The sequence below is a fragment of the Enterococcus sp. DIV0712 genome, assembly GCF_050554855.1.
In the GTDB taxonomy this organism is placed as follows: domain Bacteria; phylum Bacillota; class Bacilli; order Lactobacillales; family Enterococcaceae; genus Enterococcus; species Enterococcus faecalis.
On sequence record NZ_CP187333.1, the window covers coordinates 732,889 to 790,559 of the forward strand.

Consider the following 57,671-nt stretch of genomic DNA (forward strand, 5'->3'; position numbering starts at 1 on the left):
AAATTGAAAAAAAATTATTGCGGAAAAAAATTAGAGAAAAAAATATTACCAACAAAAAAGCTTCAAAATCCTTCTATCCGATAAGATTTATTAAGACTACGTATCCTGAATACTATGATATGCGTTTTGCTTATGGAAATGTGTCTATTGCTAAATTTCTAGCAAGTTCACGTTCTGACAGGCAACTAAAAAAGACCAGTATGTATGCGAATCGTCATGATTGGTGGGTTACAAGCAACGAGGGTTCTTCTGATGATGGCTCCGGTGACGGTTTCGGAGGTGGGAGTTTTGGCGGAGGTGGAGGTATTTCAAGTTGGTAGAAAGTTAAACTAGGTTAGGATGAACTTGGGATAACAAAAGCGCCTCTTAGAAACCAAGGTTTCTAAGAGGCGCTTTTGTTATCGTTACGTCACAGGAGGGATTCGAACCCCCGACCGTCCGCTTAGAAGGCGGATGCTCTATCCTGCTGAGCTACTATGACAATAGTTGTAACACAACAAAGCTAATTATAATGGAAGTAGTGTTAGAAAGTCAATCGGAAATTTAAATAACAGAAGAAGTTTTTTTGGAGAGAGAAAGTGAAGAAAATAGAGAGTTTATATTGACGAGGTTTTCTGGTTCTGTTATTATAGTTAGTGTTGTAATTGTGGTCTCCACAGCTACAACCGCACAGAACAAGTTTTTAAGCATGAGTAATCATCACTTGGGATGGCGAGTCTAAGTCTAGAAGAAGGAGGTGCTGTATAGCATGTACGCAATTATCAAAACTGGTGGTAAACAAGTGAAAGTTGAAGTAGGTCAAGCAATCTACGTTGAAAAATTAAACGTTGAGGCTGGCGAGAAAGTTGTTTTTGACGAAGTTATCTTAGTAGGTGGCGAATCTACAAAAGTTGGTGCGCCAACTGTTGCAGGCGCAACTGTTGAAGGAACTGTTGAAAAACACGGCAAACAAAAGAAAGTCGTGACTTTCCAATACAAACCTAAAAAACACTCTCACCGTAAACAAGGTCACCGTCAACCGTATACAAAAGTTATGATCGAAGCAATCAACGCTTAATCTCTCTTGTTGACAGGAAAGAAGGCCTATCAATGATTAAAGGTTCTTTTAAACGAACAGGCTCCGGCCGAATCGTTTCATTCGAATTAACCGGGCATGCTGAAGCAGGTCCTTATGGCAGCGATGTGGTTTGCGCGGCAGTTTCTGCCTTAGCAATTAGCACAGTCAATGGGATTGATGCCTTAGCAGGTTTTGAACCGATTGTCGAAGTTGATTATGTAGAAGGTGGCTACCTTTATGTCGAGATGTTAACAACTGTCAATCAGGAACAAAAAAATATTGCCCAAATTCTATTAGAAAATCTTTTATTAGGTTTACAATCAATAGAGAACGAAAATACTGAATTTATTCAAATAAAAACAATCACTGAGAAATAGGAGGTGCAGACTATGTTATTGACTATGAATTTACAATTATTTGCCCATAAAAAAGGTGGCGGTTCTACATCAAACGGCCGTGACTCTGAATCTAAACGATTAGGCGCTAAAAGTGCTGATGGCCAAACAGTTACAGGTGGTTCAATTTTATACCGTCAACGCGGAACTAAAATTTATCCAGGTGTGAACGTTGGAATCGGTGGCGACGATACGTTATTTGCAAAAGTTGACGGTGTGGTACGTTTCGAACGTAAAGGCCGCGACAAAAAACAAGTATCAGTTTATCCAGTAGCTAACTAATATGATTAAAAAGCTGAATCTCCGGATTCAGCTTTTTTTTGTCTTGCATAAAGGGTTAGCCGGAAAATAAAGAAACATCTCAAAATAAAAAAAATCTCACATTGGGTTTAACTGCTTGTCTGACAAGGTTAATTGATGATATATTTAATGTAATAACAAGCATGTTATAAAATAATTGAGTCAAAAGAAAGAAGGGTATTATGCAGAAGAATTTTAGTGTAGTAAAGAAGTACGTGAATTTGATTTTGGATATTGTATTAGGGATTTTAGGAGTTTTCTTATTAGTATTTATGGCTAGTTATTTAGTTGACCTCGCTACATATCTCATGAAGCCAATGACGCCGGATAATTTTTCAGTTATCATGCAAGAAATTATTTCATTCTTTATGTTATTTGAGTTTATTATGATGATTCTTCGCTATATTCAAGAAGGACACCATATTCCGATTCGTTATTTGATTTTAATTTGTTTAACCGCAATTTTACGTCAATTAATGGTTGCACATGGCGATGGCTTGCAGACCTTATTGTTATCTTTATCAATTCTTTTACTAGTGGTTGTGCTATTTATTCTCGGGTTAAATGGCAGCAAATTTTATACGCTAGGAAAAGCGAAAGTAGAAGAAGATCACGAGCAAGATTTTCATCATTAATCGAACATAATCAAAGACCGTCCAATGTGAGAATTTTTCTCTAACGTGGGGCGGTCTTTTTAATGCATAGTTAAATAGTTAACTCAATCAGTTCAATTGTTGGTAAGACACCGAAGCGTGCGCTGATTTTAGTGGTTCCGATTCCTGGGTGAACAATTAGCGGCGTTTCATCTTCTAAATGATAAAGCCCATGTGTATATTTTTTGGCAAGCTGATTTTTGTAAGTGAAAAAAGGTAAGCGAATCTGTCCGCCGTGACTATGTCCTGCTAAAATGAGGTCAATGTTTTTGTTGACTGCTGAGTCTGCGACATCTGGCTCATGGGTTAGTAGCAGAGTGGGCGTTCCAGTAGGGCGGTTGACTAAAGCTGCAGCTAAGTCGGTTTGTCCATATAACGAATCTTCTAAACCAGCGACGTACAAGGAGATACGGTGTGAGACAGGCAGTAATTTGCCCGTGTTTTTTAGTACGGTAAAGCCGGCAGCTTCTAAGATTGTTTCGTAAAAATTGGTATCTAACCCGCTATACTCGTGGTTGCCATAAATAGCGAATTTGCCATAAGGGGCGTTAATTTTACGGAAAAGTTGACTCACTTCATCCTGAATTTCGATACCGAAACGGGCATAATCGTCGAACAAGTCTCCTGTAAAAACGACTATGTCTGGTTGTAATGTATTTGTTTTTTCAACAATCTGTTTTAAGGCCTTCACAGAATAATTCTTTTTTAAATGAATATCAGAGAGTTGAACAATCCGTAAGGTTTTCCCTGATTCTGTTACTTTAATTTGATTTTTGTGTATGACTAAGCAGTTAGGTTCAATAAAAAAACTATAGCTTAAAATGCCGATAATAATGAAAAATAGTGCCAGAAATAAATAAACGTTCATAATTTCCTCCTTGAAGTCGCTAAATTAGTTTACTACAAAAGTGTTAAGTAAAAAATAAGGAAAGGTAAAATTTTCAGTAAACTTTCTCGATGAAGTTTTTTGGTGATTCATGCTTTTCTGAAGTAAATTTGCTATAATGAAAAATGAGAAAAAAGAAAGAAGGTCGAACCAATGATGGCAAGAGTCGAAAAGCTACGGGAGTTAATGAAAGAAAATAATTTACAAGGATTTTTAGTGACAAGTCCGTATAATTTACGTTATTTAACCAATTTTACTGGGACAACGGGCTTGGCAATGATTACATTAGATAAAGCTTTTTTTGTAACGGATTTTCGTTATACGGAACAAGCTGCGGAACAAGCAACTGGTTTTACTATCGTTAAAAACACAGGACATATTTTTGACGAAGTAGCAGATTTAGCTGAACGTTTGCAATTAGATAATTTAGCTTTTGAAGAAACGCAAGTTAGTTTCGCTGATTATAGCTTATTGGAAGAAATTTTACCATGTGAATTAGTTCCTGTAATGGGTTTGATTGAAGAATTAAGAGAAGTGAAAGATGAAGAAGAAGTAGCGATTATTGAAAAAGCGTGTGCCATCGCGGATCAAGGATTTGCCTTTGTCTTAGAGATGATTAAACCTGGAATGACAGAGATTGAAGTGGCTAATCAATTAGATTTCTTCATGCGGTCAAAAGGAGCCAGTGGTGTTTCTTTTGAGACAATTGTGGCCAGCGGTCTACGTTCGGCGATGCCACATGGTGTTGCTAGCCATAAAGTCATCGAAAAAGGTGAGTTAATCACTTTAGATTTCGGTTGTTATTATGAAGGCTATGTTTCTGATATGACACGGACATTTGCCATTGGTAGTATTCAGCCAAAACTAAAAGAAATTTATGACATTGTTTTAGAAGCACAATTAAAAGTGTTAGCAGAAGCTAAACCTGGGTTGACGGGCATTCAATTAGATGCGATTGCACGGGATCATATTGCTTCCTATGGCTATGGCGATGCGTTTGGTCACAGCACTGGTCATGGCATTGGGTTAGAAATTCATGAAGGACCAAATGTTTCATTCCGAGCAGATAAACAGTTTGTACCAGGGAATGTGATTACGGACGAACCTGGAATTTATTTGCCAGGAATTGGTGGCGTGCGTATTGAGGACGATTTATTGATTACTGCTGAAGGTAATCGTGTATTGACACACGCGCCAAAAGAATTAATCATTTTATAAAGGTTGGGAGAACATGGATATCCAAGAGTATCAGCGGTTTATTAGTGCGTTTTATAAAAAACGTAACTGGTATCAATATGATCCGTTTATTCGTTCCAACTTTTTAACAGAAGAAGTCGGCGAAGTTTGTCGGGCCATTCGGACAATTGAAATTGGCCGTGATCGACCGGATGAAACAGTTTTGGCGGATGAAGAGAATCTGGAAAATTTAACGGAAGAGTTAGGCGATGTGTTGGATAATTTATTTATTTTAGCCGATAAATATGACATCTCTTTAGAAATGATTATGCAAAAGCATCGGACGAAACTAATGGAACGTTATCCTGAAGAATAAAGACGTAAAAATAAGAAAGCCAAAATTACTTGGTCTTTCTTATTTTTACGTCTAAAGGCTTGAATTAGAAATTTATGACAAGAAATTATCTGTTCTTTTAGTCAGAACTTAGCTTTTCTGGTAGCGAAATAGGCTAATTAATGATAAACTAAGAACGAGTATTGATAAGCAAAATTTGGACGTTCTTTCACAACTAACTGAAGAAACCAGTGTTGTTTTAATTTTTAAGAATCATCCGTTGCTTAAAAGAGAATCCTTAAGAGACTTAGTGATTCATCAAATAAATCGTTTATTTAACGATTTTGTGCGTAATAGATAAGGAGGACAACCAAATGTCAGAAGAAAAAAATCTTGTAATCAATGCAAACGATTCTTTAGGAGAAATCGTGATCGCTCCTGAAGTCATTGAAGTAATTATCGGAATCGCTGCTTCAAAAGTAGAGGGCGTTTATGGGATGCGTGGCACGTTTGCCAATAATGTGAATGAATTATTAGGCCGTGCAGCACACGGCAAAGGTGTATATTTACGAACAGAAGAAGAAGGCTTAAAAGTCGATATCTATTGTTACTTGAACTACGGTGTTTCTGTGCCAAAAGTTGCATTAGAAATGCAAGACCGTGTGAAACAACAAGTCTTATTTATGACAGATATTGATTTAGTTGAAGTAAATATTCATGTTGTAGCGGTAGTACCTGAAAAAATCCCTCAACCAGACTTAAATGAATTATTCCCAGAAGATGAAGATGGAGAAGAGAATGAGTAAAACAGAATTAACCCGTCACGAGATTCGTGAAAAAGCGCTCCAAGCCCTTTTTCCTTTAGATTTTAATGCTGATTTAACCAAACAAGATGCCATTGATTATGCATTGGCTTATGATAATCGGGAAATCGTCAGTGAAGATGGCGAAGACCTAGTCCCTACGTATTTAGATTTACTTGTCGGCGGTGTGTGTAGCCGCAAAGCAGAACTAGACGAAGTGATTACGAACCATTTAGGTAATAACTGGTCTATGCAACGCTTAGCAAAAATAGATATTGTTATTTTACGTTTAGCTATTTTTGAAATGCTATACGTTTCAGATGTGCCAAACATTGTGGCATTAAATGAAGCCGTTGAGTTAAGTAAAAAATACAGCGACGACCGTTCACGTAAATTTGTTAATGGTGTGTTATCAAATGTAATGAAAGAAATTGATTCAGAGGCGTAAGCTCTGAATCTTTTTTTACTATCTAACTGGTGTTAAGATACTGGGTTATATGCTAAAATAAATACTATTAAAGAAGTAAAGAAACAATAGAGGGAGCGAAGGAATGAGTACAGTAATTAACGGTCGTGAATTAGCAGATCAAATGCAAGCAGAGATTCAAAAAGATGTAGAAAAGATGACACAACAAGGCATCCAACCAGGATTAGTTGTTTTATTAGTTGGGGAAAATCCTGCCAGCCAAACGTATGTGAGAAATAAAGAACGTGCAGCAGCCAAAATTGGCATTCTGTCAAAGGTCGAAAAACTGCCAGAAACTATTTCAGAAGAAGAATTATTGGCTGAGATTGACAAATATAATCAAGATTCACGCTTTCATGGCATTCTTGTACAACTACCTTTGCCAAAACATATTGATGAAGAAAAGATTTTATTAGCGATTGATCCCAAAAAAGATGTAGATGGGTTCCATCCAATGAATTTAGGCCGTTTGTTTGTAGGCAAACCTGAAATGATTCCTTGCACGCCGTATGGAATTATGAAGATGTTTGAAGCCTATGATATTGATTTAACAGGTAAACGTGCGGTGGTTATTGGTCGAAGCAATATTGTTGGCAAGCCAATGGCACAATTATTGTTAATGAAAAATGCGACCGTGACGATTGCCCATTCTAAAACTGAACATTTAGCAGAAGTTGCAAAAGAAGCGGATATTTTAGTTGTAGCAATTGGACGCGGGCATTTTGTCACCAAAGAGTTCGTGAAACCAGGTGCGGTAGTGATTGATGTGGGTATGAATCGCAATCAAGAAGGAAAACTGATTGGTGATGTAGCATTCGATGAAGTTTCTGAAATTGCAAGCTATATCACGCCGGTTCCCAAAGGTGTTGGCCCAATGACGATTACCATGTTAATGTATCAAACAGTCGAGGCAGCAAAAAAACAAAAGTAAGGTGAAAAAATGACGCAACAATATTTAACAGTAACAGCCTTAACGAAGTATTTAAAACGTAAATTTGATGCAGACCCTTACTTAGGACGTGTCTATTTAACAGGTGAAATTTCGAACTTTCGCTTCCGAGCGAACGCGCATCAGTACTTCAGTTTAAAAGATGACCATGCGAAGATTTCTGCAATTATGTTTAAATCAGCCTTTCAAAAATTGAAGTTTCAACCAAAAGAAGGCATGAAAGTCATGGTGGTGGGGCGGATTTCGCTTTATGAAAACAGCGGCTCCTATCAAATTTATATTGAACATATGGAACCAGATGGTGTAGGTGCACTTTATCAAGCATTGGCAGAATTAAGAGAAAAACTAGGAAAAGAAGGACTTTTTGAAGGGCCTAAACAACAGTTGCCTCGTTATCCCAAACGAATCGCTGTGGTTACAAGTCCTAGTGGTGCTGTTATTCGGGATATCATTACGACAGTCAAAAGACGGTATCCGATTGCACAACTGGTCCTTTTTCCAACCTTGGTTCAAGGCGAGCAGGCGGCGGATGACATTGTGCGGAACATTCAGCGAGCCGATGCGCAAGGCGATTTTGATACGATGATCATCGGCCGTGGCGGTGGTTCAATCGAGGATTTATGGCCATTTAATGAAGAAAAAGTGGCTCGGGCCATTCATGCTGCCACCACACCGATTATTTCATCGGTTGGTCACGAAACAGATGTGACAATTGCCGATATGGTAGCAGATGTTCGTGCAGCAACGCCAACGGCAGCAGCGGAACTAGCGGTACCAGTTTTAAATGAAGAACTATTAAGAATTAGTGAACGGCGTAGTCGTTTAGAACAAAGCTTTTTATATCTCTTACAACAACGAACAGAACGTTTCCAACGACTACAAAATTCTTATGTGTTTAAGCAACCTGAGCGGCTTTATGAAGGTCAAACGATTAAATTAGATCGAATGACGCAACGTCTTTTCCAAGCAATGACAACGATTCATCACCAAAAACAACGTCAAGCCCAAGGAATTATCGCTCAATTGCAACAACAGACACCAAAGGGACAATTAAGAGAAAGTCAGCAACAATTGGCATTTTTACAACGAAACTTGCAAACACAAATGACACAATTGTTCCTAAACAAACAAAAGCAATTCACGTCTGCTGTTCAACAATTAGACTTACTCAGCCCACTCAAAATTATGGGTCGAGGATATAGTTATACTACAAAAGAGGACCGTGTCGTTAAAACTGTTACCGAGTTACAGCCAGCAGATCAATTAACGATTCATTATGCTGACGGTACAGTTCAAGCAAACGTCGAAACAATAACAGCGAAAAAAGAGGAGTTTTAACATGCCAGCAAAAGAAAAAACGTTTGAAGAATCATTAAATGCCTTAGAAGAAATCGTTCAGCGCTTAGAACGAGGAGATGTTCCTTTGGAAGAAGCCTTAGCTGCCTTTCAAGAGGGCATGGCATTAAGTAAACAATGTCAAGATACATTGGAAAAAGCGGAAAAAACTTTAACGAAAATGATGACAGAAAACAATGAAGAAATTGTTTTTGAAGAGAGCGAGGAAGCGTAATGACGAATTTTAGTCAACAGCATTTACCGTTGGTTGAAAAAGTCATGGTCGATTTTATCGCAGAATATACTGAAAATGAGCGTTTGAAAGAAGCAATGCTCTACTCAATACACGCAGGTGGCAAACGATTACGCCCGCTATTAGTGTTAACAACAGTGGCCGCTTTTCAAAAAGAGATGGAAACACAAGACTATCAAGTGGCTGCCTCTTTAGAGATGATTCATACGTATTCATTAATTCATGATGATTTACCAGCAATGGACGATGATGATTTACGTCGTGGCAAACCAACCAATCATAAAGTGTTTGGTGAAGCGACTGCTATTTTAGCAGGGGACGGCTTATTAACAGGTGCATTTCAGTTACTTTCTTTGAGTCAATTAGGCTTAAGTGAAAAAGTTTTACTGATGCAAAAACTGGCAAAGGCAGCGGGGAATCAAGGCATGGTTGCCGGCCAAATGGGTGATATTGAAGGAGAAAAAGTCAGCTTGACTTTAGAAGAGTTAGCGGCTGTTCATGAAAAGAAAACCGGAGCGCTAATTGAATTCGCCTTAATTGCTGGGGGCGTATTAGCCAATCAAACAGAAGAAGTCATTGGTTTACTGACACAGTTTGCGCATCACTATGGCTTGGCTTTTCAAATTCGTGATGACTTATTAGATGCCACAAGTACAGAAGCAGATTTAGGTAAAAAAGTAGGCCGAGATGAAGCGTTGAATAAAAGTACGTATCCAGCTCTTCTAGGGATTGCTGGCGCGAAAGATGCGCTAACACATCAATTAGCAGAAGGCAGCGCTGTTTTAGAAAAAATCAAAGCAAATGTTCCCAACTTTTCAGAAGAACATTTAGCAAACTTGTTAACTCAGTTACAATTGAGATAGAAAGAAGGCACTTATGAAAAAAGAACGCGTCGATGTCTTGGCGTTTAATCAAGGACTATTTGAAACACGAGAAAAAGCCAAACGCAGCGTGATGGCTGGTTTGGTTTACAATGATAAAAATGAACGTTTAGATAAACCAGGGGAAAAAATTTCTGTGGAGACACCCTTACATACTAAGGGCCAAGTAATGCCTTATGTTTCTCGTGGGGGCTTAAAACTAGAGAAGGCACTAAATGTTTTTGCAATCAACGTTCAAGGCAAAACAATGTTAGATATTGGTTCCTCCACAGGTGGTTTTACCGATGTTGCTTTACAAAATGGGGCTCGTTTGAGTTACGCTTTAGATGTTGGCTATAACCAACTAGCATGGAAAATTCGGCAAGATGAACGCGTGGTGGTAATGGAACGTACCAATTTTCGCTATAGTAAACCTGAAGATTTCACCGAAGGGGTGCCGGATATTGCAACGATTGATGTTTCCTTTATTTCATTACGCTTAATTTTGCCACCTCTTCATGATATTTTGAAAAAAGGCGGTAGTGTGGTGGCGTTAATTAAGCCACAATTCGAAGCTGGCAAAGAGTTTGTTGGGAAAAAAGGAATCGTGCGTGATCCAGAAACCCATCAAATGGTTGTGGAGGAAATTACACGCTTTGCCATGAATAACGGTTATGATGTGAAAAACTTAGATTTTTCACCAATCACTGGTGGCGAAGGAAACATTGAATTTTTGGCACATTTAGTTTCTGTTGAAGGGGAAGGATCCTATCAAGCGCCAGAATCCATTGAAGAAGTTGTCGCGCATGCGCATCAAAAATTAGCGGAATGATGAGAAAAGTTAGAAGAAAGAAGTGGACACCTATAGGTGAAAGCTTCTTTTTTGTATAAATCTAGTAATTCATCTTTTAAAATGCATAAAAATAAGCTATGATGAGGGCAAGAGTAAACTGAAAAGGAGAGCGGCGCCATGAGAAAGCAAGATAGACACCGTTTAATTACACGTTTATTGACTGAAAAAAATATTCAAAAGCAAGAAGATTTTGTCAACTACTTACAAGAAAAGGGCGTAGCTGTAACACAAGCAACAATTTCTCGCGATATTAAAGATATGAAACTGATCAAAGTTCCTTCTGCAGAAGGGGGTTATCGATATAGCCTTCCATTAGAAACACAAGCTAATACGAGTGCTAAACTTGCAAAGCTTTTAAAAGATGCCTTTGTAGCTGCAGAACAAATGGAAAAATATGTCGTATTACGAACCATTCCTGGCAATGCGGCGGCGTGTGGTAGTTTAATCGAAAAGAATTACCAAGAGAAACTTTTTGCCGTCATCAACGATGATGATAGTGTCCTCATGATTGCACGAACTGAGGAGGCGGCAGAAAAACTTCATAAAGAGCTGTTAAGCTATCTATAAAGAATGAGGTGAACAAGATGTTACAAGAACTTTCCGTGAAAAATTTTGCGATTATCTCTTCGCTACAATTAGAGTTTCAAATGGGTATGACCGTTTTAACGGGAGAAACGGGTGCGGGGAAATCCATCATTATTGATGCAATGGGATTACTCACAGGCGGACGTGGATCCAGTGACTATATTCGTCAAGGAGCAAATAAATGCACCTTAGAAGGACTTTTTTCAATGCCGAAAAGTCAAGAATTAAAGAAATTATTAGAAGAATTAGGTATTGAAACAGAAGAAGATTCTTTAGTGATTCAACGAGATATTTCCGCTTCTGGTAAAAATGTTTGCCGTGTCAACGGACGGATTGTCAACATTACTAATTTAAAAAGAATTGGGGAATATTTAGTAGATATTCATGGCCAAAACGAACATCAAGAATTGATGCAAAGTGAACGCCATATTGATATGTTAGATGAATTTGGTGGGAAAAAACTTTTAGCAGTCAAAGAAAAATATACACAGGCGTATCAAGAGTATCGCGCACTCGAAGCCAAAGTCAGAAAGCGACAAAAAAATGAAAAAGAATTTGCCCAAAGAATGGACATGCTTCATTTTCAAAGTGATGAAATTGCTAGTGCACAGTTAGTCGCTGGCGAAGAAGAACAATTGTTAGAAGAACGCAATAAACTGAACAATTTTCAAAAGATTGCTGATGCACTGACGATTAGTTATGCCGCGCTAAATGGTGAAGACGATAGTAGTTTGGATAAAATCGGAACAAGTATGAATGAACTCGCTTCGATTGAATCCCTTGATCCAGAATATAAATCATTGTCAGATACTGTTCAAAATGCCTACTACTTACTACAAGAAGCTAGTGGAGATCTTTCTAGGTTGATTGATGGCTTAGAACTAGATGAAGGCCGCTTGAATGAAGTAGAAAATCGTTTGGAATTAATCCGTCAAATGAAACGTAAATATGGTGATTCGATCGAAACGATTTTATCTTACTATGAAGAAATTACCAAAGAGTTAGCAGAGGCTGATTTTTTGGAAGGCGGTACAGGTGACTTAGAAGCGTTGCTTGCAGAGAAACAACAAGCGGCTCATCAACAAGCGTTAGCTTTGCGAAAAGAACGAAAGCGCCTAGCCAAAGAGCTCGAACAACAAATTTTAACCGAATTAAAAGAACTATATTTGGAGCGAACGGAATTTGAAGTCCGCTTTACAGAACTTGAGCATTTACAAGAAAATGGCTTAGACGGAGTAGAATTTTATATTACTACTAACCCAGGGGAACCATTAAAACCGTTAGTTCGGGTGGCTTCTGGCGGAGAACTTTCGCGAGTGATGTTGGCTATGAAAACAATCTTTTCTCAAACGCAAGGGATCACTAGTATTGTTTTTGATGAAGTGGATACAGGAGTCAGTGGCCGGGTAGCACAGGCGATTGCCGATAAAATTTATCAAATTTCAGAAAATTCGCAGGTGTTGTGTATCACGCACTTGCCACAAGTGGCAGCCGTTGCTGATGAACATTATTTTATTGAAAAAGAAATTGTGGCGGGTCGGACAGAAACAAGCGTCCGAATTTTATCTGAAAAAGAGCGAGTAAACGAAATTGCACGTATGCTCGCAGGAAGTGAAATTACGAAATTAACCATTGAACATGCACAAGAGCTGTTGGCGATGGCGAAAAAATAGCCGCTCTATTTGAGCAAGTAAAAAAACAGCCCCTTCAATTGATAGAAGGGACTGTTTTTTTACTTTTAATGTGTGAAAAAGTTCTCCAGTTTAAAGACTAAGAATTGCTGTTAAAACAGTTGAACCTACAATTGCGATCAGCATTAGCCAAACCACGACTTTCGTGATTTTTGAAAAGCGACTTTGTTCTTTGTCGTTCATAAATGACACGTCCTTTTTAATTTCTGCTAATAGTGTACAACCTTTTCCTGAAAACAGCAACCTAAAGTTATAAGAGATTCTTTTTCTTTAAAATTCGAATACTAATTATGCAGATTAAGGTAGTGATGGCAAAAATAATCCAAAAGGAATATTCATGCTCTGCAAAAGGGAGTTTCACATTCATGCCGTAAATTCCTCCGATGATGGTTGGAATGGTCAGGACAATTGTTAAGGATGTTAAAATTTTCATGACATTATTTAAGTTATTTGAAACGATTGCTGAAAAAGTATTACTAATGTTATCAACTAATTTTAGTTGTATTTTAGTCGTATTCAGTCCTTGTTCTAGTTCAATCAGAATATCCCTTAAAAATGGCAAATGTTTTTCTGGATGATTAAAAATTTCAGCGCTATATAAACGTTTTAATACTTTTAAATTATCCGTTAAAGCTGCTTCGAAATAAACTAGACTTTTTTGAATGTCCATAATCTGATACAATTGACTATTTTCTGTGGCTACTTGGAGCTCTCCTTCAAGTTTGTTGGTTTGTTGGATAAGTGCTTGTAAGTTTTTATTGAAGGAAAGGGCCATCTTCCATGAAAGGGCTAAAATTAAGGCCTTCTCAATAGAAAGATCTTGATGGGTGAACGCCTCTTTTTGAATCCCATGAACGATGTCGTTAGGCCCATTGCTAACAGTAATTAGTTTGTTATCGATGGTTGCGATTAAAGCAATCGGCACCGTTTCTACTTGCAGATAGCCACTAGGACTGATACTAGCTTTGGGATAACGAAATAAAAGTAATGTAGGCGTTTGTAATTTTTCGTGGCGGAAGCCTTCCACTCGAGCATTTTCTTCATCATCTAAAACGCCGGTAAGATAATCTGTTGGTAAGTGGTATTGATTGACGAGACGCTCGATTTCTTCTTCTGTAGGAGATTCTACCGAAATCCAACTTAGGGCTTCATCGTCTGGTGAACAAGGTTCAAAATAGTCATTTTTCAATAATAAATAATTAATCAAAAGATTCACCCCGAATCAACATTTTTTGTTCTAAATCCATTATAATAGAAGTATGACACAATACGAGAAGAAAAGCTTATAAAAAACATTCAAAAATAAGTGGCCGCGATAGGTGAGGCCTCGTTTTGAAAATGGTTTGATAAGTAATCCGTTTTTTATATGAAAAAGCAAGCAAAAAGGGCTTTTAGCACATATATTTAAACGAAATGAAACATCTGTGTAACGTTGATGAAGTATAGTTATAGCAGGTGGAATGAAAGGATTTGTTGAGAGAATGGTGTCGTTTTCGGCAATAATGTTATTTTGGTATATTTTTCCGGTAATTGTGCTCTTTGCGTGCAATTTTCTCGTGTCCACTTTTTCCCTAACGGAACGTTGGAAAATAAAAGCACCGGATTTGGCCATTCCGTTTTTATTCATAGGGATCCATGAGTTATCCAAAGATAGTTATGATGAATCGATTATGCCGTATTTTGTGATTTCTATTTTGTTATTAGGAGTCGCTGTTGCCCTGTTTCAAGCTTATTATTATGGAGAGATTTTATATAGACGATATTTCAAGATGTTTTGGCGGTTGACGTTTTTACTAACGTTTGTGTTGTATGTGTTGCTTATCTTGCTAAATATCAGTCATTATCTACTGTAATAAAGCGTGGAGACAATAGGGGAAATACGCTGTGGGAAAATGTCCCCCACAACTCCCCACTCCGTGGGGTTTTTTTGTTATTTTGGGGTTATTTGATAAAAAACATAGTAAAAACCTTGTTATAATAACATTTTTTGTTGGATGATGCTTGTTACATAAAACCCTGTAAATATTACAGAAATTTTAAATAACAGTTAAAAAATAGAAGTTTTTAGATTTATAGTGGTAGAAAGTGGTGGGATGTGGTAGACTTGTTCTATCAAGTGGAAAAGCGGGTGTATTGGCTATGCTTATGGGTGAATACCAACATAATATCGATGCCAAAGGCCGCCTAATCGTTCCATCAAAGTTTCGTGAGGAACTTGGTGAAAAATTTGTGGTAACGAGAGGGATGGATGGCTGTTTATTTGGTTATCCTTTAAATGAATGGTCACAACTTGAAGCAAAACTTCAAGAAATGCCCTTAGCTAAGAAAGATGCACGTACCTTTGTGCGATTCTTTTATTCCGCTGCAACTGAATGTGAGATTGATAAGCAAGGTCGTATCAATATTCCGGCGAATTTACGAACACATGCCAGTTTAGAAAAAGGCTGTGTTGTTATCGGCGTCTCTAACCGAATTGAAATTTGGAGTGACAAACGTTGGCATGCATTCTCTGATGAAGCTGAAGAAAACTTTGATGAATTAGCAGAAACAATGATTGATTTTGGATTTTAGGAATGAGGCAAATGATGACTGAAGAATTTCGCCATTACACCGTTCTTTTAAAAGAAACAGTGGATGGATTACAAGTGAAGCCGGATGGCGTATACGTAGATTGCACACTCGGTGGTGCCGGACATAGTGAATACTTACTGACACAATTGAATGAGCACGGTCATTTATATGCCTTTGATCAAGACCAAAAAGCGTTGGCACATGCTAAGACTCGTTTGCAGAAATATGTAGACAAAGGTCAAGTGACCTTCATCAAATCAAATTTTAGAAATATTAAAGAAGAATTGGCAGAACACGGGGTGTTCCATGTTGATGGAATTCTATACGATTTAGGTGTTTCGTCACCACAATTAGATGAAGCAGAACGTGGTTTTAGCTATCATCAAGACGCGCCCTTAGATATGCGCATGGATCAAGACGCACCCTTGACGGCTCGCGAAGTGGTGAATACGTATAGCTATGGTGAGTTAGTAAAAATTTTCTTTCGTTATGGGGAAGAGAAATTTTCGAAACAGATTGCTCGAGAAATTGAACGTGTTCGCGAAAAGCAACCAATTGAAACAACAGGTGAACTCGTTGAGATTATTAAGACGGCGATTCCAGCTCCAGCAAGACGCAAAGGTGGACATCCCGCAAAACGAATTTTCCAAGCAATTCGCATTGCCGTTAATGATGAATTAGGGGCAGTTGAAGAGTCGCTAGAACAAGCAATTGATTTGCTAGCGAAAAATGGCAGAATCAGTGTGATTACGTTCCATTCGTTAGAAGATCGTATCGTTAAAACAATGTTTAAAGAATACAGTACGGTACAAGATTTGCCACCAGGCATTCCAGTGGTACCAGAAGAATTTCAACCAGAATTAAAAGTAATTACCAGAAAACCAATTTTACCAAGTGACAGTGAGTTATCTGAGAATAATCGTTCACGAAGTGCGAAGTTACGCATTGCCGAAAAAATAAAATCTAGTTAGAGAGAGGGGTAGACACATGGCTGAATTGAAGAAAGTAAATGATTTCCATTATGAAGCACCAGAAATGGATCAGCCAACTGTGGCAACAGAGCAAGACAGAAAAATGCAAGAGGAAACACTACCTGTCCCCACTCTATTACCCAAAAAGAAACTAAAAAATGTCTCTTTACTAGAAAAATTAATCGGTGTTGTATTAGTTTGTGCAACGATTGGTATTGCAATTGCGACAATTCAAGTAAGAACGACAATTGTCCAAACCATGAATGATATTACAGAAACACAAGCAGTCATTAAAGAAAAGGAAGATAACGCTTTGAAATTGGAACAAGAAAGAAGCGAACTTTCTAAATCAGATCGAATCAAAGATGTCGCTAAAAAACAAGGACTAGAAAATAACGGCGACAATGTTAGGACTGTTAAATAATGAGTAAAAGACATAAATTTAAACAATTCATGAAAAAGAAAAACTTAAATCCGATGAACAATCGTAAAAAAGTAGGCATCATTTTATTCGCTACGAGTATTGGATTGTTCTTTTTATTTGCCTTTAGAACGACATACATTGTGGCAACAGGCAAAGTAGCCGGTGTATCACTAAAGGAAAAAACAGCTTCTTTATATGAAGGAAGCCAAGTGGTAAAAGCTAAGCGAGGATCAATTTTAGATCGATATGGTAATCCAATCGCAGAAGATGCTACTTCCTATTCGTTATATGTCGTATTATCAAAAAAATATACGGGACAAAATAATGAAAAGCTATATGCGGAGAAAAAAGACTTTGATGATATTGCTGAAATTTTAGCGAAATATACCAAACTAGACAAAAAAACAGCATTGAAATACTTGAATAATGGGATCCATGAAGATGGGTCAACACAATATCAAGTGGAGTTTGGTGCAGGTGGTCAAAACATCACCTTGGAAACACGGCAAAAAATTGAAGCAGATTTGAAAAAGAAAAAAATTTCAGGTGTTTATTTCAATGAACATCCAGCCAGATTATATCCCAATGGTCAGTTTGCTTCTCACTTTATTGGCTATACAAAAGCAGCCAATCCAGATGATGATAAAGAAGGCTTAGTAGGCGCGATGGGACTAGAACAGGCCTATAATGATATTTTAAGCGGAACCGATGGCCGTGTGTATTTTGAAAAAGATATTTACGGTAATGCCTTACCAGGAACTGTGGCGGAAGAGAAAAAAGCAGTGGATGGTCAAGATATTTACACGACGCTAGATAGTCGCTTGCAAAATACCTTAGAAGATTTAATGACGCAAGTTAATGAAAAATATGAACCAGTTTCCATGACTGCCATGTTAATGGAAGCAAAAACAGGCGAAATTGTTGCCATGTCTCAACGGCCAACATTTAATCCTGAAACGAAACAAGGATTAGACAATAATGGCACGTGGCAGAACCTATTGGTTGAAAGTCCGTATGAACCTGGCTCAACGCTTAAATTATTTACGTCGGCGGCTGCTATTGAGCAAGGATTGTTTAATCCAAATGAATCATTTAACCGTATAGGTGGTATCACTGTTGGTGACACCACGATTAACGACCATGATGTCGGCAATTTAAAAGACAAAACGTCTTTAACTTATCGTCAAGCTATTTCTTGGTCTAGTAATATCGGAATGGTGAACTTGGAACAACGAATGGGTGGCGACAAGTGGGTCGAATATTTGAAAAAATTTGGGTTTGGTTCAAGCACACATTCAGGTTTAACTTCAGAACACACTGGGAAACTTCCAGATAATAATATTGTTGATCGGGCCAATTCAGCTTTTGGTCAAGGGATTACGGTTACTAATTTCCAAATGATGAAAGGTTTCTCAGCTATTGCAAATGACGGTTCAATGTTGCAACCTCATTACATCAGCAAAATTGTTGACAAAAATACAGGAAAAGAAACGATTACGGAACCACAAATCGTAGGAACCCCAATCAAAGCGCAAACAGCTCAACAGATTCGTACGTACATGATTGATACCGTTGAAGACCCAACTTATGGGATTGCGTATGATATTTATAAAGTACCAGGCTATCATGTTGCTGCCAAAACAGGAACTGCCCAGATTTCAGATGGTAAAGGGTACGTTGATGGAGCAAGTCAAGTCTTGTCTTCTGTAGTGGAAATGGTCCCAGCGGATAATCCTGAATATGTTTTGTATATTACACTTAGACAAGCAAAATCAGGTTCGCCTTCAGAAGCAATGGCGGCAATTGCAAATCCATTAATGAAATTAGCGTTAGACATTAAAGAGACAGATCCGGAAACAACGAAAGTAGCTTCTGATAAAGTCACAGTTGCTGATTATAAAAACATGACGCCAGCGGAAGCGTTGGCCAATGCCAAAGTGAACGGGGTGGATCCTGTGATTATCGGTGATGGTGAAAAAATCAAGAAACAATCAACGCCGTCTGGTCAAACATTAATGCCTAATCAGAAATTGATTTTGATCACAAATGGAACGAACTATATGCCTGATTTAACCGGCTGGTCGAAGAGCGATGTTACCAAGTTTGGTGATTTATTAGGTTTGACTGTCGAGTTTAAAGGTGAAGGCTATGTGACGAAACAAAGTATCGCTGCTGAAACTGAAATTACGGAGAAAAAATTAACCGTGACTTTAGAAGGCACAGAATAATAACGTAGAATAATTAGGAGAGATAACATGGAGTGGACACAGATTTTTATTCCCATAGTGGTGAGTTTTGCCATTACAGTGAGCGTAATGCCACTATTCATTGGCTATTTTCAAATGAAAAAACAAGGGCAGGTTACTCGTGAAGATGGCCCAACTTGGCATAGCGTGAAAACAGGTACCCCTACAATGGGGGGAGTCGTTTTCCTTGTAGCCAGCTTGATTACTTCATTAGCAATGGGGTTGTTCTTCCACCAATTTACGCCGTCTCTACTAATTATTCTATTTATTTTAGTATTATACGGTTTGTTAGGTTATTTAGATGATTTCATTAAAGTCTTTAAAAAACGGAACATGGGCTTGAATTCTCGTCAAAAATTAATTGGTCAAATTTTTGGTGGGTTGGTTTTCTACTTTGTTTATCGAAGTGAAGGCTTTTCAGACACCTTAGATTTGTTTGGAGTAGCAGAAGTTCCGTTAGGTATTTTTTATGGTGTGTTTATTATTTTTTGGTTAGTCGGTTTTTCTAATGCCGTGAATTTGACAGATGGGATTGATGGCTTAGTTGCTGGTTTAGGAACAATTTCATTTGGTACTTATGCAATTATTGCCTGGAAACAACAACAATTTGATGTTGTGATTATCTGCCTAAGTGTGATTGGTGGGCTGATTGGCTTTTTCCCTTATAATAGAAAACCAGCAAAAATCTTCATGGGTGATGTTGGTTCATTAGCATTAGGTGGATTGTTAGCAGCAATTTCAATTATTTTGCATCAAGAATGGACGCTACTTTTAATTGGACTTGTCTACGTTTGTGAAACAGCAAGTGTTATTTTACAAGTTGCTTCATTTAAATTATTTGGTCGACGGATTTTTAAAATGTCACCAATTCATCACCATTTTGAAATGTGTGGTTGGTCTGAATGGAAAATTGATTTTGTCTTTTGGTCTGTCGGTTTAATCTGTTCAGGAATCACATTATGGATTCTTTTCTAATCTATCAAAGGGGAAATTGACAATGAAAAAAATAACAACCTATCAAAACAAAAAAGTGTTGGTTTTAGGACTAGCTAAAAGTGGTGTCAGCGCAGCGAAACTCTTACATGAGTTAGGTGCGCTCGTTACCGTTAATGACGCAAAACAATTTGATCAAAACCCTGACGCCCAAGATTTATTAACCTTGGGTATTCGTGTTGTTACAGGGGGACATCCAATTGAATTGTTGGATGAAGAATTTGAACTAATCGTTAAAAATCCTGGTATTCCTTATACAAATCCACTTGTGGCAGAAGCACTAACTCGGAAAATTCCTATCATAACTGAGGTGGAATTAGCAGGTCAAATTGCCGAATGTCCAATTGTCGGTATTACGGGCACCAATGGTAAAACAACCACGACCACGATGATTGGTTTACTGCTAAATGCTGACAGAACGGCTGGTGAGGCACGTTTGGCGGGAAATATTGGTTTTCCAGCGAGTACGGTGGCTCAAGAAGCAACAGCCAAGGATGATCTTGTGATGGAACTTTCTAGTTTTCAGTTAATGGGAATTGAGACGTTTCACCCACAAATTGCAGTAATTACAAATATTTTTGAAGCACACTTGGATTATCATGGTTCGCGGAAAGAATATGTTGCTGCAAAATGGGCCATTCAAAAAAACATGACCGCAGATGACACCTTGATTTTAAATTGGAATCAAGTAGAGCTTCAAACGTTAGCTAAAACCACAGCAGCCAACGTATTGCCTTTTTCAACGAAAGAAGCAGTAGAAGGGGCTTATCTTTTAGATGGGAAATTATATTTCAATGAAGAATATATTATGCCCGCCGATGAGCTAGGGATTCCTGGCAGTCACAATATTGAAAATGCACTCGCAGCGATTTGTGTAGCTAAATTAAAAAATGTATCGAATGCTCAGATTAGACAAACTTTGACAAACTTTTCAGGCGTTCCCCATCGAACGCAATTTGTTGGCGAAGTTCGGCAAAGACGTTTTTATAACGATTCAAAAGCAACCAATATTTTAGCTACAGAGATGGCGTTAAGTGGGTTTGACAACCAAAAGCTACTTTTACTTGCGGGTGGCTTGGATCGCGGTAACTCATTTGATGAATTGGTTCCTGCCCTGTTGGGACTCAAAGCAATTGTTTTGTTTGGAGAAACCAAAGAAAAATTGGCGGAAGCTGCTAAAAAAGCGAACATTGAAACAATTTTATTTGCTGAAAATGTTCAAACGGCGGTTACCATTGCCTTTGATTATTCGGAAAAAGATGATACTATTTTACTATCACCTGCTTGCGCAAGTTGGGATCAATACCCGAATTTTGAAGTACGCGGGGAAGCCTTTATGCAAGCTGTTCAACAATTAAAAGAAAGTGAAATGTGAGAAAATGAAGATACTAGTAACTGGTGGTGGCACAGGTGGGCATATCTATCCTGCGTTATCCTTCGTCGAACACGTCAAAAAAGAAGCACCTGCAACAGAATTCTTGTATGTGGGAACAGAAAATGGTCTAGAAAGTCAAATTGTGCCAAAGGCGAAAATTCCATTTAAAACGATTAAAATTCAAGGATTCAAGCGTTCGCTAAGTCCTCAAAATTTTAAAACAATTTATTTATTTTTAACAAGCATTAATAAAGCAAAAAAAATTATTCGTGAATTTCAACCAGATGTGGTCATTGGTACAGGCGGTTATGTTTCTGGTGCAGTAGTTTATGCGGCCCACCAATTGAAAATACCGACAATTATTCATGAACAAAATAGTATCCCCGGAATGACAAATAAATTTTTAAGTCGTTATGTGGATAAAATTGCGATTTGTTTTCCAGATGTCGCTAGTTTTTTCCCGAAAGAAAAAACAATTTTAACAGGGAACCCGCGGGGACAAGAAGTCGTAACGGTGGAAAAGTCAGCTATTTTATCAGAGTTTGGCTTGGATCCAGCAAAGAAAACGGTGGTTTTATTTGGCGGAAGTCGTGGCGCCTTGAAAATCAATCAAGCGTTTGAACAGGCCTTTCCTTTGTTTGAAGAGAGAGAGTATCAAGTTTTATACGCTTCAGGAGAAAGATATTATCAGGAACTTCAAGAAAGTCTAAAGCTTTCTGAAAAGAAATTGACAAACATAAGTGTGCAACCGTATATTGATAAAATGGTTGAAGTGATGGCTAATACCGATTTAATGGTGGGACGTGCAGGAGCAACCTCAATTGCGGAGTTCACCGCATTAGGATTACCAGCAATTTTAATTCCGAGTCCTTACGTCACGAATGATCATCAAACGAAAAACGCGCAAAGCTTAGTAAAAGTTGGTGCTGTTGAAATGATTCCAGATGCAGAATTGACCGGCGCTCGTTTAGTTGCGGCAATAGATGATATTTTATTAAACAATGAAAAAAGACAACAGATGGCAACGGCGTCCAAAGGGGAAGGCATCCCAGATGCAAGTGATCGTTTGTATCAAGTTGTGAAAACGTTAGTCTGAGATAGGAGGTGTGGAAGATTAGTAACGAGAACGATATATTCAAAAAAAGAAAACCATTACCTCCAAAAAAATCGGAAGAGTCTCAACCTGAACTGACACCTTGGCAAAAACAAAACCAAGAATATTTGAAGAAGCAAGCGGAAGAAGCTGCTTTAAAAGGTGAAAACGAACAAGCAGAAGTCACCATCACTTTACAAGAACAAAGTCAAGAAGAGCCTCAACAACATCTTCCACAAGAAACAGTGGAAGAAGAGGAGCATTTTGCAGATCGTTTACCGAACGTTAAGAAAACACGGAACAAGCGCTTATATAGGCGTTTAGCCTTTATTTTAACTTGTTTAGGGACAGCCATTTTAGTGGCATTGTATTTTGTTTCGCCTCTTAGTCGATTGAGTGAAGTAACAGTTTCAGGTAACAAAAGTGTGGAGAGTCAAGCGATTATTCAGCAGTCAAAACTTGAAACGGGCAGTGGCTTATGGGAGCAGTATTCAAATAGAAATTATTTTTCTGCAAATATTCAGAAAAAGTTTCCAATTATAAAAAAGGCGAACATTAAGTTAAATGGTATTAATTCATTTAAAATTGATATTCAAGAGTATCAAATTGTCGCTCTTGCTGCGACTAAAGGCGGCTATCATCCGATTTTAGAGAATGGTAAAACTTTGGCGGAAACCACCAAAGCTGCTGAAAGTGGCAAACCAATTTTTGAGAATTTCAAAGAGGATAAATTAATCCCTGAATTAATGGCCTCTTACAACAAATTACCTCAAGAAATTAAACAAGGAATTTCAGAAATTAAATATGCACCATCAAAAACCAATAAAGACTTGATTAATGTCTATATGAATGATGGAAATCGAGTGATTGTTAATATTTCTGATTTAAGTGAAAAAATGGCTTATTATTCACAAGTAGCCGAGCAAATGGACAAACCTGGAATCGTTGATATGGAAGTCGGCATTTTTTCTTATCCGTATGAAAAAGAAAGTGAAGAAACGGGCAGTGAAGTTTCCGAAGATTCAGCGGTTGAAAATCAAGAAGTTGTGGACCCAAATGCAGGCGTAGCAACGGATGAAGCGAATAATGGTACGCCGACAAATGGAGAAAATCAAGAAGTGCAACAAGCAGAATAAGTTTTTTACAAAAATGTTTCAAAAATTAACGAACAAATTCGTATAATCTGCTTTCTAAAACCCCCATTTTTATGGTAAAATTGGAAGAAGTGAATAATACTAAAAAAGAGATAGTTAAACGGACGCCTTTGTCCGCTTAGATATTGGAATTAATAGGAGGAGGAATTCCGTTCATGGCAAAAACAGGAATGTATGTAGGCCTCGATATTGGTACAACTTCTGTCAAAGTAGTTGTCGCTGAATATATTGAAGGTCAAATGAACATCATCGGCGTTGGAAATGCAAAATCAGACGGTTTGAATCGAGGGATTGTCGTCGATATTGATCAAACAGTTCAAGCAATCCAACGGGCCGTTCGACAAGCCGAAGAAAAAGCCGGCATTCAAATTAAAAGCGTAAATGTTGGATTACCAGCGAATTTATTAGAAGTAGAAAGCTGTCAAGGAATGATAGCTGTTAGCAGTGAATCAAAAGAAATTACAGATGAGGATGTGCGCAACGTCGCATCTGCAGCTTTGGTTCGTTCAACTCCTCCTGAACGTCAAATTGTTGCAATCTTACCGCAAGACTTTACCGTCGACGGCTTTGAAGGCATCAAAGACCCACGTGGAATGCTTGGCGTTCGCATGGAGATGTTTGGCGTTGTCTATACTGGACCAAAAACAATCATCCATAACATCCGTAAATGTGTTGAAAAAGCTGGCTTAGGAATTAACGAATTAGTGATTACACCGCTTGCTTTAACAGAAACAATTTTAACAGATGGCGAAAAAGACTTTGGAACAATTGTCATTGATATGGGTGGCGGTCAAACAACGACATCTGTTATCCACGACAAACAATTGAAATTTACTCATGTTAACCAAGAAGGCGGCGAGTTCATCACGAAAGATATCTCAATCGTATTGAATACTTCTTTTAACAACGCCGAAGCCTTAAAAATTAATTATGGGGATGCTTATCCAGAAAGAACTTCAGCAAACGAAGAGTTTCCTGTTGATGTTATCGGTAAGTCAGAGCCTGTAAGAGTGGACGAACGTTACCTTTCAGAAATTATTGAAGCGCGTGTGGAACAAATTTTGAGAAAATCAAAAGAAGTTCTGGATGAAATTGATGCGTTTGAATTACCTGGAGGCGTTGTATTAACTGGTGGCGCCGCTAGTATGCCAGGTATTGTCGATTTGGCGCAAGAGATTTTTGAAGCCAACGTAAAACTATACGTACCAAATCACATGGGCTTACGTAACCCAGTCTTTGCTAATGTCATTAGCATTGTGGAATATTCAGCGCAACTAAACGATATTTATCACATTGCCAAATATGCAATCCCTGGTGAAAAATCGAAACCAGCACAATCAGTCGCTGTCCAACAAGAAGTTCGCTATGACACATATGCTGAACAGCCTCAAGAAGAATATGAAGAATTCAACGAACGTGAGTCTGGTGAAAAAGTGACAGGCAAAATCAAAGACTTCTTCTCGAACATTTTCGACTAATCACACAAACAGGAGGATACGATATCATGGAATTTTCATTAGACAATAACATTAACAACGGTGCAGTCATTAAAGTTATCGGTGTAGGTGGCGGCGGCGGAAACGCTGTAAACCGTATGATCGAAGAAAACGTTAAAGGCGTGGAATTTATCACAGCCAATACAGACGTTCAAGCATTAAAACATTCAAAAGCAGAAACAGTGATTCAATTAGGCCCTAAATACACTCGTGGTTTAGGTGCCGGTTCACAACCTGAAGTTGGCCAAAAAGCTGCAGAAGAAAGTGAACAAGTGATTTCAGAATCATTACAAGGCGCGGATATGATTTTCATTACTGCTGGTATGGGTGGCGGAACTGGTACAGGTGCTGCGCCAGTAGTTGCAAAAATCGCTAAAGAATTAGGCGCTTTAACAGTTGGTGTAGTAACTCGTCCATTTAGTTTTGAAGGTCCAAAACGTGGTCGTTTTGCCGCTGAAGGAATTGCCTTATTAAAAGAAAACGTTGATACACTATTAATTATCTCAAACAACCGCTTATTAGAAGTCGTTGACAAGAAAACGCCAATGCTTGAAGCATTTAGAGAAGCTGATAATGTATTACGTCAAGGTGTTCAAGGGATTTCAGATTTAATCACTGCACCAGGTTACGTAAACTTGGACTTTGCTGACGTGAAAACAGTGATGGAAAACCAAGGAACAGCTTTAATGGGAATTGGTGTAGCGAGCGGCGAAGAACGCGTAATTGAAGCAACGAAAAAAGCTATTTCTTCACCATTGTTAGAAACATCAATCGATGGTGCGGAACAAGTCTTATTAAACATTACTGGTGGCTTAGACATGACCTTGTTTGAAGCACAAGATGCTTCAGATATCGTTACAAATGCTGCTTCAGGTGATGTGAACATCATCCTAGGTACATCAATCAATGAAGATTTAGGCGACGAAATTCGTGTAACAGTAATCGCTACAGGTATTGATGAATCAAAAAAGGATAGAAAACCGCACCGTCAAACAAGACAAGCGGTTCAACCAATGCAACAAACAACTCAATCTGTGGAAATGGATCAACCAAAATCACAAGAAGAAGCAAGTGCTTTTGGCGATTGGGATATTCGCAGAGAACAAAATACACGTCCAAAAGTTGATGAATCTTCATTAGAACAAGTAGACAAAAAAGAATTTGACACATTCCACCGTGAAGAACCAAATCACAATGATGACGAATTAAGTACGCCACCATTTTTCCGCAGAAAACGATAAGGAGCATCGATTAGAAATGATAGCTGAAAACTTAACAAATATTAATAATCAACTTCAGCTAGCATGCAAAAGCTCACAGCGCTCTGTTGCTGATGTGACAATGATTGGCGTCACTAAATCAGTAGGAATTGAGGAAGCAGCAGAGCTTGTTCAGCTTGGTGTCCAGAATTTAGCTGAAAACCGAGTAGATAAGTTACTAGAAAAGAAAGCTGGATTGGAAAAATTTAATGATATTCAGTGGCATTTAATTGGTAATTTACAACGTAGGAAGGTAAAATTAATTATTAATGAGATAGATTATTTTCATGCATTAGATAGTCTGAGTCTAGCCAAAGAAATTCAAAAAAGAGCAACGAAAGTTATTCGTTGTTTTGTTGAAGTGAATATAACTGGGGAAGAAAGCAAGCACGGCTTTCGTAAAGAAGACGTCTTACCTTTCATTCAAGAACTTGCTGATTTGGACAAAATTCAAATCGTCGGTCTAATGACTATGGCACCTTTTGGGGCAAGTGAAGAAGTATTACATGCAACATTTAGAGAATTAAAAGAGCTGCAAATGACCGTAAATGAGAAACATTTATCTTTTGCTCCTTGTACAGAACTTAGCATGGGAATGAGTAACGATTTCCCAATCGCAGTTGAAGAAGGTGCAACTTTTATACGAATCGGAACAGCGTTATTCAGAGATGCGTAAAGGAGAGGAATTTATGTCAATTTTTAACAAGGATGCGTTATCGAGCTTTTTTGGCTTATCTGGCGAAGAAGATGATTATTATGATAACTACGAAGAATATGAAGAGCGCAAAGCAGTTAATGAACCACCGCGTCGTGCAGCTCGGCCTAAACCACAACGCCCTGTTCAACAACAGGAAAGTTACAGTCAGCCAGCTTATACACAACAAAGTGAGCCTGTAGTTGAAAAGCCTTCTGCACGCTATCGTTCTGCTGAAGCGCATCAAGAAAGAGACACACAACAAGCTGCTTACACAGAGAAAAAAGTGGTTTCTATGCGTAGTTCTAATCAATCAGCGACTACGAATACAAGACGAGCACAAGAAAGCACCGCCAATGCAAAAACACATAAAATTACTATTATTGAACCACGTGTGTATTCAGAAGCAATGAGCATTGCGAAACATTTATTTGCTGAAGAAGCTGTGCTAGTTAATTTTACATTAGTAGAAGAAGACCAAGCACGACGCATCGTTGATTTCTTAACTGGTACTGTGTATGCTTTAGACGGAGATATTCAGCGCGTTGGCAATGAAATCTTCTTATGCACACCAGCGAATATGGAAATTGATAGTGCGACAGCACAATCTTTAGCCAACAAACAATTCTTTGATTTCTAAGCCTTAGGGAGGTGTTATTATCGCAACACTGATTACTCTATTATACAAAGGCGTTCAAATCTATTCAGGATTACTAGTGATTTACGCGCTACTTTCATGGTTTCCAGGAGCATATGATTCTGCTTTCGGGCGTTTGCTCTCTAGAATTTGTGAACCATACTTAAGTTTGTTTGACCGTTTGAATTTAAGGATTGGAATGGTTGGATTTAACGTAATGGTAGGGATTATTGTCCTTAACCTAGCAGCGGGTGGCTTAGCAGTCATTTTACGAGCTATTGTTTATTAATAACTTTTAGAAAGGATGATTTATCTATGAACGCAAATGTGTATCAACATTTCCGCAAAGATGAACATCCTTTTATTGACACTGTCGGGGATTGGCTAGAGCAAGTGGAGATGCAATACGCGCCTTATTTGACAGACTTTCTTGATCCTAGACAGGCGTATATTTTGGAAACGTTGATTCGACAAAACAGTGATTTATCGTTTACTTTTTATGGTGGTTATGAGCAAGCAGAACGAAAACGCTGCTTGATTTATCCAGCGTATTACATACCAGAAGAGACAGATTTTGGTGTTGTATTATTTGAAATTATTTATCCATCTAAATTTGCGACATTATCTCATGGGAAAATTTTAGGCACCTTGATGAATGTTGGGGTTCGTAGGGAAGCCTTTGGAGATATTATTTCCGATGGTGATAAGTGGCAGGTTTTTATAGCACAAGAAGTAGCTGGCTTCGTTGTTAACCAAGTCGACAAAATTGGTAAAATTACTGTTCGCTTAGAAGAACGGGATTATACACAAATTTTGATACCGAAGGATGGTTGGCAAGAAGAGCGAACGACTATGAGCTCTTTGCGGCTGGATAGTGTGATTTCCGCCGTATTTAATATTTCAAGGCAGCGATCAAAACAATTGATCGAATCTGGTAAAGTAAAAGTCAATTGGACAGAAACGACACGACCAGATTTTGCTTTAGGCTTATTAGATATTGTTTCGATACGGGGATTTGGGCGCCTTCAGATTCAAGAATTAGAAGGAAAAACAAAGAAAGAAAAATTTCGTGTCCTCTTAGGGGTATTGAGAAAATAATCTCGAACTTTTGTTTAAGAAAACCATTTTGGCTGTTCATTCAGACGAAGTTGTGTATAATAAAAAAAGTAAGATATTTGCTATTTCAGGATTAGTATGAGAATGTGTTCATAAGGGGTTTTACAAAAATAATCCAAAGAGGTGAAGGAATATGGCATTAACTCCATTAGATATTCAAAACAAAGACTTCTCAACAAAAATGAGAGGCTATAACCAAGACGATGTAGATGACTTTTTAGATCAAGTCACACGTGATTATGAAGATGCATTACAAAAAAATCGTGAACTTGAGAAATCATTAAAACACGCAGAAGAAAAATTACAATACTTCAATGAATTGAAAGATGCATTGAACCAATCAATTATTGTTGCACAAGATACCGCTGATAAAGTGAAATCAAGTGCCAACAAAGAATCAGAAATGATTATCACTTCGGCAGATAACCAAGCCAAAGAAACCTTGGTAGAAGCTGAACGTAAATCAAATGCAATGATTGCAGATGCTGAAGCGAAATCAACACAAATCTTAGCAGAAGCAATTGAACGTGCTCGCCAATTAGCTGGGGAAACAGAAGACTTGAAGAAGAAAACACGTGTCTTCCATCAACGCTTAAGCTTAATGCTTGAAACTCAATTAGAGCAAGTGAAGAGTGAAGAGTGGGAAGAGATTTTAAAGCCTTTTTCTAGTTATGTCGGAGACAAACATACAGCAGTTAAGGAAATTCTTGATGAACAAGACCTTGACAACGAAAATGAAACTGTTGTAAACTCTGAAGAGAACACAGATGCTGTAGTAGAAAAAAAGCCTGTAATTGAAGTCACTGAAGAAACAATTGAAGAAGAATCAAAATAGATAGAACAGAACGTTTAATGTTTATTCTTAGCAGCGAGTCAATGATAGTGAAAGTTTGACAGACACTGGCATTAAACAGATCCTCTATCCTAGATGCAGTTCTGAACACTTGAGTAGGAATTGCCGGATAATTACCGTTATCAATTTCAGAGAAAGTAGGGGCAACTCTACTTTGAATTTGGGTGGTAACACGAGTACTTCGTCCCTTGGGATGGAGTACTCTTTTTTTATCTACTTTTATCAGCTATCGTTCATCTTTAGTATGAACTAACACAATTAAATCGATAAAATGAAAGCGAGGCAAATGCATATGAAAATGAAAGAAACATTGCAATTAGGAAAAACAGCTTTTCCAATGCGTGGGAACTTGCCAAACCGTGAAGCAGAATGGCAAAAAGACTGGGAAGAAAAAGGCTTATATGAACAACGTCAAAAATTAAACGAAGGAAAACCAACCTTTGTTTTACATGATGGCCCTCCGTATGCAAACGGAAATATTCATTTAGGACATTCTTTGAATAAAATCAGTAAAGATATTATTATTCGTTCAAAATCAATGTCTGGTTTCCGTTCTCCTTATGTGCCTGGTTGGGATACTCATGGTTTACCAATTGAGCAAGTGTTAACCAATAAAGGGGTTAAACGTAAAGAAATGACTGTCGCTGAGTATCGCGAAAAATGTAAAGAGTATGCCTTATCACAAGTCGATAAACAACGTAACGATTTTAAACGTTTAGGTGTGTCAGGCGATTGGGAACATCCATATATTACGTTAGATCCAGAGTATGAAGCAGCAGAAATTCGTGTTTTTGGTAAGATGGCAGAAAAAGGCTATATTTATAAAGGTTTAAAACCAATTTATTGGTCTCCTTCAAGTGAATCTTCTTTAGCAGAAGCAGAAATTGAATACAAAGATGTAAAATCACCTTCTATTTACGTAGCTTTTAATGTGGCCGATGGTAAAGGTCTTTTAGATAACGAGACAGCCTTCGTCATCTGGACGACAACCCCTTGGACATTACCAGCCAACTTAGGTATTTCAGTTAATCCTGATTTTACGTATGTTGAAGTGAAGGCAGACGGTCGTAAATTTGTAATTGCTAAAGATTTATTAACAACAGTTAAAGAAGCGATTGGTTGGGAAGAAGTAGAAGTCTTGCGAGAATTTTCTGGTGAAAAATTAGATCGTATGACAGCTCAACATCCATTCTATGATCGAACATCACTTGTTATGCTAGGCGACCACGTGACGCTAGATGCCGGGACTGGCTTAGTTCATACCGCACCAGGACATGGTGAAGATGACTATATCGTTAGCCGTAAATATGATTTACCTGTTATTTCTCCTGTTGACAGCCGTGGGGTCTTTACAGATGAAGCACCTGGTTTTGAAGGAATTTTCTATGACAAAGCGAATCCAATGATTACTGAGTTATTAGAAGAAAAAGGCGCGTTATTAAAATTAGATTTCTTTACGCATAGTTATCCACATGATTGGCGTACCAAAAAACCAGTTATCTACCGTGCAACGCCACAATGGTTTGCTTCAATCTCTAAATTCCGTCAAGATATTTTAGATGAAGTTGAGAAAGTTGACTGGCTAATTCCTTGGGGAAAAACACGTTTATATAATATGATTCGTGACCGTGGTGATTGGGTAATCTCTCGCCAAAGAGCGTGGGGTGTACCATTACCGATCTTCTATGCTGAAAACGGGGAAGCCATCATTACGCCAGAAACAATTGAACATGTAGCGAATTTATTTGCAGAACATGGATCAAATATCTGGTTTATGCGTGAAGCAAAAGAGTTACTACCAGCAGGCTTTACACATCCAGGTTCACCAAATGGCGAGTTTACCAAAGAAACAGATATCATGGACGTTTGGTTTGACTCAGGTTCTTCACATGAAGGAGTTTTACGAGAAAGAGAAGAGTTAACTTTCCCAGCAGATATGTATTTAGAAGGTTCTGACCAATATCGTGGTTGGTTTAACTCAAGTATTACAACAAGTGTCGCTATCAATGGAGTAGCGCCTTATAAATCAATTATTTCTCAAGGGATGGTTCTCGATGGCGAAGGCCGTAAGATGAGTAAATCGTTAGGCAATACTATCTTACCTGAAAAAGTTATCAATCAAATGGGTGCAGATATCTTACGCTTGTGGGTAAGTAGTGTTGACGCGGAAGCCGATGTGCGTGTCTCAATGGATATCTTAAACCAAGTATCTGAAGTGTACCGGAAAATCCGTAATACTATGCGTTTCTTGTTAGCGAATACGAGTGATTTTAATCCAGCTGAGCATACTGTAGCTTATGCTGATTTACGTTCTGTAGATAAATACATGACGGTTCGTTTAAATCAAGTCATTCAAGAAATCCGTGAAAATGGTTATGAAAAATATAATTTCATGCATATTTATCGGACAGTTATGAACTTCTTAACTGTGGATCTATCTTCTTTCTATTTAGACTTTGCGAAAGATGTCGTTTATATTGAAGCAGAAAATGATTATCAACGTCGTTGTATGCAGACTGTTTTCTATCAAACATTGGTTTCATTAACAAAATTATTGACACCAATTATTCCACATACAGCGGAAGAAATTTGGAGTTTCTTACAAGAAGAAGAAGAGTATGTGCAATTAGCTGAATTCCCAGGTTACGAAACGTTTACTAATGAAGAAGAATTGATGGATACATGGGCAGCCTTTATGGATTTCCGTGACAATGTCTTAAAAGCGTTGGAAGAAGCTCGTCATTCTAAATTAATCGGTAAATCGTTAGAAGCCAAAGTGACCGTTTATCCAAATGAACAAATTCGTCAATTAATGACAGCTGTTGATGCAGATATTGCTCAATTACTAATTGTTTCCGACTTTGAAGTATCAAAAGAAGTAGCACCTAGTGAAGCTGTTCAATTTGAAGACATGGCTATTTTAGTTGAAAAAGCAGAAGGCGAAACGTGCGACCGTTGTCGTTCCGTTCGTCAAGATGTCGGCTCAGATGAAAAATTACCAACACTTTGTGGCCGTTGTGCACACATTGTTGAAGAAAACTATCCAGAAGCGGTTGCTGAAGGATTCGAATAAACAAGGAAAAAGATCCGCTAGTTGTTAACTAGCGGATCTTTTTCCTTGTTTATTGATCAAGTTGACCGCGGTCACGGTACCAGTTATCTGGTTGCCATTCCCAAGTAAAGCCATCTTTTTCTAATAAGTCGAAGGCAGCTTGCGGGCCCATTGTGCCAGCGGCATAATTAGGGAAAGAAACGTCTGTTTTATCCCAAGCATGTCGAATAATGTCAACAATGCGCCAAGATTGGGCAACTTCGTCCCAATGAGAGAAGTTTGTACTATCGCCATTTAGGCAGTCTAATAGAAGTTTTTCGTATGCTTCTGGACTATTTTCAGTCATTTCAGCACTTTGACGGAAATCAAGTTTCACTGGAGTTGTATTGAACCCTTGACCGATTTCTTTTCCATTTAAGGTTAATGAAAATCCTTCAGTTGGTTGGATATAGATAGTTAAAACATTCGGTGGTAAATCGGTTTTATCGCATTCTTCACACGTATCATCTTTGAAGACATTAATAGGTACTTGTTTAAAGACGATGTTAATGCGTGTGCCTTTTTCAGTTAATCGTTTACCTGTGCGAACATAGAAAGGGACGCCAGACCAACGGAAATTATCAATTAAAAATTTACCAGCAACAAAAGTTTCAGTGGATGAAGTTTCTGCCACATTTGGTTCATCACGATAGGCTGCGAATGTTTGATCAGCTAGCTGACCTTCGCCGTATTGTCCACGCACGAAATTTTGAAGGGCTTCTTCTTCAGAATAAAGGCGGATGGCACGTAAAGCTTTTACTTTTTCAGTCCGAATTTCTTTTTCAGAAAAGGCAACAGGAGGCTCCATAGAAAGCAATGCAACGACTTGTAAAATATGATTTTGAACCATATCTTTTAGTGCGCCACTGTGGTCATAATAGCCGCCACGATCCTCGACACCTAAGCTTTCAGCGAAGGTGATTTGGACATTATCAATGTAACGATTGTTCCATTGTGATTCAAAAATATTATTGGCAAAACGAATGGCTGAAATATTTTGGATCATTTCTTTGCCTAAGTAATGGTCAATTCGGAAAATATCTTGTTCAGGAAATGCAGCACGAATTTCTTCATTTAATTCGTAGGCAGATTCATAATCAGAACCAAATGGCTTTTCGATAATTAGACGATCAAAGCCTTCTTCCGAAATAATATGTTGTGATTTCAAGTGATTAACAATGGTTCCAAAGAATTGAGGAGCCATAGCTAGATAGTAAACATGATTGCCTTCTAAGTGGTATTGTTCATTTAGGCGATCAGATAATTCTTTTAAGGTATTATAATGTTCCGTATCATTCACATTATGTGATTGGTAATAGAAATGACTAGAAAATTCAGTTGCCTCTTCGGCCGTGGGATTTAAGTCTTGAATGGTTTCACGAACGATTTCACGATAGTATTTGTCTGTCCATTCCCGACGTGCGGTACCAATCACCGCAAAACGCTCAGCTAATAATCCTTTTTTATATAAGCGGAACAGGGAAGGATACAATTTACGTTTGGCAAGATCACCTGTCCCCCCGAAAATAGTAAATAATGCTACTTTTTCATTCATTAGTTTTCCTCACTTTCTCTAATCAACGGCTCAACAAAAATTGTGTTTGCTGCTTTAAAGCTGACGGATAATTCTTTGTTTTCATTATAAATGGTGATCGGTCCTTCATATGCAGCAATTTCTTTAATCGTATATTCTTCTTGAATATTTAAATCAATGGAAACTAAATAATCCAGTAATTCTTTTTCGTCTAAGACACGTGCAATCCGAATTTTTGTGCCAACAGGGTAGTCTGTTAACGTTTGGCGTTTCTCCTCATGAATGGGTTGATTATCTTCGGGAATAACACCACCGTGTGGACAAAATTCTGGATGATTTAAATAATCCGCTAAACGGTTCACAAGCGTCTGTGAAGTAACATGTTCTAAAACTTCTGCCTCTTCGTGCACATCATTCCAAGTGTAATTTAAGTGCTCTACTAAAAAGACTTCCCAGATTCGGTGTTTGCGAATTAACGTACTCGCTTTTTTTAAGCCTTTTTCAGTTAATTGTACCCCTTGATAAGGAGAATGCTCAACCAAATCTTCTTTTACTAACTTTGAAATCATCTCACTAACCGAAGCTGCCGAAACATCGAGTCCAGAAACAATTTGTTTATTATTCACTTTAACTTCGTCGCCACCTAATTCAAAAATTAATTTTAAATAGTCTTCGCGATTTGGTGTCATAGGGGCTCATCCTTTCAAAAAAACATCATCCTAAGTTTATCAGAAAAAGGCGCATTTGACTATTTAATAATATTCAAGTTGTAAGAAAACTTTCTGAATGCTTTTGCAAGGGATGTAAAAAAATAAATCACCCACCGCACATACTTCATTTTATGTGTCGTGGGTGATTTATTAATTGTAAATAGCCCGTTCTAGTGTGTAGGTTTCGTCGTCGGCTTCATCGTAAAGCGTCGCAGGGACACCATTTTCACATTGAATGATTAAATGGTAACCTAACTTGTCTAAGATAACTAAGCGTTTAGGGGTTAATTCAACAAGCAAGGCATGCGTTTGTTTGCCATCAATGAAAACATTGAAAGATGAGGTGATTTCTAAGGTGTGTTGCGTGGCTTTCTTCACGTCTACAAACCACCAATGCCCAGTATAATTGTGTTGAAGCTCCTGTGGGGAAGGGAGCTGTTTATTTTTTTTCCAGAGGATAGAGCCTGCTAATCCAGTAAGTAAAGATGCGCCAACCAAGAAAGTCCAATGTTTTTTCAAAGAAATTCCTCCTAACCTTCATTTTCATTTATTCGTCTTCGTTACCTTTATTATATAGAACTTGTCTAAAATATTCGACTAAATCGCTGAGAATTGACAAATATTTAATGATTGACACAAGATAGTAAAATTGTTGGTTTTGGTCTATACTTTTCCTTGTTTTTTTATGGTATAGTGTGTAAGAAAGGAAGTCTGTGTATGAAGTACCCGAATGTCCAACTTGCTTATTTTATCGAACGACCCAATCGGTTTATTGCACACTGTCGTTTAATGGAAACGAATGAAGAAGTAATCACACATGTCAAAAATACTGGCAGAGGGAAAGAAGTTTTTTTACCAGGTGCTGTTGTGGCGCTTAGTTATCAACCATCGCCTAAAAGAAAAACAGATTACGATTTGATTGCAGTAAAAAAAGGTTCTATTTGGATTAATATTGATAGCCAAGTACCGAATACATTAGTCAATGAAGCGTTAAAAAATGGTCAAATTGTGCTTCCTGGTTTAGTTGGTACGATCCAAACTGTTAAACGTGAGCAACGATTTGCACATTCAAAATTTGATTTTCTAGTGGAAACGGATGCGGACGAACAAGCTTTTGTCGAAGTGAAAGGCATGACTTTAGAAAATAAAGGCATCGGTGCTTTTCCTGACGCACCAACACTTCGTGGCTTGAAGCATGTCACTGAACTAATGGCTGCAACTAAAGCGGGTTACCGCTGTTACATTTTGTTTGTGGTCCAATTTGAAGCAATTAAGCAAGCAACGATTCACCAAGAGATGCAACCTGCCTTTGCTGAAAATGTGGGTGCTGCAATTGATCAAGGTGTGCAAGTCCTTGCTTACAATTGCCACGTAACACCAGCAACGATTGAACTTAAGTCACAGGTAACCTTTGATTTATTACAGGCATTTGATGATCCTAATAAATAACTTGAAGAACTCCTAGCGCTTTAAGGCAGGGTAATTACGTGACTTTTGTACGAGAGATTACTATTATAAAGAGAGTAAATAAACAAAAAATGGAGGTTTTTGATTATGATACATTTAGGCGTAATTGGTACCAATTGGATTAGTCATCAATTTGTTGCAGCAGCTTTAGAAACGGGTGCGTATGATTTAACGGCTGTTTATTCTCGGAAACTAGCAACGGCACAAGAATTTGGTTCTCGCTATGGGGATGTGGAATATGCAATTGATTTAGAGACGTTTTTTGGTATTGCACATATGGATACGGTTTATATTGCCTCACCAAATTCATTACATTTTGAACAAGCGAAGCAAGCAATTTTAGCGAAAAAAAATGTAATTGTTGAAAAACCAGCTTTTTCAACGCCTGATGAGATGGCAGAAATTATTGAATTAGCGAATAAAAATCGTGTGTATTTCTTTGAAGCGGCCCGTAATATTCATGAGCAAAGTTTCCAAAAAATTGCTGAATTATTGCCATTAAAAAACCAAATTTTAGGTGCGAATTTTACGTATATGAAATATTCTTCTCGCTATGATCAAGTATTAGAAGGCAAAGAGCCAAATATTTTTTCTCCTCATTTTTCTGGGGGGGCCTTAGCGGATTTAGGCGTTTATTTAGTTTATGCAGCCTTAGGTTGGTTTGGCGTACCAAACGAAAGCCATTATTTTGCTAGTAAAATTGCGACAGGTGTCGATGGCTTAGGAACAATTATTTTACGTTATGATCAGTTTGACGTGACGTTAAACACTGGGAAAATTAGTGATTCTTTTGCGCCATCCGAAATTTACTTTGAAAACGGGACCTTGATTTTAGATAGTGTCAATGCTATTTCTTCGGCTGAGTACCATGATCGCGCACATGAAGAACGTGATGTCTTAGATATTCAAGTAGCCGATAATCCAATGATTGAAGAAGCCCGTGATTTTGCAGCAGTTTTAAATAACCCAACAGATAAGTATTGGGGCACCAAGTATGAAGAATGGGTTGAGCTTGCTCGAAATGTCAATAAAGTAGTCACTGATTTACGTCATAGTGCCGGCATTATTTTTGATGCTGATAAATAAGAATTAAGCGATAGGAAAGGAACAATATGAGATTTTTAGAACAACTTCCAGAGGCTTGGCAAGAACAGTGGCAAGCTTCTGGCTTTAACGAACCATCAACAATTCAAGAAAAAAGTTTTACGCCCCTTCGCGAAGGAGAAAATGTTTTAGGAATTTCGCCGACAGGAACTGGAAAAACACTTGCTTACATGCTGCCTTTACTCTTAACTGTTGAAAAAGGACAGGGAAATCAATTGTTGATTATTGCTCCGTCTCAAGAATTAGCTATGCAAATTGCTGAAGTTGCTCGGACTTGGGCTAAACCACTTCAATTAACGGTTCAAACGTTAATCGGCGGGGCAAATGTTTCACGCCAGATTGACAAGTTAAAAAAACGTCCCGAAGTGTTAATCGGAACGCCAGGTCGGATTTTAGAGTTAATGAAGAACAAAAAAGTCAAAGCTCAGTTGTTAAAAACAATTGTAATGGATGAAGTTGATCAACTTTTCCAAGAGGAAGAGCTAAGTTTAACCAAACAAATTTTGACACACACACCAACCGAATACCAACTTGTCTTTTATTCAGCGACTGCTGATCGTGTCGTGAATCAAGCGCAATCTTTAAGTCAAAAATTACAGGTGATTGATGTGACGGAAGAAGATACTTCAGCAGGTCAAGTCGCCCACTACTTTATTCGGTTAGCACCAAGAAAAAAAGCTGATTACTTACGTCGTTTGGCCCATACAGAAGCATTCAGAAGCATGGTCTTTTTCAATCAAGTTGCTGATTTAGGTGCAGCAGAAGAAAAATTAGTTTATGAGAATGTTCCGGCTATTGGTCTGGCTTCAGATCAAAGTAAACAGTTGCGTAAATTGGCGATCGATCAATTTAAAGCAGAACGAGTGAAGTTGTTATTAACCACGGATATTGCGGCACGGGGCTTAGATTTCACTGGGGTCCCTTACGTCGTAAACGTAGATGTTCCTTTAACCGAAGAGAGCTATATTCATCGTTCTGGTCGCGTTGGCCGGATGGGTGCACAAGGGGCAGTGATTACGTTTATCAACGATGGCACCAAAAGGGATTATCAACGTTTGATGAAACAATTGGCCATTCCTTATCAGGAAATCTTTTTATATGATGGTGCACTTCATGAGCAGCCAAAAGCCAAAGATGAACTAGAAAAAAAGAACGTAGTCAAAGATACGTCTTCAGAAAAAAAGAGTACGAAAGAAAGAAAACCAGAAACAGTAAATTCTGTTGTCAAAGAACCACAAGAAACACGCAAAAAGAAGAAAAACAAAAAGAAAAACACGAAAAATAAAGGAGCTCGTAAAGCGAAGAAATAACGCTTTACGAGCTTCAAGCAGAACGTTGTATCGAGGAGGATTCCATGAAATCTCGGAAGGAAGAAATCTTAGCGTTACTTCAAAAAAATGAAACTGGCTTAACGGCAGGAGCGGTAGCAGAACAGTTAATGATTGATCGCAGTAATGCCAGCCGTTATTTAAATGAATTATTCAAAGAAAAGAAAATTACTAGAAGTACTGGACGTCCTGTTATCTATTCAGTGCCAACAATCAATGAAGGAGAACAAGTCCATGTAGATGAGTCCACCTCTGTTAGTTTTGACACATTAGTAGGTGCCAATGATTCTTTAAAAGTGAGTATTCAGCAGGCCAAGGCGGCTATTTTATATCCACCAAGAGGTTTGCATACGATTATTTTTGGGAAAACAGGAACAGGGAAATCTCTTTTTGCTGAATGTATGTACCGTTTTGCAATTGATTCAAAAACCTTAGATGAAGATGCCCCTTTTGTCTCTTTTAATTGTGCTGATTATGCACAAAACCCACAATTATTATTTGGTCATATCTTTGGCGTAAAAAAAGGCGCCTATACTGGTGCGAATGAAGATAGTCCAGGCTTAATGGCAAAAGCAGATGGCGGGATTCTCTTTTTAGATGAAATTCATCGTTTACCGCCAGAAGGTCAAGAAATGCTCTTTACGTTTATTGATAAAGGCGTGTACCGTCCATTAGGAGAAAGTGGCCAAACCTATGAAGCCTCTGTTCAAATTATTGGTGCGACAACGGAATCCTCAGAAAACTTTTTAACCACTTTTAATCGGCGGATTCCGATGTCGATTACATTACCATCTTTAGATGCACGGACGCTAGATGAGCGTTATGCCATCATTTCGTTATTTATTCAGCAAGAGGCAACACGTTTGGGCCAACAAATTGATATCGAACGCGAAGCAGTTTTGGCTTTTATGTTATACGATGCAGAAGGAAATATTGGTCAGGTGAAGCGGGACTTAAAATTAGTTTGTGCTAAGTCATTTCTTTATTATCGGACGCACAATTTAGAACACTTGGTTATCCGTAAACGGGATTTGTCGTTACCTGTCCAAAAAGGATTATTAAAAATTAAAGAAGTACCTGAGCGCTTAGATCAATTTGTCGACAGTAAAAGTAATTATTTATCTTTCCAACCAGGTACCAACAAAATTGTTTGGTCGCAAGATCCAGCTAGAGACATGCAAGTTTACAATGAAATCGAAGAAAAAGTCGCTGACTTGTCTGAAGCTGACTTAGAAAATGTTGATTTAGAAGAATTGATTTCTAAAGATATGAATGCGTATTTTAAAAATTATGTCGAAGAATTAACCCAACATTCTTTACATAAGGAGTTATTACCAGAAGCTATTTGGGACTTAACGAATCGTCTTTATGATATCGCAGAAGAGCGTTTGGAACACACGTACAACGAAACTGCGCGCTTTGCCTTTGCGCTTCATTTACAAAGTACGATTGAACGTGTCAAAGAAGGTCATGTGATTGTCCATCCTGATTTAAATAATGTCCGTAAAAATATGAAAAAAGAATTTCAAGTAGCCTTAGATTTATCTTCTATTATTGAAGAAGAGAACAACATAGAGATTCCTTTCGATGAAATTGGCTTTATTAGTATGTTTTTATCTATTAATGTCGGTAAAGAAGAAAGAACTCCAGAAAATAATGTTGGTGTGTTCGTCTTAATGCATGGGGATTCTACTGCCTCAAGTATGTTGAAAACCGCCCAAGAACTTTTAGGAACGTCAATCGGAACAGCGATGAATATGCCGTTAACGATGGAAGTTCAAACAATGTATGAACAATTACGAAACCAAGTAATTACGCAAAAAGAATCGTTAAATAATGGGATTTTATTACTGACGGATATGGGTTCATTAAATTCGTTTGGAAATATGTTGTTTGAAGAAACAGGTATCCGAACAAAGGCGATTACAATGACGAGCACAATGATTGTCTTAGAAGCTATTCGAATGGCAAGCGTGGGACGAAGTTTAGAGGACATTTACCAAAATATTCAACTTTCTTTTGAAAGCGTTGTGAGAGAACAATTTCGTTCTAGTCTGCAAAAACGTCAAAACGTAAAAAAAGCAGTAATCGTGACGTGCTTTACTGGAGAAGGGGTTGCCGCAAAACTATACCAACGAATCTTACCAGTTATTGATGAAACAAAAGTGGAACTGATTCAAATGCAATTTATTGAACGAGAAACATTTAAAAAACATATCGACAACTTGATGGAAGAATATGAAATTAAGGCCATTGCGGGAACTGTGGATGTTGAATATCAAAATATTCCCTTCTTTTCCGTCTATGATATTTTTGATGATGAAAAATTAAATGTACTGAAACGGATTGCTAGTGATGAAGTGGCGATTGATACAATTGTTCATTCACTAAGTGGCGTCATTACTTCTGTGGACTCCTTACAAAAATTAATTCTCATGTTACAAAAAACAGTTCATCAAATACAAACAGACATGCATATTATTGTTGAACCAGGGGTGGATGCCGGAATCATGATTCATTTGGCTTTTCTGGTAGATGCTTTAATTAAAGGAGAAGAAACAAGAAATTTTCCAAACTTAGCGGAATATGTTAAAACACATCGTTTAGAAATCGATGTCGTACGCACGAATTTTATGTTAATTGAACGGGCGTATCGTGTGACGATTCCAGAAGCGGAAGTTGCGCATGTTACCCAAATGTTTTTAGAAAATGAAATTAAAAGTAAACAATAATAAATAAAAAAAACATCAAGAAATGAGAAAACGCTCTCTTTTTTCTTGATGTTTTCTTTTTGTAAGTTACACACAATTTCATGTGTGTAAGCGTTTTCTTTTAGTGTGTGCACGCTTTTTTCGATGACAAAAGCTGTTATATCAGTATTTTAGTGAGGAAAAAACTTGGCACAATTATTGCTATAAATAAAGTGTATAACGTCATAACTTTTAAGGAGATGAAGAAAAAATGGCAAAAAAAACAATTATGTTAGTTTGTTCCGCAGGAATGAGCACGAGTTTATTAGTAACAAAAATGCAAAAAGCAGCAGAAGATCGTGGCATGGAAGCAGACATCTTTGCAGTATCGGCTTCTGAAGCAGATACAAACTTGGAAAATAAAGAGGTAAATGTTTTATTATTAGGCCCACAAGTTCGTTTCATGAAAGGGCAATTTGAACAAAAATTACAACCAAAAGGGATTCCTTTAGATGTAATTAACATGGCGGACTATGGCATGATGAATGGCGAAAAAGTTTTAGATCAAGCAATCTCATTAATGGGATAAGGAATTAAAACGTTTAGGAAAAGTGAATAGCAAATAAGGATAGTGCATGTTACCAAAGGTTTTGTTTTGTACGCTCGATTCATTCGTTTAATGAGGCTACTGCCTTTTTAATAAATATAAATGGATACAGGAGGAATAAAAATGAACGGATTAATGGCATGGATGGAAAAATATATCTTACCAACTGCCGCAAAAATTGGTGCACAGAAACATCTGGTGGCACTAAGGGATGCTTTTATTGGTACATTACCTGCGACAATGGCTGGATCAGTCGCCGTAATGATTAACGCAATTATTCGAGATCTTCCCCAAGAGTTTGTCTCAACTTATGCGGCAAGTTTGGAAGCAGACAAAGGTATTTTTGCAGTATTGAATGTCATCATTGGGATTAATGGTTTTGTTTGGAATGGTACATTGGCTATCGCTGGTTTGATTTTCGCTTTTTCTTGGGGCTATAACTTAGCGAAAGCATACAATGTGAATGAGCTAGCTGGTGGGATTGTCAGTTTAGCTACCTTAATTTCAGGTGTTGCTTTTGCACCAAATAACACAGCTGAATTAGCTGTAAAAGTGCCAGAAAAGATTGCCAACGCAATTAATGGGGCAGAAATTGGTGCGTCAATTGCTAATAATCAATTGACTGTCAATCCATGGGGTTGGTTAAATCTTAATCATTTAAATGGTAACGCTTTCTTTACGGTGATGATTATGGGGGCTTTATCAACTATTATTTTTTGTAAATTAATGCAAGCGGATTTAACAATAAAAATGCCTGATTCTGTTCCACCAGCAGTTTCAAAAGCGTTTGCGGCAATTTTACCAGCAACAATCGCATTGTATGTCGTAGCAATTATTAACTTTACGGTGTCAAAACTTTCAGGCGGTCAATTATTAATTGACTTAATTCAAAAATATATCGCGGAACCGTTCCTTGGGTTATCACAAGGACTAGGTGCTGTGTTAATCGTAACGGTTTTTGTTCAAATTTTCTGGTTCTTTGGTATCCACGGGCCAAACGTTTTGGCACCAGTTCTTGAAGGAATTTGGGGACAAGCACAATTAATCAATATTGATATTTTCCAAAAAGGTTATGAAGGAAAAACAGGAACAGCTGCGGTTTTAGCCGCTATTGACGACGGTAAAGCCTACATGTGGGTCCGTGGTTCGTTTGATGCTTTTGCTTGGTTTGGTGGTTCAGGCGGTACAATTGTCCTAATTATTGCAATCTTGTTATTCTCCAAACGAGCAGATTATTTAACAGTCGGTAAATTATCATTAGGACCTGGGATCTTTAATATCAATGAACCGATTATGTTTGGTTTACCAGTTGTTCTTAATCCAATTATGTTTATTCCATTTGTAATTGCGCCATTAGTTGCTACTACAATTGGCTGGGTTGCAACGTATCTTGGGCTAGTCGCCCCAGTTTCTCAACAAGTCGCATGGGTGACACCGCCGTTGCTATTATCTTTCTTAGCGACAGGTGCCGACTGGCGCGCACCAATCGTAGCGTTGGTATGTATGGTAGTCACTTTCTTGATTTGGACACCGTTTGTTATCGCTGCTAACAAAATGGATCCTGCATTAGGCGAAAGAGAGCAATAAGCAATAAAAACAGCAATTACTTGTATAGAAAGGAGCAAGCGGCATGATTTCGATTGCAAGTGCAATGAAGCAAGAGGAAATTATTACTTTATTAGAGGCATATCAAGGGGAAAATGAAACATTTACTTTTAAAGAAAAGAATGGTATTAAGTTATTTTTTGAAGTTGAAGGAGACCCTGAAACTGCTGCACAAGTTGCAAAACAGCTGATTAAGGAACAACCTTGGGGTGGCGTTTTATACTTCCAAGCAACGGTAGTCTAAAAAGATAGGATGGATGAAAATGATTAGAAATGGATTATTTTTATGTAGTATTGGCTTCTTGATTGTTTTGTATTCGTTGAATCCCAGCTCCTTAAACTATGATTTATTAAGTCTGACAACGGGGATTTTTCTCATTGGACTTGGTGGTTACCTGTTTTTTAAAGGAAAAAAAGTTGCTGAAGAAGAGGCGACAAAGGATGAGGTGAAACGGTAATGGAAATTACGAAAACATTAACTATTTCAGCAGATGAATTTTACACGCAATTAATGAATTCTGTTATTTTTGATATCCGTAAGCAAACAGGCAAAACTCTTACAAGAAAGCAGTTACGTAAGTTTGAATATATCAAAGAATATAGTAAAAATAGTCGCGCGAAAATAGTTATTGAAGAAGCTGTAGAAAATAAGACCTATCAATTTCGAACATCCACAACTAAAAATGATTTCTCGGTGCGGTATGAGCTACAGCCAATTGATGAAAAAAGCTGTGAACTGCGTTATACAGAAACAATGGTTTCTTATGGGGCGTTACAAAAACTGAATGATGCAGTATTAGGTATCTTTTTAAGTTATTTTAAAAAGAAACAGTTTTATAAAATGCTTAAAATGATGGAAACTGCTTAAAGGGAAAAAGCGGCTTTTGTCCAGTTGATTCTCTTCAGCTTTAGAAAGTGAGCGATGAGTCGTTTCGACTTATCGCTCACTTTTTTTTGTGGCCCTATTATTTTGGAAACGCACACAAAAAAGCTGTGTGTAATCGTTTTATTTTTAGTGTGTACACGCTTTCCATGTTGAAAAACGTTGTCATATCAAGGTTTTCAATGTGTTAAAACTTGGCACGCTTCTTGCTTATATAAAGGTGTAAAGCAAAACAAAGAGAATTTAGGAGATGAAGGAAAATGGCAAAAAAAACAATTATGTTAGTTTGTTCCGCAGGAATGAGCACAAGTTTATTAGTAACAAAAATGCAAAAAGCAGCAGAAGATCGTGGCATGGAAGCAGACATCTTTGCAGTATCGGCTTCTGAAGCAGATACAAACTTGGAAAATAAAGAGGTAAATGTTTTATTATTAGGCCCACAAGTTCGTTTCATGAAAGGGCAATTTGAACAAAAATTACAACCAAAAGGGATTCCTTTAGATGTAATTAACATGGCGGACTATGGCATGATGAATGGCGAAAAAGTTTTAGATCAAGCAATTTCATTAATGGGATCATCAAACTAGAGCAGAAAATGGGGTAGAGGTAATGGACGGACAACAGAACTTAGAAGCAATCATGGGTTTAATCATGTATGGCGGAAATGCTAAAAGCGATGCAATGGAAGCGATTGCCGCAGCAAAATCGGGGGATTTTGAATTAGCAGACAAAAAAATTGCAGATGCAGAAGAATCACTTGTACATGCACATCATTCGCAAACAGGAATGTTAACAGAAGAAGCAAAAGGCAATAACATGCAAGTAACATTGTTAACAGTGCACAGTCAAGATCATTTAATGACTGCGATTGCATTTACAGATTTAGCAAAAGAAATTATCGATCTTTATCGCCGTATTGATAACGAGTAATCTCGTTGTCAATGCGTCTTATAAGAAAAACGCGCTTGAGAAAGCGTTAATTAGGAGGAATAACAATGGACGGATTTGTTCAATGGATGGAGAAACACTTTATGCCGAAAGCGTCAGTAATCGCAGCGCAACGGCACTTGGTAGCAATTCGTGACGCGTTTGTCGTAACGATGCCATTAATGATTTTAGGGGCTTTGGCGGTATTAATTAATAATATTCCAATTCCAGGATATGAGGACTTTTTAAACAAAATTTTCCCAATGATGTATAACGATGCACCAATTTGGAAAAGCTTTGGTGGCAACATTTGGAACGGTACATTCGCAATCTTTGCCGTTTTAGTAGCCTTTTTAGTAGCACACAATTTAGTTAAATCTTATGGAAAAGACGGCATTGCAGCCGGTACAGTTTCTGTAGCTTCATTCTTCGCAGTTGGCGGCTTAGAAGGTATGGGCGCAACTGGATTATTTATTGCTTTGATTATTGCACTTATTTCAGGAGAACTATTCCAACGTTTATCTGGCAATCCTAAATTAGTTATCAAAATGCCTGATGGTGTACCACCAGCAGTAGCAAAATCATTTGCGGCATTATTACCAGCAATGATTACAATCAGTTTATTTAGTTTAATTACATCAATTCTATTTGCTTTAGGAATTGACAATATCGTTATTTCATTCTACGAAGCAGTTCAACAACCATTTATGGGACTTGCAAACAGCTACCCATCAGCATTATTGTTAGCTTTCATTACACCATTCTTGTGGTTCTTTGGTTTACATGGTGCCAACATGGTTGACCCATTAATGCAAACAATCAACGTACCAGCGATTGATGCGAACATTAAAGCTTTAGAAGCAGGTAAAGCAATTCCTTATATTGTAAACAAACCTTTCTTTGATTCATTTGTAAACTTAGGTGGAACAGGGGCAACATTAGGTCTGTTAATTGCTATCTTTATCGTAGGTCGTCGTAACAAACCATACAAAGTCATTACAAACTTAAGTTTAGCACCAGGACTATTTAATATTAATGAACCAGTCATGTTCGGTTTACCAATTGTTTTAAACCCAATTATGTTTATCCCATTCATTTTAGTCCCAATGGTTCTTGTAACTGTTGCGTATGTGGCGACAGCAACTGGTTTAGTACCAGCTGCAACCTTTATGCCACCTTGGGTAACACCACCAATTATTGGCGGATTTTTAGCAACGAAGAGTATCGCCGGCGGAGTTTTAGCAGCTGTTAACTTATTGATTTCTATTTTGATCTACATGCCTTTCGTAAAAGTAGCAACAGATCAATACTTGAAACAAGAAGCAGCCGCAGAAGCAGCTGAGTAAAAAATCGAAGGATTGAATCGTCCGGACTCTTACGGAGGGTTCAATCCTTTTTTTAATGATTAAATCGTAAAGGAGCAAACAACATGAAATATCAATTTCCAGAAAATTTTTGGTGGGGTTCTGCAGCCAGCGGTCCTCAAACAGAAGGCGTTTTTGAAGGTGATGGTAAAGGTCAAAATATTTGGGATTTTTGGTATCAAGAAGCGCCAGAAAAATTTTTTCAACAAGTCGGTCCAGATAAGACCTCACAATTTTATAAAAAATACCAAGAAGATATTCAGTTAATGAAAGAAACGGGACATAACTCTTTTCGAACATCCATTCAATGGAGCCGTTTAATTCCAGATCCTACAACAGGAAAAGTCAATCAAACAGCAGTTGATTTTTATAATCAAGTCATTGATGATTTATTAGAACACGGGATTGAGCCCTTTATGAACTTGTATCATTTTGATATGCCGATGGTACTTCAAGAAAAAGGCGGTTGGGAAAGCCGTGAAGTGGTTGATTTGTATGTTGACTTTGCCAAAACCTGTTTTGAATTGTTTGGCGATCGCGTGAAAAAATGGTTTACGCACAATGAACCAATTGTACCAGTTGAAGGTGGTTATCTCTATGGCTGGCATTATCCTGATAAAGTGAATCTAAAAGAAGGGATTCAAGTACTCTATCATGAAGCTTTAGCTAGTGCCAAAGCGATTGCCGTCTATCACTCTATGAACTTATCAGGTGAAATTGGCATTATTTTAAACTTAACGCCGACTTATCCTCGTGATGAGCACAACGAAGCCGATGTAAATGCGGCTAAATTTGTCGATGGTTTCTTTAACCGTTCGTTTTTAGACCCGGCTGTTAAAGGTCATTTTCCAGAAGATATGGTTGCTTGGGCGAAAGCAAATGACTTATTGCCAGAAACAACGCCAGAAGATTTAGCAATAATTGCTGAAAATACTGTGGACTTATTAGGAGTAAACTACTATCAACCACGTCGTGCCAAAGCAAAAGAAACACCTGTTGAAACACGACCAGAAGGCTTACTTCCAGAAGATTTTTATGATGTCTACGATATGCCTGGCAAAAAAATGAATCCTTACCGTGGCTGGGAAATCTACGAAAAAGGTATTTATGATACATTAATGAATTTAAAAGAAAATTATGGCAACATTCGCTGCTACATTTCAGAAAATGGCATGGGCGTAGAAGGAGAAGAACGCTTTGTCAATGAACAAGGAGTCATTGAAGATGATTATCGGATTGAATTCGTGCAAGATCACTTGAAATGGGTGCACCAAGCGATTCAAGAAGGTAGTAATGTTCAAGGATATCATATGTGGACGTGTATGGATAACTGGTCTTGGCTTAATGCCTATAAAAATCGTTACGGCTTAATTGCTGTGGATTTAGATGATGATGCGAAACGGACCATTAAGAAAAGCGGTCGTTGGTTCAAAGAAATGACAGCAAATAACGGCTTTTAGAAAGAGAATCGTTTCTGTGATAAAATGAATTGATACAATGTGCGAGGAGGAAAGAAAATGACAACTAAAAGAGTCAAAAAAATGGGCAAAGAAGAAATGAAAGAGATGTTTGATCTTGTTATCTATGCTTTTAATCAGGAACCCACGGCGGAACGCCAAGAACGTTTTGAAAAATTGTTGTCACATACGCAAAGCTATGGCTTCCTAATTGATGAGCAATTAACAAGTCAAGTGATGGCGACACCTTTTCAAGTGAATTTCCATGGTGTCAGCTATCCCATGGCTGGAATTGGCTATGTGGCTTCTTATCCAGAATATCGTGGTGAAGGCGGCATCTCTGCTATTATGAAAGAAATGTTGGCTGATTTAGCGAAACAAAAGGTTGCCCTTTCTTACTTAGCACCGTTTTCATATCCATTTTATCGTCAATATGGCTATGAACAAACATTTGAACAAGCGGAGTATACAATTAAAACGGAAGATTGGCCACGTGTTAAACGAGTTCCAGGTACCATTAAACGAGTTTCTTGGGCTGACGGTAAAGAGGTCATTAAAGACGTATACCTTGAAAATCAAAGAGCGCACTCTGGTGGTGTGATCCGTGAAACTTGGTGGCTGGATTATACGCTGAATCGTGCAAGTAAACCAAATAATCAAGCGATTTATTATTCGTCAGAAGGGAAAGCAGAAGGCTATGTGATTTATCGGATAGCTGCTGGCACCTTTGAAATCGTAGAATGGAACTATTTAACTAATACAGCTTTTAAAGCTTTAGCTGGGTTTATTGGCTCACATAGTGGTTCCGTTCAATCGTTCCATTGGATTAATGGTTTTGCTGGAAAAGATTTAAATGATTTAATGCCAACGCCAGCAGCTTCTGTAAAAATTTTACCTTACATGATGGCACGAATCGTTGAGTTACAAACATTTCTGGAAAAGTATCCATTTCAATCAGGAGAAAAAGAAACGTATTCTTTAGAGATTGAAGATTCCTATGGGCCATGGAATGAAGGCATTTGGACAATCACAATTGACGAACAAGGAAAAGCAACAGTGACTAAAGGTGCTGCGGAAAAAGAAGGGACTGCTGCTTTGAAAGCAGATATCCAAACGTGGACGCAACTATTCTTGGGCTATCGTTCAGCAGAGACGTTATCTTTTTATGAACGCTTGCAAGGAGACGCAACGACAGTTCAACGTTTAGGCCAACGTTTAGTCAAAGGCATGCCAATTTTAGAAGATTATTTTTAAAAGTGTGTTTATTCGCAAAAAATGACAGAACCTACTATAATAAAAATGTAAAAAGAATTATTTTAGAAAGGTGATGGGGACAATGGCGAAAACGAAACAAGAAAAAGTTGCACGCAATAATAAAATTGGGCAATATATAGCTATTGCGACAGGACTTTATTATTTAGGAAAAATGATTCTTGATCGGCGGCAAAAAAAATAATAGATAAACGAACGACGTGTTTCACTGAAAGAAAGTATCTCGCATAATTGTTTATGCGGGATACTTTCTTTTTGTCTATTGACAGATGTAGTGAAGACTTCTAAAATTAAAACAGATTGTTCTCGTAGCTCAGTAGGATAGAGCAACCGCCTCCTAAGCGGTAGGTCGCTGGTTCAATTCCAGTCGGGAACGTAAAAAACACCTTTCAAATGTTGGTTTGATAGGTGTTTTATTTTTTTTGTGCCAAAAATGTGCCAAAAATTTTAGAATTCTATTTTTCTTTACAAAACAGAATTGCTATATTATAGTGATTTCGAACACAGAAAAACACAGTAAAATGCTGAATAACCTTAGTTGGGAATGTAAAAAGGCAAGTAAATTTAAGGGGGAAGACAGATGGCGATTACTATAAATATTTATTATAGTGGGACAAATGGAGGTGCAAGAGAATTTGCCAAAGAAATGATTGCCAGCGGAATTGTAGAGGCGATTCGTGCAGAAAAAGGGAATAGTCGCTATGAATACTTTTTTCCAATGGACGATGAAGAGACAGTTCTGCTGATTGATAGTTGGACAGATCAGGAAGCATTAGACAAACACCACGCTTCTCCAATGATGACCCGTATTACGGAACTTAGAGAAAAATATGATTTGCATATGAAAGTAGAAAGATATGTATCAGATGTAACAGACCCCGTGACAAAAGATGCTGCGTTTATAAGAAAATAACCAGAGTGCAATCATTGATCTTAAAATTTAGTGCTAGGAACATCAATCGTTTCGACTGATGTTCCTAGCACTTTTTATCTTGTAAGGATGAATCATTTGTTACACACGTTAAATTAAAGAAGGACCATTTGTTCTTCAGTCACAGCCGGTTCGGTTAAAATTTTGGCTTGGGCAGCTGCGAGTTTCGCAATAGGTACCCGATAAGGTGAGCAAGAGATGTAGTTTAGGCCAAGTGTTTGGAAAAATGTGATGGATTGCGGATCACCACCGACTTCTCCACATACGCCAATACTCATGTTTGGTTTAGTGCGACGCGCTTTCTCTACAGCTAATTGAATCAATTGACCAACACCTGTTTGATCTAATGATTGAAACGGATCTTGGGTGATGATTTTCTTTTCCCGATACGTATTAATGAATTTACCGATATCATCACGAGAAAAACCATAGGTCATTTGTGTTAAATCATTTGTTCCAAAGCTGAAAAAGTCTGCTTCTTCTGCTAACTGATCCGCAATCAGACAAGCTCTAGGTAGTTCAATCATTGTCCCAATTTCGTAAGGGAAAGGAGTCATTTTATGTTCTTCAAAGAGACCGTCAATCGTTTCTTTTAAAATGCGTTTGAGATAGAGAAGTTCTTCTTTTTCGGCGATTAGAGGAATCATCACTTCTGGATAAACAGTAATTCCTTCTTTGACTAATCGAATGGCACTAGTAAATAAGGCTGTAACTTGCATTTTGTATATTTGTGGTTGGGTCACACCTAAGCGACAACCACGATGACCCAACATTGGATTGGTTTCTTGTAACCGTTCAATTTGTTTGGCGATGGTCACTGGGAACCGTTGTAGTTGCTTCGCCAATAATTGAATATCATTCTTTTCATGAGGCAAAAACTCATGCATCGGCGGATCTAACAAGCGGACCACCATGGGCTTGTCTTGAACTACTTTCAGCATTTGATAAAAGTCTTCCTGTTGAAAATGAAGAAGTTGCTCCAACGCATAGGTTGCTTCCTTTTCAGACTCTGCTAAAATCAAGCGACGCATTTCCAAGACACGCTCTTCACCGAAAAACATATGCTCTGTTCGCGCTAAACCAATCCCCGCTGCACCAAAACGGATGGCAGTCTCTAAATCTTGTGTAGTTTCTGCATTGGCACGAACAGTTAAATCAGCGTACGCATCTGCCCAAGACAAGAGCTCTTGAAGGTCATCGTTATTATCAGCAGAAATTGTAGGAATTTCGCCAAGATAAATTTCCCCCGTTGAGCCATCGACGGAAATGATTGTTCCTTCTAAGATGACTTGTGGCCCGCAGTGTAGTTGTTTGGTTTCTTCATTAACGGTTAAACTTTCACAACCAGTCACACAGCAAGTTCCCATTCCTCGTGCGACCACAGCGGCATGAGAAGTCATTCCGCCACGACTGGTCACAATTGCTTCGCTTACAACCATGCCTTCAATATCTTCTGGTGAAGTTTCTTGACGAACAAGAATGACTTTCTTTCCTAGATTGGTCAGTTCTTTGGCTTTTTCTGCTGTAAAAACAATTTGACCACTTGCTGCACCAGGACTAGCAGGAAGTCCCATAGCTAAACGTTCCATGTGTTGTCGTTTCTCTTGATCAAACACGGGATGAATTAATTGATCAATCGTATCAGGTGTCACACGCAACAGTGCTTCTTGTTTAGTAATACGATTTTCTTTGGCTAAGTCTAAAGCAATTTTAACCGTAGCTGCGGCGGTTCGTTTCCCGTTTCTTGTTTGTAAAATATATAATTTTTCATTTTCAATGGTAAATTCAATATCTTGCATGTCACGATAATGATATTCTAAAAGTTCTGCGTAATGGCGAAAATCTTGATAAACTTTTGGCATAGTCAAACGTAAACGACGAATGGGTTCTGGCGTCCGAATACCAGCCACTACATCTTCTCCTTGCGCGTTCAAAAGAAACTCTCCAAATAATTGATTTTCCCCTGTGACCGGATTTCTAGTAAAGACAACGCCAGTGCCACTGTCTAGTCCACGATTGCCGAAAACCATTTCTTGAATATTGACAGCTGTACCTAAATCATGTGCAATATGATGTAAGTTTCGATAAACCACCGCACGTTGATTATTCCATGAATCAAAAACAGCTTTGATTGCTTCAAAAAGTTGTGCGACAGGGTCTTGCGGGAAGACCACCTGATGTTGTTCAAAAACTTCTTGGTAGCGGACAATCAAGGCAAAATGATCTGCTTCTTGAAAAGCGGTAATTTTTTTGTTTAGCTCTTGTTCCAAGCGCTCTTTTTGTTGGTCAAATAATTCTTTGGGAATGTGATAGACGACGTCTCCAAACATTTGAATAAGTCGGCGATAACAATCAAAAGCAAAACCAGGAGAGGTTAAGGTCGCAAATTTTTTCACACGTTGATCATTTAAACCTAAATTTAAAATAGTATCCATCATACCAGGCATCGAGAAGGCAGCACCGCTGCGAACGGAAACTAAGAGAATCTCATTGTCCGCGGTAAAAGATTTGCCTGTTTCAGTTTCTAGATTTTTAACCGCTTTCAAAATTTCTGATTGTAAGTGTTCTTCAAAGAAAGTAGCATCTGCCAAATAGTCCATACAGCAACGGGTTGTAATCGTGAATCCTTGTGGAATCGGCAAACCTAAGCGTGTCATTTCTGCCAAGTTTGCCCCTTTACCACCAAGAGTCTCTTTACCTTCATTGTGTGTTTCGTTAAAAGAATAAATAAACTTTTTCATGCGTGACCTCCGTTTAATATGTGTCTTATATGTTCAATAAACATCATAATGGACGGAAATAAGTTTGTCAATAGAAAAAGTTTTTTGTCAATATGTTGAAAAAACAATAAATATGTGTATAATTGTAAGCGAATGCACAATTTGTTTAAGAGGAATTGAGGAGGAAATGATGAAATTAAGTAAACGACAAGAGCAAATTATCGCTGTTGTAAAAGAGCATCAGCCAGTTAGTGGTGAACGCATTTCGGACATACTAGCCGTTTCACGTGCGACATTGCGTTCTGATTTGTCTTTTTTAACACTTTCAGGAATTTTAAAAGCAAGTCCGAAAGTTGGGTATACTTACGAAAGTGATAATATGGAGGCTTTTTTCTTTTTTGATGTTTTTCAAACAAAAGTTCAGGAGATCATGAGTCCACCATTGATGGTTGCCCAAGACACCTCAATTCGAGATGCGATTACCAACTTATTTATGTATGATGTCGGTTCTCTTTATGTCATGGATGAAGCAAAAGAATTATTAGGGGTTTTGTCACGAAAAGATTTATTACGGGCCTCTTTAAATACAAATATTGATGGCACACCTGTTGCTGTTTGTATGACAAGAGTGCCACATGTGAAAACCTGCACACCAGAATTTACTATTCTTGAAGCTGCTGACACTTTGCAAAAATACGAAGTGGATTCTTTGCCAGTCGTTGAAAAAGAAAATCCTAAAAAAGTTATTGGAAAAATTACGAAAACGAAAATTTTAACCTATATTACGCAACAAGCGAAAGAAGCCGCACAAAACAGATAAGGGAGCTTAATTATGAAAAAAGAGATCATTGTTTATACTATTTCCGATTCACTTGGAGAAACATCACAAAAATTGTTAGCTGCAGCAAGCGCACAATATCCAGATATTTCTTTTCTTAATCGATACAATTTTTCTTTTGTCACAACAGAAGAAGAATTATTAGAGATTTTAAAAGATGCCTTAAAAGATAAAGCCTTAGTTGTCAGTACATTAGTCAGTAAACAACTAATCACAGCGGCGAAAGAATTTAGTGAACGAACAGGGTTGTTATATTTAGATTTAATGGCGCCATTTTTTGAATTAATTCAAGCGAAAGCCGGAGTAGATCCTATTGAAGAGCCTGGACGACGCCACCAACTAGATCGTGCCTATTTTGATAAAATCTCAGCGATTGAATTTGCTGTAAAATATGATGATGGCAAAAATCCTCAAGGGTTTCTTGATTCTGATATATTGTTGTTAGGCGTTTCGCGGACCTCAAAAACACCAGTCAGTATGTATTTAGCGAATCAAGGCTACCGCGTTTCTAACTTACCATTAATTCCAGAAGTTCCATTGCCGCCAATTTTGGAAGAAATGGATCCACAAAAAATGATTGGTTTAGTTTGTTCGCCAGAAACATTAGGACAGATTCGTAGCAGTCGGTTGGCTTCCTTAGGTTTAGGTAATGAGACCAGTTATACCAATGTTGAACGGATTGAACAAGAATTAGCTTATGCTGAAGAAATTTTTGCGAAGTATGGCATCCCAGTGATTGATGTAACCGCAAAATCTGTCGAAGAAACAGCCTTTTTAATTAAAGAAAAACTAGATGAAAGAAATTAAAAAGCTTGGCAACCTCACTAAATTTCAGTGAAGTTGCCAAGCTTTTTATACTTAATTGGGCTTCTTTTTGTTAGTCAATATTTTTTTGATCGACAATGAGTAAAGCGATCATCACGTAGACAATCCAGCTACTTTTAGAATAAAGTGTATAGCGGGGTTGCCATTTGCTAGCAAATTTTTCCTTGTATTCGCGTAATCCTTGGAAGGAGTAGATTTCTGAACCAAATTCATAAATTAACGCAGCAATCCGTTCTTGAATAAAACTTTTTCTTGATTGACCAACATTGGCTAACGGAGCCATCCCTAAATTGAAATAATGAATATTTTCTGTTTTCATATATTCAAATAAATGAATAAATAAGAAATCCATACTTCCAGAAGGGGCTTTTTCTTTATGGTGACGCATCAAGTCGATGGTACCAACTTCATTTGTGTAACTAGGAATGATATTAGCGAAAGAGACCATTTCTCCTTCAGCATTCCGGACAACAGCAATTGGGTTTCTTTGAAGATACGCTTCATCGAAAAATCCAAGTGAAAAGCCTTTTTCTTTTCGATTGTCTAACCAACTATCCGAAATAGCTTTTAATTCGTGCATTTGTTCGGCACTAAAAGGAGGTTGGAGTACGTCAAATGAATAGCCGGCTTTGGTAATTTTATTAAACACTGCGCGGGTACCTTTGAATTTTTTCCCAGACATCGTAAATGTTTCTAGATTAACTAAGGCTTCTTCGCCCATTTTGATAAATTCGTAGCCATATTCGTGTAGTAACATCACGCTGTCCTCATTGGTTTCGTAAAAGACGGGTACATAGCCGAAACGATCTGTTTCTTTAAGGAATGCATCAATCGCCGCAGGAAAATCTTCTTTGTTCCCAGAAGGGTTGCCCATCACAACGCATTTATTATTAATGGTGTTGAATTGTAAAAAGACAGTCGGTTCTTCTTTGGGATATAAGAAAACCTGTTTATCATGAAGAAAGACAAGTTCACTGTCAATATTCCCGCCATAAGTTGTTAAGATATTATGCAAGATACTATCTTCTGGAAACTCACCAACTTGGTGTTTTTTCCCTTGGAGGTAGCGAACAAATAGAAAGTTAAAACTCATAACTAAGAGGATAGCGATAAATCCTGACAACCAGATCCGTTCGGAAGGGAACAAGAAAAATTCCACAAAATGATGACGATGGTGTGGGAAGTTCGGTAAATTATAAACACCAATTACCAGGTATAACAAAGTCAACAAGCCAAAGATAAAGCCATCAATCGTCATCCACTCCCAAGAGTAAACCAGTTGTTCACGGTACAATTCTGATTTTGAAAAAATAACGATAAATAATAAAATAGCTAAATAGAAAATGGAAAACATACTAAAGTCAACAACAAATGAATACAAGATAGCACCAATTAATAAAATAATCGTTGGATAATAGGCTCTTTTAACACGATCAGCAATCCCACGTCCCATAATTAATAATGCAAAGCCTAAAACAATACTCGGAATTTGAATAATAATATGTGAACGGAAGGGGTTAATATCTCTTAACCAATGCACTTGAGTGAAGGCTTCTGGAATAGTGGCTAGGAGCACCATCATAATTCCTGAAAAATAAAGTAAAACCACTTCCAGCTTGTGGGCAATTTCCAAAGTAATTTGTTTTAGCAGTTGACGATAATGAGTATCCAACTTTTGGCTTAAGTGTTTTGTAAAGAACAAACAGCCAATTAAGAACGGAATAATATAATAGAATAAACGATAGAGCAATAACCACAAAACAATAATTTCACGATCGACACCTAAGTTGCTCAGTCCTAAAATCATCATGACATCAAAACTACCTAAAGCCCCTGGAATCATCGAAGCAATTCCAATAATCGAAGCTGCTACATATAAAGGAACAATATCAATTAAAGGAATCGGTACATCTAATAAGTAACCAATACTGATAAAGGTAATTAAAACACCTGTCCATTCTAAAAACGAAGAAACAACTAGAGATAAGCGATTTTTTGCATCGAGGTTACCAAAGGAACTATTTTTTTGGAAATGTAAAATAAGATAAAGTAACGGGAAATAAAGACCGCCACCTAATAACCAAATCCAATATTGCTGTAAATAAGCCATCTTTGGATCAAACTGAACAAGGAAAAAGCAAAGAATACTATAAATAGATAGACCGGATAACACAAAAAGTAAAATATGGGTTAACGCAGGTAAAATTTTCTTTTCCTCTGTTTTATTTCCATAAAATTCAGAACGAAGTCCCATGCTGACCAAACCACCGAATCCACCAATATTATTGATTGTATTGACAATCCAGCTAGATTCAAGGAGTTCCCGTTTTGAGACTTTCAAGTTTAAAATGCGATTTAATGTTAAGTCATAATTTAGCATCGGAGTAACGGAAACTAAACCGATAACCATCATCAATAACAATTTCCATAGCGGAATCTCATCAAAAATCTGTTTTAACTGTTCAAATGAGATCGTTTTACCAATTGATAAAAGTTGGGCAACAACAATAATTGAGACCGCAATAACAAACAGTGTTTTTAGTAATCCTGTATGCGTTTTGATCCAATGAATAATTTGTTTCATTTAGACACCTTCATTTCCTTTAAGAATTTTTCGATTGTTTTATTAAAAATATCTGGTGAGTTTTTGGCAAATAAATGACCCTGTTTATTTACCAAGACCAATTTACCATCAGGAATGGCATCAGCAATCGCCCGTGAATGGGAAAGCGCAATTAAATCTCGACTGCCAGTAATAACAAGAGTAGGACAGGGGATGTGTTCTAAATCTTGTTTTGTCAGTCCAGTATCTTCAAATAACAGAGCCACGATAGGGAGCC

The 57,671-nt window shown here is 37.8% G+C and carries 59 protein-coding genes, 2 tRNA genes and 1 other annotated feature (2 of these 62 only partly in view); of the genes, 51 read left to right on the forward strand and 10 right to left on the reverse strand.

Annotated features, from left to right (window positions below; translation table 11 throughout):
* Nucleotides 1-320: the 3' end of a TPM domain-containing protein gene (locus IGL42_RS03520; protein WP_104842631.1), read on the forward strand. The gene continues 1,573 nt to the left of window position 1, outside the view; 320 of the gene's 1,893 nt are visible here — the last part of the coding sequence; the start codon falls outside the window, past its left edge; its stop codon occupies nt 318-320.
* Nucleotides 321-407: 87 nt separating this feature from the next.
* Here IGL42_RS03520 and IGL42_RS03525 read toward each other — a convergent pair.
* Nucleotides 408-481, reverse strand: a tRNA-Arg gene (locus tag IGL42_RS03525).
* A 172-nt stretch (nt 482-653) separates the two neighbouring features.
* Nucleotides 654-729, forward strand: a sequence feature (ribosomal protein L21 leader region).
* Between the two features lie 19 nt (nt 730-748).
* Between IGL42_RS03525 and rplU the strand changes: the two genes are divergently transcribed.
* The 4 genes from rplU to psiE all read left to right on the forward strand — a co-directional run bounded on the left by rplU (nt 749) and on the right by psiE (nt 2,387).
* Nucleotides 749-1,057: a 50S ribosomal protein L21 gene (gene rplU, locus IGL42_RS03530; protein ID WP_002355866.1), complete on the forward strand. Its 309-nt coding sequence runs from the start codon at nt 749-751 to the stop codon at nt 1,055-1,057.
* Nucleotides 1,058-1,089: 32 nt separating this feature from the next.
* Entirely contained in the window at nt 1,090-1,434 is a 345-nt protein-coding gene (locus tag IGL42_RS03535; RefSeq protein ID WP_010710747.1) for a ribosomal-processing cysteine protease Prp, read from the forward strand.
* 12 nt (nt 1,435-1,446) lie between these two features.
* On the forward strand, nt 1,447-1,734 hold the full coding sequence (gene rpmA / locus IGL42_RS03540; protein WP_002355868.1) for a 50S ribosomal protein L27: 288 nt from the start codon (nt 1,447-1,449) through the stop codon (nt 1,732-1,734).
* A 200-nt stretch (nt 1,735-1,934) separates the two neighbouring features.
* Nucleotides 1,935-2,387 carry a phosphate-starvation-inducible protein PsiE gene (gene psiE, locus IGL42_RS03545; protein WP_002355869.1) on the forward strand — a complete coding sequence of 151 codons (453 nt, stop codon included), beginning with the start codon at nt 1,935-1,937 and terminating at the stop codon, nt 2,385-2,387.
* Between the two features lie 70 nt (nt 2,388-2,457).
* Here the strand turns inward: psiE and IGL42_RS03550 are convergent, their stop codons facing one another.
* Nucleotides 2,458-3,273: a metallophosphoesterase gene (locus tag IGL42_RS03550; protein WP_010710707.1), complete on the reverse strand. Its 816-nt coding sequence runs from the start codon at nt 3,271-3,273 to the stop codon at nt 2,458-2,460.
* A 171-nt stretch (nt 3,274-3,444) separates the two neighbouring features.
* Here IGL42_RS03550 and IGL42_RS03555 point away from each other — a divergent pair, with 171 nt between their 5' ends.
* The 11 genes from IGL42_RS03555 (at nt 3,445) to recN (ending at nt 12,578) form a co-directional block, all read left to right on the forward strand.
* Complete coding sequence (locus IGL42_RS03555) at nt 3,445-4,509, forward strand: M24 family metallopeptidase (protein WP_002391500.1); 1,065 nt, start codon at nt 3,445-3,447, stop codon at nt 4,507-4,509.
* A 13-nt stretch (nt 4,510-4,522) separates the two neighbouring features.
* On the forward strand, nt 4,523-4,843 hold the full coding sequence (locus IGL42_RS03560; protein ID WP_002355872.1) for a MazG nucleotide pyrophosphohydrolase domain-containing protein: 321 nt from the start codon (nt 4,523-4,525) through the stop codon (nt 4,841-4,843).
* A 332-nt stretch (nt 4,844-5,175) separates the two neighbouring features.
* Nucleotides 5,176-5,607 (forward strand): Asp23/Gls24 family envelope stress response protein, encoded by a 432-nt coding sequence (locus IGL42_RS03565; RefSeq protein ID WP_002355874.1) that lies wholly within the window; start codon nt 5,176-5,178, stop codon nt 5,605-5,607.
* Complete coding sequence (nusB, locus tag IGL42_RS03570) at nt 5,600-6,052, forward strand: transcription antitermination factor NusB (RefSeq protein WP_002355875.1); 453 nt, start codon at nt 5,600-5,602, stop codon at nt 6,050-6,052. Before IGL42_RS03565 ends, nusB begins: the two co-directional genes overlap by 8 nt.
* A 103-nt stretch (nt 6,053-6,155) precedes the next feature.
* Nucleotides 6,156-7,001 carry a bifunctional methylenetetrahydrofolate dehydrogenase/methenyltetrahydrofolate cyclohydrolase gene (locus IGL42_RS03575; RefSeq protein WP_002355876.1) on the forward strand — a complete coding sequence of 282 codons (846 nt, stop codon included), beginning with the start codon at nt 6,156-6,158 and terminating at the stop codon, nt 6,999-7,001.
* Between the two features lie 9 nt (nt 7,002-7,010).
* Entirely contained in the window at nt 7,011-8,357 is a 1,347-nt protein-coding gene (xseA, locus tag IGL42_RS03580) for an exodeoxyribonuclease VII large subunit (protein ID WP_002355877.1), read from the forward strand.
* A 1-nt stretch (nt 8,358) separates the two neighbouring features.
* Complete coding sequence (locus IGL42_RS03585) at nt 8,359-8,589, forward strand: exodeoxyribonuclease VII small subunit (RefSeq protein WP_002355878.1); 231 nt, start codon at nt 8,359-8,361, stop codon at nt 8,587-8,589.
* Complete coding sequence (locus tag IGL42_RS03590; protein ID WP_002369880.1) at nt 8,589-9,470, forward strand: polyprenyl synthetase family protein; 882 nt, start codon at nt 8,589-8,591, stop codon at nt 9,468-9,470. The genes IGL42_RS03585 and IGL42_RS03590 overlap by 1 nt, the downstream gene beginning before the upstream one ends.
* A 13-nt stretch (nt 9,471-9,483) precedes the next feature.
* Nucleotides 9,484-10,299, forward strand: a complete 816-nt coding sequence (locus IGL42_RS03595) for a TlyA family rRNA (cytidine-2'-O)-methyltransferase (RefSeq protein WP_002364633.1) — start codon at nt 9,484-9,486, stop codon at nt 10,297-10,299.
* A 138-nt stretch (nt 10,300-10,437) separates the two neighbouring features.
* Nucleotides 10,438-10,887 carry an arginine repressor gene (locus tag IGL42_RS03600; protein WP_002358881.1) on the forward strand — a complete coding sequence of 150 codons (450 nt, stop codon included), beginning with the start codon at nt 10,438-10,440 and terminating at the stop codon, nt 10,885-10,887.
* A 17-nt stretch (nt 10,888-10,904) separates the two neighbouring features.
* Nucleotides 10,905-12,578, forward strand: a complete 1,674-nt coding sequence (gene recN, locus IGL42_RS03605; protein ID WP_002394342.1) for a DNA repair protein RecN — start codon at nt 10,905-10,907, stop codon at nt 12,576-12,578.
* Nucleotides 12,579-12,668: 90 nt separating this feature from the next.
* On the opposite strand, the gene IGL42_RS03610 is transcribed toward recN, so the two are convergent.
* The gene (locus IGL42_RS03610; RefSeq protein WP_002383399.1) at nt 12,669-12,779 is read right to left on the reverse strand and encodes a DUF4044 domain-containing protein; all 111 of its coding nucleotides are present in this window, start codon (nt 12,777-12,779) and stop codon (nt 12,669-12,671) included.
* Between the two features lie 67 nt (nt 12,780-12,846).
* Entirely contained in the window at nt 12,847-13,812 is a 966-nt protein-coding gene (locus tag IGL42_RS03615) for a magnesium transporter CorA family protein (RefSeq protein WP_002402987.1), read from the reverse strand.
* A gap of 244 nt (nt 13,813-14,056) precedes the next feature.
* Between IGL42_RS03615 and IGL42_RS03620 the strand changes: the two genes are divergently transcribed.
* From IGL42_RS03620 to ileS, 17 genes are all read left to right on the forward strand, one after another.
* The gene (locus tag IGL42_RS03620) at nt 14,057-14,449 is read left to right on the forward strand and encodes a DUF3397 domain-containing protein (RefSeq protein WP_002383401.1); all 393 of its coding nucleotides are present in this window, start codon (nt 14,057-14,059) and stop codon (nt 14,447-14,449) included.
* Between the two features lie 232 nt (nt 14,450-14,681).
* A complete protein-coding gene (gene mraZ / locus IGL42_RS03625) occupies nt 14,682-15,167 on the forward strand; it encodes a division/cell wall cluster transcriptional repressor MraZ (protein WP_025191873.1) in 486 nt (161 codons plus the stop codon).
* A 14-nt stretch (nt 15,168-15,181) separates the two neighbouring features.
* Nucleotides 15,182-16,138 carry a 16S rRNA (cytosine(1402)-N(4))-methyltransferase RsmH gene (gene rsmH, locus IGL42_RS03630; protein WP_010710705.1) on the forward strand — a complete coding sequence of 319 codons (957 nt, stop codon included), beginning with the start codon at nt 15,182-15,184 and terminating at the stop codon, nt 16,136-16,138.
* A gap of 16 nt (nt 16,139-16,154) precedes the next feature.
* Entirely contained in the window at nt 16,155-16,562 is a 408-nt protein-coding gene (ftsL, locus tag IGL42_RS03635; RefSeq protein ID WP_002358883.1) for a cell division protein FtsL, read from the forward strand.
* Nucleotides 16,562-18,790, forward strand: coding sequence for a penicillin-binding protein (locus tag IGL42_RS03640; protein WP_010710704.1), 2,229 nt, complete (start codon nt 16,562-16,564; stop codon nt 18,788-18,790). Before ftsL ends, IGL42_RS03640 begins: the two co-directional genes overlap by 1 nt.
* 27 nt (nt 18,791-18,817) lie before the next feature.
* A complete protein-coding gene (gene mraY / locus IGL42_RS03645) occupies nt 18,818-19,783 on the forward strand; it encodes a phospho-N-acetylmuramoyl-pentapeptide-transferase (protein WP_002355894.1) in 966 nt (321 codons plus the stop codon).
* A gap of 22 nt (nt 19,784-19,805) precedes the next feature.
* Nucleotides 19,806-21,176 (forward strand): UDP-N-acetylmuramoyl-L-alanine--D-glutamate ligase, encoded by a 1,371-nt coding sequence (gene murD, locus IGL42_RS03650; RefSeq protein ID WP_078122656.1) that lies wholly within the window; start codon nt 19,806-19,808, stop codon nt 21,174-21,176.
* A gap of 4 nt (nt 21,177-21,180) precedes the next feature.
* On the forward strand, nt 21,181-22,272 hold the full coding sequence (gene murG / locus IGL42_RS03655) for an undecaprenyldiphospho-muramoylpentapeptide beta-N-acetylglucosaminyltransferase (RefSeq protein WP_002355896.1): 1,092 nt from the start codon (nt 21,181-21,183) through the stop codon (nt 22,270-22,272).
* 8 nt (nt 22,273-22,280) lie between these two features.
* Nucleotides 22,281-23,405 carry a cell division protein FtsQ/DivIB gene (locus tag IGL42_RS03660; protein WP_047648882.1) on the forward strand — a complete coding sequence of 375 codons (1,125 nt, stop codon included), beginning with the start codon at nt 22,281-22,283 and terminating at the stop codon, nt 23,403-23,405.
* 173 nt (nt 23,406-23,578) lie between these two features.
* The gene (ftsA, locus tag IGL42_RS03665; protein ID WP_002355898.1) at nt 23,579-24,901 is read left to right on the forward strand and encodes a cell division protein FtsA; all 1,323 of its coding nucleotides are present in this window, start codon (nt 23,579-23,581) and stop codon (nt 24,899-24,901) included.
* 26 nt (nt 24,902-24,927) lie between these two features.
* A complete protein-coding gene (gene ftsZ / locus IGL42_RS03670) occupies nt 24,928-26,160 on the forward strand; it encodes a cell division protein FtsZ (RefSeq protein ID WP_002355899.1) in 1,233 nt (410 codons plus the stop codon).
* Nucleotides 26,161-26,176: 16 nt separating this feature from the next.
* Nucleotides 26,177-26,854, forward strand: coding sequence for a YggS family pyridoxal phosphate-dependent enzyme (locus tag IGL42_RS03675; protein WP_002358890.1), 678 nt, complete (start codon nt 26,177-26,179; stop codon nt 26,852-26,854).
* A 13-nt stretch (nt 26,855-26,867) separates the two neighbouring features.
* On the forward strand, nt 26,868-27,512 hold the full coding sequence (locus IGL42_RS03680) for a cell division protein SepF (RefSeq protein WP_002355901.1): 645 nt from the start codon (nt 26,868-26,870) through the stop codon (nt 27,510-27,512).
* Nucleotides 27,513-27,540: 28 nt separating this feature from the next.
* Nucleotides 27,541-27,798 (forward strand): YggT family protein, encoded by a 258-nt coding sequence (locus tag IGL42_RS03685; protein WP_002355902.1) that lies wholly within the window; start codon nt 27,541-27,543, stop codon nt 27,796-27,798.
* A 26-nt stretch (nt 27,799-27,824) separates the two neighbouring features.
* Nucleotides 27,825-28,607, forward strand: a complete 783-nt coding sequence (locus IGL42_RS03690) for an RNA-binding protein (protein WP_010710701.1) — start codon at nt 27,825-27,827, stop codon at nt 28,605-28,607.
* 151 nt (nt 28,608-28,758) lie between these two features.
* On the forward strand, nt 28,759-29,460 hold the full coding sequence (divIVA, locus tag IGL42_RS03695) for a cell division protein DivIVA (RefSeq protein ID WP_002355904.1): 702 nt from the start codon (nt 28,759-28,761) through the stop codon (nt 29,458-29,460).
* A 310-nt stretch (nt 29,461-29,770) separates the two neighbouring features.
* Nucleotides 29,771-32,551 (forward strand): isoleucine--tRNA ligase, encoded by a 2,781-nt coding sequence (gene ileS, locus IGL42_RS03700; RefSeq protein ID WP_002381313.1) that lies wholly within the window; start codon nt 29,771-29,773, stop codon nt 32,549-32,551.
* 49 nt (nt 32,552-32,600) lie between these two features.
* Here ileS and zwf read toward each other — a convergent pair whose 3' ends face one another.
* The 3 genes from zwf to IGL42_RS03715 form a co-directional block, all read right to left on the reverse strand.
* Nucleotides 32,601-34,124 (reverse strand): glucose-6-phosphate dehydrogenase, encoded by a 1,524-nt coding sequence (gene zwf / locus IGL42_RS03705; protein WP_104842572.1) that lies wholly within the window; start codon nt 34,122-34,124, stop codon nt 32,601-32,603.
* Complete coding sequence (locus IGL42_RS03710; protein WP_002358896.1) at nt 34,124-34,792, reverse strand: metal-dependent transcriptional regulator; 669 nt, start codon at nt 34,790-34,792, stop codon at nt 34,124-34,126. The genes zwf and IGL42_RS03710 overlap by 1 nt, the downstream gene beginning before the upstream one ends.
* A gap of 171 nt (nt 34,793-34,963) precedes the next feature.
* Nucleotides 34,964-35,332 carry a DUF4828 domain-containing protein gene (locus IGL42_RS03715; RefSeq protein WP_002355908.1) on the reverse strand — a complete coding sequence of 123 codons (369 nt, stop codon included), beginning with the start codon at nt 35,330-35,332 and terminating at the stop codon, nt 34,964-34,966.
* A 198-nt stretch (nt 35,333-35,530) separates the two neighbouring features.
* Between IGL42_RS03715 and sfsA the strand changes: the two genes are divergently transcribed.
* The 16 genes from sfsA (at nt 35,531) to IGL42_RS03795 (ending at nt 50,430) form a co-directional block, all read left to right on the forward strand.
* Nucleotides 35,531-36,262, forward strand: a complete 732-nt coding sequence (gene sfsA / locus IGL42_RS03720) for a DNA/RNA nuclease SfsA (RefSeq protein WP_104842573.1) — start codon at nt 35,531-35,533, stop codon at nt 36,260-36,262.
* A gap of 105 nt (nt 36,263-36,367) precedes the next feature.
* Nucleotides 36,368-37,366, forward strand: a complete 999-nt coding sequence (locus IGL42_RS03725; RefSeq protein ID WP_002355910.1) for a Gfo/Idh/MocA family protein — start codon at nt 36,368-36,370, stop codon at nt 37,364-37,366.
* Between the two features lie 26 nt (nt 37,367-37,392).
* The gene (locus IGL42_RS03730; RefSeq protein WP_002383417.1) at nt 37,393-38,694 is read left to right on the forward strand and encodes a DEAD/DEAH box helicase; all 1,302 of its coding nucleotides are present in this window, start codon (nt 37,393-37,395) and stop codon (nt 38,692-38,694) included.
* Between the two features lie 44 nt (nt 38,695-38,738).
* Nucleotides 38,739-41,444, forward strand: coding sequence for a sigma 54-interacting transcriptional regulator (locus tag IGL42_RS03735; RefSeq protein WP_002373633.1), 2,706 nt, complete (start codon nt 38,739-38,741; stop codon nt 41,442-41,444).
* 229 nt (nt 41,445-41,673) lie between these two features.
* Nucleotides 41,674-41,991 (forward strand): PTS sugar transporter subunit IIB, encoded by a 318-nt coding sequence (locus IGL42_RS03740; RefSeq protein ID WP_002355913.1) that lies wholly within the window; start codon nt 41,674-41,676, stop codon nt 41,989-41,991.
* Between the two features lie 141 nt (nt 41,992-42,132).
* On the forward strand, nt 42,133-43,596 hold the full coding sequence (locus IGL42_RS03745; protein ID WP_002369870.1) for a PTS sugar transporter subunit IIC: 1,464 nt from the start codon (nt 42,133-42,135) through the stop codon (nt 43,594-43,596).
* Nucleotides 43,597-43,639: 43 nt separating this feature from the next.
* Entirely contained in the window at nt 43,640-43,858 is a 219-nt protein-coding gene (locus IGL42_RS03750) for a hypothetical protein (RefSeq protein WP_002355915.1), read from the forward strand.
* Nucleotides 43,859-43,871: 13 nt separating this feature from the next.
* Nucleotides 43,872-44,072: a DUF3188 domain-containing protein gene (locus tag IGL42_RS03755; RefSeq protein WP_002361416.1), complete on the forward strand. Its 201-nt coding sequence runs from the start codon at nt 43,872-43,874 to the stop codon at nt 44,070-44,072.
* Complete coding sequence (locus IGL42_RS03760) at nt 44,072-44,482, forward strand: DUF3284 domain-containing protein (RefSeq protein ID WP_002355917.1); 411 nt, start codon at nt 44,072-44,074, stop codon at nt 44,480-44,482. The genes IGL42_RS03755 and IGL42_RS03760 overlap by 1 nt, the downstream gene beginning before the upstream one ends.
* A gap of 275 nt (nt 44,483-44,757) precedes the next feature.
* Nucleotides 44,758-45,084 (forward strand): PTS sugar transporter subunit IIB, encoded by a 327-nt coding sequence (locus tag IGL42_RS03765; protein ID WP_002355918.1) that lies wholly within the window; start codon nt 44,758-44,760, stop codon nt 45,082-45,084.
* 22 nt (nt 45,085-45,106) lie between these two features.
* Nucleotides 45,107-45,427: a PTS lactose/cellobiose transporter subunit IIA gene (locus IGL42_RS03770; protein WP_002355919.1), complete on the forward strand. Its 321-nt coding sequence runs from the start codon at nt 45,107-45,109 to the stop codon at nt 45,425-45,427.
* Between the two features lie 65 nt (nt 45,428-45,492).
* Nucleotides 45,493-46,770 carry a PTS sugar transporter subunit IIC gene (locus IGL42_RS03775; protein ID WP_002355920.1) on the forward strand — a complete coding sequence of 426 codons (1,278 nt, stop codon included), beginning with the start codon at nt 45,493-45,495 and terminating at the stop codon, nt 46,768-46,770.
* A gap of 83 nt (nt 46,771-46,853) precedes the next feature.
* Nucleotides 46,854-48,248, forward strand: a complete 1,395-nt coding sequence (locus IGL42_RS03780; protein WP_185776383.1) for a glycoside hydrolase family 1 protein — start codon at nt 46,854-46,856, stop codon at nt 48,246-48,248.
* 57 nt (nt 48,249-48,305) lie between these two features.
* Complete coding sequence (locus IGL42_RS03785; RefSeq protein ID WP_010710699.1) at nt 48,306-49,499, forward strand: GNAT family N-acetyltransferase; 1,194 nt, start codon at nt 48,306-48,308, stop codon at nt 49,497-49,499.
* A 320-nt stretch (nt 49,500-49,819) separates the two neighbouring features.
* Nucleotides 49,820-49,893 (forward strand) — tRNA-Arg (locus IGL42_RS03790).
* Nucleotides 49,894-50,097: 204 nt separating this feature from the next.
* A complete protein-coding gene (locus IGL42_RS03795) occupies nt 50,098-50,430 on the forward strand; it encodes a putative quinol monooxygenase (protein WP_010710698.1) in 333 nt (110 codons plus the stop codon).
* Nucleotides 50,431-50,543: 113 nt separating this feature from the next.
* On the opposite strand, the gene ppdK is transcribed toward IGL42_RS03795, so the two are convergent.
* Nucleotides 50,544-53,189, reverse strand: coding sequence for a pyruvate, phosphate dikinase (ppdK, locus tag IGL42_RS03800; RefSeq protein WP_002363418.1), 2,646 nt, complete (start codon nt 53,187-53,189; stop codon nt 50,544-50,546).
* 169 nt (nt 53,190-53,358) lie between these two features.
* Here ppdK and IGL42_RS03805 point away from each other — a divergent pair, with 169 nt between their 5' ends.
* Together IGL42_RS03805 and IGL42_RS03810 are read left to right on the forward strand one after the other, a co-directional pair.
* Nucleotides 53,359-53,988, forward strand: a complete 630-nt coding sequence (locus IGL42_RS03805; protein WP_002355926.1) for a helix-turn-helix transcriptional regulator — start codon at nt 53,359-53,361, stop codon at nt 53,986-53,988.
* A gap of 12 nt (nt 53,989-54,000) precedes the next feature.
* On the forward strand, nt 54,001-54,813 hold the full coding sequence (locus IGL42_RS03810) for a pyruvate, water dikinase regulatory protein (RefSeq protein WP_002355927.1): 813 nt from the start codon (nt 54,001-54,003) through the stop codon (nt 54,811-54,813).
* Between the two features lie 70 nt (nt 54,814-54,883).
* On the opposite strand, the gene mprF is transcribed toward IGL42_RS03810, so the two are convergent.
* Together mprF and IGL42_RS03820 are read right to left on the reverse strand one after the other, a co-directional pair.
* Nucleotides 54,884-57,415, reverse strand: coding sequence for a bifunctional lysylphosphatidylglycerol flippase/synthetase MprF (mprF, locus tag IGL42_RS03815; RefSeq protein ID WP_002358907.1), 2,532 nt, complete (start codon nt 57,413-57,415; stop codon nt 54,884-54,886).
* On the reverse strand, nt 57,412-57,671 hold the final stretch of the coding sequence (locus tag IGL42_RS03820; RefSeq protein WP_010710697.1) for an alpha/beta fold hydrolase. Its footprint extends 475 nt past the window's final position; only the last 260 of its 735 coding nucleotides appear in the window; its start codon lies off the right edge, out of view; its stop codon occupies nt 57,412-57,414. Before IGL42_RS03820 ends, mprF begins: the two co-directional genes overlap by 4 nt.

Coding starts and splice junctions, on each gene's coding strand:
- IGL42_RS03725 (WP_002355910.1), top strand. CDS start 36,368: ATGATACATTTAGGCGTAATTGGTACCAATTGGATTAGTCATCAATTT.
- IGL42_RS03735 (WP_002373633.1), top strand. CDS start 38,739: ATGAAATCTCGGAAGGAAGAAATCTTAGCGTTACTTCAAAAAAATGAA.
- IGL42_RS03755 (WP_002361416.1), top strand. CDS start 43,872: ATGAAAATGATTAGAAATGGATTATTTTTATGTAGTATTGGCTTCTTG.
- IGL42_RS03770 (WP_002355919.1), top strand. CDS start 45,107: ATGGACGGACAACAGAACTTAGAAGCAATCATGGGTTTAATCATGTAT.
- IGL42_RS03535 (WP_010710747.1), top strand. CDS start 1,090: ATGATTAAAGGTTCTTTTAAACGAACAGGCTCCGGCCGAATCGTTTCA.
- IGL42_RS03610 (WP_002383399.1), bottom strand. CDS start 12,779: ATGAACGACAAAGAACAAAGTCGCTTTTCAAAAATCACGAAAGTCGTG.
- recN (WP_002394342.1), top strand. CDS start 10,905: ATGTTACAAGAACTTTCCGTGAAAAATTTTGCGATTATCTCTTCGCTA.
- ileS (WP_002381313.1), top strand. CDS start 29,771: ATGAAAATGAAAGAAACATTGCAATTAGGAAAAACAGCTTTTCCAATG.
- rsmH (WP_010710705.1), top strand. CDS start 15,182: ATGACTGAAGAATTTCGCCATTACACCGTTCTTTTAAAAGAAACAGTG.
- sfsA (WP_104842573.1), top strand. CDS start 35,531: ATGAAGTACCCGAATGTCCAACTTGCTTATTTTATCGAACGACCCAAT.
- IGL42_RS03565 (WP_002355874.1), top strand. CDS start 5,176: ATGTCAGAAGAAAAAAATCTTGTAATCAATGCAAACGATTCTTTAGGA.
- divIVA (WP_002355904.1), top strand. CDS start 28,759: ATGGCATTAACTCCATTAGATATTCAAAACAAAGACTTCTCAACAAAA.
- IGL42_RS03575 (WP_002355876.1), top strand. CDS start 6,156: ATGAGTACAGTAATTAACGGTCGTGAATTAGCAGATCAAATGCAAGCA.
- IGL42_RS03555 (WP_002391500.1), top strand. CDS start 3,445: ATGATGGCAAGAGTCGAAAAGCTACGGGAGTTAATGAAAGAAAATAAT.
- IGL42_RS03795 (WP_010710698.1), top strand. CDS start 50,098: ATGGCGATTACTATAAATATTTATTATAGTGGGACAAATGGAGGTGCA.
- ppdK (WP_002363418.1), bottom strand. CDS start 53,189: ATGAAAAAGTTTATTTATTCTTTTAACGAAACACACAATGAAGGTAAA.
- IGL42_RS03810 (WP_002355927.1), top strand. CDS start 54,001: ATGAAAAAAGAGATCATTGTTTATACTATTTCCGATTCACTTGGAGAA.
- xseA (WP_002355877.1), top strand. CDS start 7,011: ATGACGCAACAATATTTAACAGTAACAGCCTTAACGAAGTATTTAAAA.
- IGL42_RS03600 (WP_002358881.1), top strand. CDS start 10,438: ATGAGAAAGCAAGATAGACACCGTTTAATTACACGTTTATTGACTGAA.
- IGL42_RS03785 (WP_010710699.1), top strand. CDS start 48,306: ATGACAACTAAAAGAGTCAAAAAAATGGGCAAAGAAGAAATGAAAGAG.
- ftsA (WP_002355898.1), top strand. CDS start 23,579: ATGGCAAAAACAGGAATGTATGTAGGCCTCGATATTGGTACAACTTCT.
- IGL42_RS03780 (WP_185776383.1), top strand. CDS start 46,854: ATGAAATATCAATTTCCAGAAAATTTTTGGTGGGGTTCTGCAGCCAGC.
- IGL42_RS03775 (WP_002355920.1), top strand. CDS start 45,493: ATGGACGGATTTGTTCAATGGATGGAGAAACACTTTATGCCGAAAGCG.
- murD (WP_078122656.1), top strand. CDS start 19,806: ATGAAAAAAATAACAACCTATCAAAACAAAAAAGTGTTGGTTTTAGGA.
- IGL42_RS03805 (WP_002355926.1), top strand. CDS start 53,359: ATGAAATTAAGTAAACGACAAGAGCAAATTATCGCTGTTGTAAAAGAG.
- murG (WP_002355896.1), top strand. CDS start 21,181: ATGAAGATACTAGTAACTGGTGGTGGCACAGGTGGGCATATCTATCCT.
- IGL42_RS03710 (WP_002358896.1), bottom strand. CDS start 34,792: ATGACACCAAATCGCGAAGACTATTTAAAATTAATTTTTGAATTAGGT.
- IGL42_RS03740 (WP_002355913.1), top strand. CDS start 41,674: ATGGCAAAAAAAACAATTATGTTAGTTTGTTCCGCAGGAATGAGCACG.
- mprF (WP_002358907.1), bottom strand. CDS start 57,415: ATGAAACAAATTATTCATTGGATCAAAACGCATACAGGATTACTAAAA.
- IGL42_RS03760 (WP_002355917.1), top strand. CDS start 44,072: ATGGAAATTACGAAAACATTAACTATTTCAGCAGATGAATTTTACACG.
- IGL42_RS03680 (WP_002355901.1), top strand. CDS start 26,868: ATGTCAATTTTTAACAAGGATGCGTTATCGAGCTTTTTTGGCTTATCT.
- IGL42_RS03675 (WP_002358890.1), top strand. CDS start 26,177: ATGATAGCTGAAAACTTAACAAATATTAATAATCAACTTCAGCTAGCA.
- rpmA (WP_002355868.1), top strand. CDS start 1,447: ATGTTATTGACTATGAATTTACAATTATTTGCCCATAAAAAAGGTGGC.
- IGL42_RS03750 (WP_002355915.1), top strand. CDS start 43,640: ATGATTTCGATTGCAAGTGCAATGAAGCAAGAGGAAATTATTACTTTA.
- IGL42_RS03550 (WP_010710707.1), bottom strand. CDS start 3,273: ATGAACGTTTATTTATTTCTGGCACTATTTTTCATTATTATCGGCATT.
- IGL42_RS03745 (WP_002369870.1), top strand. CDS start 42,133: ATGAACGGATTAATGGCATGGATGGAAAAATATATCTTACCAACTGCC.
- IGL42_RS03585 (WP_002355878.1), top strand. CDS start 8,359: ATGCCAGCAAAAGAAAAAACGTTTGAAGAATCATTAAATGCCTTAGAA.
- ftsZ (WP_002355899.1), top strand. CDS start 24,928: ATGGAATTTTCATTAGACAATAACATTAACAACGGTGCAGTCATTAAA.
- ftsL (WP_002358883.1), top strand. CDS start 16,155: ATGGCTGAATTGAAGAAAGTAAATGATTTCCATTATGAAGCACCAGAA.
- IGL42_RS03595 (WP_002364633.1), top strand. CDS start 9,484: ATGAAAAAAGAACGCGTCGATGTCTTGGCGTTTAATCAAGGACTATTT.
- IGL42_RS03560 (WP_002355872.1), top strand. CDS start 4,523: ATGGATATCCAAGAGTATCAGCGGTTTATTAGTGCGTTTTATAAAAAA.
- IGL42_RS03690 (WP_010710701.1), top strand. CDS start 27,825: ATGAACGCAAATGTGTATCAACATTTCCGCAAAGATGAACATCCTTTT.
- rplU (WP_002355866.1), top strand. CDS start 749: ATGTACGCAATTATCAAAACTGGTGGTAAACAAGTGAAAGTTGAAGTA.
- mraY (WP_002355894.1), top strand. CDS start 18,818: ATGGAGTGGACACAGATTTTTATTCCCATAGTGGTGAGTTTTGCCATT.
- IGL42_RS03620 (WP_002383401.1), top strand. CDS start 14,057: ATGAAAGGATTTGTTGAGAGAATGGTGTCGTTTTCGGCAATAATGTTA.
- IGL42_RS03640 (WP_010710704.1), top strand. CDS start 16,562: ATGAGTAAAAGACATAAATTTAAACAATTCATGAAAAAGAAAAACTTA.
- IGL42_RS03730 (WP_002383417.1), top strand. CDS start 37,393: ATGAGATTTTTAGAACAACTTCCAGAGGCTTGGCAAGAACAGTGGCAA.
- nusB (WP_002355875.1), top strand. CDS start 5,600: ATGAGTAAAACAGAATTAACCCGTCACGAGATTCGTGAAAAAGCGCTC.
- IGL42_RS03765 (WP_002355918.1), top strand. CDS start 44,758: ATGGCAAAAAAAACAATTATGTTAGTTTGTTCCGCAGGAATGAGCACA.
- IGL42_RS03590 (WP_002369880.1), top strand. CDS start 8,589: ATGACGAATTTTAGTCAACAGCATTTACCGTTGGTTGAAAAAGTCATG.
- psiE (WP_002355869.1), top strand. CDS start 1,935: ATGCAGAAGAATTTTAGTGTAGTAAAGAAGTACGTGAATTTGATTTTG.
- zwf (WP_104842572.1), bottom strand. CDS start 34,124: ATGAATGAAAAAGTAGCATTATTTACTATTTTCGGGGGGACAGGTGAT.